This window comes from Streptomyces achromogenes subsp. achromogenes (assembly GCF_000720835.1).
In the GTDB taxonomy this organism is placed as follows: Bacteria; Actinomycetota; Actinomycetes; order Streptomycetales; family Streptomycetaceae; genus Streptomyces; species Streptomyces achromogenes.
Map to the genome: position 1 here is coordinate 54,840 of NZ_JODT01000005.1, position 56,955 is coordinate 111,794.

The window sequence follows — 56,955 nt, forward strand, 5'->3', positions numbered from 1 at the left end:
CATCGCCGCGCAGATCGCCGTGGAGCCGGGCGAGATCATCCCCCGGCCGCAGGCCCGCAAGCTGGACCGGTCCGCGCAGTTCGCGCTGATCGCCGCTCAGGAGGCCTGGAAGGATGCCGGGTTCACCGCCAAGGCCGGGGTGGACTCCTCCGTGAACCCCGACCGTCTCGGTGCGGTCATCGCCTCCGGCATCGGCGGCGTGACGACCCTGCTGGACCAGTACGACGTACTCAAGGAGAAGGGCGTACGCCGCGTCTCCCCGCACACCGTGCCGATGCTGATGCCCAACTCCCCGGCGGCCAACGTCGGGATCGAGCTGGGTGCCCGCGCCGGTGTGCACACCCCCGTCTCGGCCTGCGCCTCGGGCGCGGAGGCCATCGGGTACGCGATCGAGATGATCCGCACCGGGCGTGCGGACGTGGTCGTGGCCGGTGGTACCGAGGCGGCCATCCACCCGCTGCCCATCGCCGCGTTCGGCAACATGATGGCGATGTCCAAGAACAACGACGACCCGCAGGGCGCCTCGCGTCCCTACGACGCCGGCCGTGACGGCTTCGTGCTCGGCGAGGGCGCCGGTGTGATCGTCCTGGAGTCCGAGGAGCACGCGAAGGCGCGCGGTGCCCGGATCTACGTCGAGGCGGTCGGGCAGGGCATCTCCGCCGACGCCCACCACATCACGCAGCCGGAGCCGTCCGGCAACGGGATCGCGCACGCGCTGCAGAACCTGCTGGACAACACCGACCTGAAGCCGGCCGAGATCCTGCACGTCAACGCGCACGCCACGTCCACGCCGCAGGGCGACGTGGCCGAGATCAAGGCGCTGCGGAAGGTGTTCGGCGACGACGTCGACCACATGGCGATCTCCGCGACCAAGTCGATGACCGGTCATCTGCTCGGCGGCGCCGGCGGTGTGGAGACCGTCGCGTCGATCCTGGCGCTGGTGAAGCGCACGGCTCCGCCGACCATCAACGTGGAGAACCTGGACCCCGAGGTCAACGCCGACATCGTGAGCGGTGAGGCGCGGGCGCTGCCGGAGGGCCGGATCGCCGCGCTGAACGACTCGTTCGGCTTCGGCGGGCACAACGTGGTGCTGGCGTTCCGTACGGTCTGAGTTCCGTGACGTGTGAATGGCCCGGTCTCCTGGGGGAGATCGGGCCATCGTCGTCGGTCCCCTCGCGGGGCCGCGCTACACCACCTGGTGCAGCCAGCGGACCGGGGCGCCCTCGCCCGCGTATCTGAAGGGTTCCAGTTCGTCGTCCCAGGGCTTGCCCAGGAGCTTGGCGATCTCGGCCTCCAGGTCGGTCTCGCCGCGCTGGGAGCGGGTCAGGGCGGCGCGCAGGCGGTCCTCGGGGATCAGGATGTCGCCGTGGATGCCGGTGACGGCGTGGAAGATGCCGAGGTCGGGGGTGCAGCTGTAGCGCTCGCCCTCGGCGGTCGGGCAGGGCTCGGCGGTGACCTCGAACCGCAGCAGGTGCCAGCCGCGCAGCGCGGACGCGAGCTTGGAGGCCGTACCGGCCTGGCCCTGCCAGGAGAACTCCGAGCGCCAGGTGCCGGGGGACGCGGGCTGCCGGATCCAGTCGAGGCTGACGCGCGTGCCGAGCACCCCCGCGATGGCCCACTCGACGTGCGGGCACAGCGCGCGCGGCGCGGAGTGCACGTACAGAACTCCACGTGTCGTCACCGGAACCTCCGGGCAGAGCGGGACATCTTGCGGACTGGCTGGGCGGCAGTGGCACGACGGCCGCGTTGATGGCGAGGCTACCTTGCGACGGGGCAAGGAGTGTGACGTACCGTCGGTCCCGGCGCCAGGAAAACGCCGCCATTCACCCAGGGGGACGCTTGTACGGGGGTCGGCCGTTCCCCGGGTGCCGGGCCGGGAACCCTCAGTCGTTGTCATAGGGGAGCACCGGACCGTCGAGCGAGGGGAACAGCAGGGATGCGGAAGCGAAGCCACCGTGTGCGAGCCGCTCTCGCCGGCGTGGCGGCCACGGTGCTGGGCCTCGCCGGGTGCCAGGCCGGGGACGGATCGCCTACGGCGGAGGGCACGAAGGCGCGCGCGGCCCGGCCCCCGCTGTGGGACACCAGCCCGGACTCGATCGCGGCGGTGGGCGACTCCATCACCCGCGGGTTCGACGCGTGCACGGTGCTGTCGGACTGCCCGGAGGCGTCCTGGGCGACGGGCGGCGACGCGGCGGTGCGGAGCCTGGCGGTGCGGCTGCTGGGGGTGACGGGGGCGGCGGAGCGCAGCTGGAACTACGCGGTGACCGGGGCCCGCATGGCCGACCTGCCGGGGCAGATGGCGCAGGCGGTGGCCCGCCGCCCGGAGTTGGTGACGGTGATGGCCGGCGGGAACGACGCCTGCCGGACCACGGCGTCGGCGATGACGCCGGTGGCGGACTTCCGCGCGGACTTCGAGGAGGCGATGCGCACGCTGCGCTCGGCGCTGCCGAAGACGCAGGTGTACGTGTCGAGCGTGCCGAACCTGAAGCGGCTGTGGTCCGAGGGCCGGACGAACGTGCTGGGCAAGCAGGTGTGGAAGCTGGGCATCTGCCCGTCGATGCTGGCCGACGCCGACGATCTGAGCAGCGCGGCGACGCTGCGCCGGGAGACCGTCGAGCGGCGGGTGGTGGAGTACAACAAGGTGCTGGAGGAGGTCTGCGCCAAGGACCGCCGCTGCCGCTTCGACGGGGGCGCGGTGTACGACTTCCGCTTCGGCACGGACCAGCTGAGCCACTGGGACTGGTTCCACCCCAGCAAGGACGGGCAGGCGCGGCTCGCGGAGATCGCGTACCGGAAGGTCACGGCGGGAGACCGGTGACCTAGGGTTTCCCGCATGAGCGAACTTTTCGGCACACTTTCCGACGGCACTCCCGTGCACCGGTGGACACTGGAGCGCGGCGGGGTGCGGGTACGGGTGCTGTCGTACGGCGGGATCGTGCAGTCGGCCGAGGTCCCGGACCGGTCGGGGCGGTCGGCGGACGTGGTGCTGGGCTTCGCGGACCTGGAGGGCTATCTGCTGCATCCGGAGCCGTATCTGGGCGCGGTGATCGGCCGGTACGCCAACCGGATCGCGGGCGGCCGCATCCCGCTGGACGGCCGGACGTACGAGGTGACGCGCAACGAGGGCGCCAACTCGCTGCACGGCGGTGCGCGGGGCTTCGACAAGCACGTGTGGGAGGTGACCCCGGTGGAGCACGGGCTGCGGCTGAGCCGGGTCAGCCCCGACGGCGAGGAGGGGTTCCCGGGGCGGCTGGCGGTGACGGTGACGTACACGCTGACGGCGTCGGGGGCGCTGCGGATCGGCTACGAGGCGGTCACCGACGCGCCGACCGTCGTGAACCTGACCAACCACACGTACTGGAACCTGGGCGGCGCGGATTCCGGTACGGCGGGCGGGCACGAGCTGCGGCTGGCCGCGTCCCGGTACACGCCGGTCAACGCGGACCTGATCCCGGAGGGGGCGTCGGCCGATGTGTCGGGCTCCCGCCTGGACTTCCGGACGCCCCGCCCTACGGGTTCCGGTTACGACCACAACTTCGTCCTGGACAAGGGCGTGACCACGACGCCCGTGGAGGTCGCGGAGCTGTACGACCCGGTCTCCGGGCGCACCCTGACGGTGTCGACGACCGAGCCGGGCCTCCAGCTCTACACCGGCGACCATCTGTCCGGCCCGTTCCCCCCGAACGCCGGCACCGCCCTGGAGACCCAGCACTTCCCGGACTCCCCCAACCGCCCGGACTTCCCCACCACGGTCCTGCGTCCCGGCGAGGTCTACCGCTCGGAGACGGTGTACGGCTTCGGGGTGCGCGGCTGACGTGGTGAGCCCCGGTCCAGGGGTCAGGTCCCGGACCGGGGCTGTTCATGGGGGACTTTGTCCGCGGTGTGCGGAGAGTGTCCCGGATCAGACGTTAATCGGTGCGGTGAGCCGGCGGTCGGTGATCGAGCGGCCGGCGGAGATCTCGTACGAACCCTTCACATATGCCCACGCGTTCGTCGTGTCGTCCCACACCTCGAAGGCACGACGGGGCAGTTCGACGGTGGGCTCGGCGACCCTTCCCTCCCGTACGGCCCGGGCGAGGGCGGGGCCGTAGACGGTCCGCGGGCCGGGCATGGCGATGTCCAGGCCGCCGTTCGCGGCGCCCACCGCGTCCCGGGCGGCCGTCCAGTCGGAGACGTTGACGCCGTCGAAGCCCCATGCGCCGCGCAGGACTTCTTCGACGAGGTGGTGGTGCTCGGTCATCGTCGTGCCGTTGACCGAGTTGTAGGCGGTCATGACGCCCCACGGGCGGGCGTTCCTCACGATGGCCTCGAAGGGCGCCAGGTACAGCTCGCGCAGGGCGCGTTCGGAGACCAGGTTGTCCACCGTGAGGCGGTCGGTCTCGGCATCGTTGGCGACGAAGTGCTTGACGGTGGCGCCGACGCCGCCGGACTGGACGCCGCTGACACAGCCGGTGCCGATCGCCCCGGTCAGGCACGGGTCCTCGCTGTAGCACTCGAAGTGGCGCCCGCCGAGCGGGGAGCGGCGCAGGTCGACGGTCGGGGCGAGCAGGACGGGGACACCCTTGCGGCGGGCCTCCTGGGCGAGCAGCACACCGGCGCGGCGGGCGAGTTCCGGGTCCCAGGCGGCGGCGAGCGCGGTCGGCGAGGGCAGGGCCACGGAGGGGGCGTCCGCGCTCCAGCGCACGCCCCGGACGCCGACCGGGGCGTCCGAGACCCGTACAGCGCCTTCCATCGTGCCTCCGCCGCCGGTGACCCGGCAGGCGGCGCGCGCCCCGGGGGTCAGTGCGAGGGCGCCAGGGCGAGGCTGACGCCGAGGCCGGCCAGGACCGAGCCGATCGCCTTGTTGAGGACCTTCTGGCCGCGCAGCAGCACGGCGCGCATCCGGGAGTGCGAGAAGAACGCGGCGACCGCGCCGAACCACACCAGATGGGCCAGCGACATGAACAGGCCGTAGCCCAGCTGCCGGTACAGCGGGGTGCCGGGGCCGACGACCTGGGAGAAGGTGGAGACGACGAACAGGGTCGTCTTGGGGTTGAGGACGTTGGTGAGGAAGCCCGTGCGCAGGGCGGCGAACGGGGTCAGCTCCGTCTTGTTCCCGAGGTCGACCTCGACCTCGCCGCGGGTGCGGAAGGTGCGGACGCCGACGTAGACGAGGTAGGCCGCGCCGATCAGCTTCACGGCCGTGAAGACGACGGTGGACGAGGCGATGAGCAGGCCGACGCCGAGCAGGGTGTAGGTGACGTGGACCAGGACGCCGGCCGCCACGCCGGCGGCGGCGAGCAGGCCGGTGCGGCGGCCGTGCAGATAGCTGTTACGGACGATCATCGCGAAGTCGGCGCCGGGGGCGATCACGGCGAGGACCGTGATGACGGCGACGGCGAGCAGCTGGGTCACGGGGTGACGTCCTCCGTGTCGGGCCGCCCGCCCGGGGCGGCGTCGGCGTCGGCGGTCTCCTCGCCCAGCAGGTCACGCGCGAGCAGCGTGGCGCCCGCGACCGCGCCCGGCATCAGGAACACCGCGACGAACGGAACCAGGAAGGCCAGGCCCAGGGGGGTGCCGAACCCCCAGACCAGCGTCTTGCGGGAGCGCAGCAGGGCGAGCCGGGCGCGCAGGTCGACGTCGCGGCGCTGGAGGGCGACGGCGGCGAGTTCCTCGGTGAGGAAGAAGCCGGTGACGAAGAAGCCGATCACGGGGACGACGGTCTGCCCGACGAACGGCAGGAAGCCGAGGACGAAGAGCAGGACGCCCCACAGTCCCGCCCGGACCAGGACGCGCAGGCTGTCCCGGGCCGAGATCCACAGCTCGTGCCAGAGCGGCCGGCCGGACTCGGGAGCGGTGCCGTCGGGCGAGACGTCGGCGTCGACCCGCTCGGAGAGGGACTCGTAGAAGGGCTGGCCGACCAGCAGGGTGACGGCCGTGAAGGTGAGCACGGCCAGCAGCAGGCCGAGCGCGAACAGCACGGCCGTCAGGAAGCCGCGGAACAGGCCCTGCCAGGGGCTCGCCCAGTCGTCGGCGAACGGGGTGGCCCAGCCGACGGCGTCGTCGCCCCACAGGGCCAGCGCGACCAGCGCGGCGGCGTACAGCACCAGCGTGATCAGCCCGGGCAGCAGGCCGAAGCCGTACCGGCGCCCGTGCCGGGTCACCCACTTCTGGCCCTTCAGCAGATAACCGAAACCCACCCCGAGATCACGCATGCGGAGGACTTTACTGGCTCCGCGGGATCGTCCGGAGGTCAGCCGCCGAGCATGCGGCGCAGCAGGTCGCGCAGGGAGCGGCGTTCCTGTTCGGACAGGCCCGCGAGGGGTTCGCGGGCGAATTGCAGGCCCTCGCGCAGGTCCCGGGCCACCTCGCGGCCCTGCTCGGTGGCGGCGGCCACCTTCACCCGGCGGTCGGCCGGGTCGGGGCGGCGCTCCACCAGCCCTCGGGACTCCAGCCGGTCCACGATCCCGGTCACGTTCGACGGCTCGCACTTCAGCTTCTGGGCCAGCTTGCGCATCGGCAGCGGCTCCAGCGAGAGCAGGCTGAGCAGCCGGGCCTGCGGGCCGGTCAGGGTGTGCTCGCCCGCCGCCTCCTCATAGTCCGCGTAGAAGCGGGACACGACCTCACCGATCAGCTCGAGGACCTCCAGGGTGAGGGGGTCGGGACGGCGGGCGTTCGATGGGGTGGACATGCCCACCAGGATACCCGGTTACTTGACATCCTGAAATATTCAGGCGCATGGTTGTTTCAGGTACTGAAGCATCACCCTGAAAGGCTCTCTCATGATCAACCGCGAGTGGCACCTCCTCAGCCGTCCCGTCGGCTGGCCGAAGCCCGAGGACTTCGCGTTCGTCGAGTCACCCGTCCCGACCCCGGGCGAGGGCCAGGTGCTGGTGCGGAACAAGTACCTCTCCGTCGACCCGTACATGCGCGGCCGGATGAGTGCCGCCAAGTCGTACGTCGCCCCCTTCGAGCTGGGCAAGGTCATGCAGGGCGGCGCGGTCGGCGAGGTGGTCGAGTCCCACGCCGAGGGCATCGAGGCCGGCGACCACGTCCTGCACTTCTTCGGCTGGCGCGAGTACGCCGTCGTGGACGCGAAGAACGCCGTCAAGGTGGGCCCGACGGCCGTACCCGCCGTCAAGGTCGACGCCGGCACCCCGGACGTCCCGCTGTCGGCGTACCTCGGCGTCCTCGGCATGACCGGCCTGACCGCCTACGCCGGTCTGCTGCGCACCGCCTCCTTCAAGGAGGGCGACAGCGTGTTCGTGTCCGGCGCGGCCGGCGCCGTGGGCAGCCAGGTGGGCCAGATCGCCAAGCTCAAGGGCGCCTCCCGGGTCATCGGCTCGGCCGGGTCCGACGAGAAGGTCAAGCTGCTGGTGGACGAGTACGGCTTCGACGCCGCGTTCAACTACAAGAAGGGCCCGGTCGCCGAGCAGCTGCGCGAGGCGGCGCCCGACGGCATCGACGTCTACTTCGACAACGTCGGCGGGGACCACCTGGAGGCGGCCGTCGGCTCGCTCAACCAGGGCGGCCGGATCGCGGTCTGCGGCATGATCTCGGTCTACAACAACACCGAGCCCGCGCCCGGCCCGAGGAACCTGGCCCGGCTGATCCAGACCCGCGGCCGGATCGAGGGCTTCCTGGTCGGCGACCACTACGACCTCCAGCCGCAGTTCGTCCAGGAGGTCGGCCCGTGGGTGGCCTCGGGCGCGCTGAAGTACCGCGAGACGGTGGTCGAGGGCATCGAGAACACCCTGGAGGCGTTCCTCGGGGTCCTGCGCGGCGACAACATCGGCAAGATGGTCGTCAAGCTCTGAGCCCAGGCTCCGACCTTCCCGGTTTTTTCGCGATGCGGTAACTTCTTTCCGAAATACTGTGGCGATCGTGGGCGCGAGTCGCCGTGGACCGAGGAGGAAGACACCCGCATGCCCATCACCCAGTCCGACGTCCTGTACACCGCCGTCGCCACCGCCGAGAACGGCCGCGACGGCCGGGTCGCCACCGACGACGGCCAGCTCGACGTGGTCGTCAACCCGCCCAAGGAGATGGGCGGCAGCGGCGCCGGCACCAACCCCGAGCAGCTGTTCGCCGCGGGGTACAGCGCCTGCTTCCAGGGGGCGCTGGGCGTCGTCGCCCGGCAGGAGGGCGCCGACATCTCCGGGTCGACGGTCACCGCCAAGGTCGGCATCGGCAAGAACGACGACGGGTTCGGGATCATCGTGGAGATCTCCGCGAACATCCCGAACGTCGACGCCGCGACCGCGAAGAGCCTGGTCGAGAAGGCGCACCAGGTGTGCCCCTACTCGAAGGCGACGCGGGGCGACATCACCGTGACGCTGGCCTGACCCTCGTCGTTGGCCACGACGGCAGCCGCGTCCTTGGACGTGGGATGCGGCTGCCGTCGTGTGCGCGCCGGCTCCGGTGCGGTGTGCGCGCCGCTCAGCTGCACCACCACAGGAAGCGGTCGCAGGTCTTTTCGGGCGTGTGCGTGGGGGCGGGGGCGGGAGCGGAGGTCGTCGGGTTCGGGGTGGGGGCGGTGGTGGCGGGCCCGCTGGGAGCCGGGGCGGCCGACGTCGTCGCCGGTGTGCCGGAGTCGGTGGCACCCGTGGTGGCCGACCGCCCCGCCTCGCCGGACTCCCCCGGCGAGGCGGAAGCGGAATCCTTGCCGTCCGTGTCGTCCCGGTCGCCCGTGTCCCCCACGGACGGCGAGGGGGAGGCGGAACCCGGGGCCGAGGCGTCCGGGGAGCCGGAGGCGGCGCCCGGGACGGCGGCAGAGGAGACGTCGGCCGGTCCCGCCGTACGGTCCGGAGCGCCGGAACCGGAATCCTCCTCCGCCTCGGTCTCCCCGGCCGTGGCCGAAGGATCGTCGGCGAAGGGCGAGAAGGGCGCGTCCGTACCGAGCTCCGCGAGACTCAGCCCGCCGGCCGCGAGCACGAACCCGGCGGCGACCATGAGGACCCGGCGCCGACGGCGCCGGTGCCCGGCCGCCTTGCGCTCCCGCCGGGCCTGCTGGGTCCGCCGGGCACGGACACCGGCCCGCCCTCCGACGGAATCCTCAGCGGTGCGCTCTTCATCGGCGTACCCGTCACCGGCCGAGGCGTTGCCGTCACCGCCGGGCACGTGACCCTCGTCGGCCAACTCCCAGTCCTCACCGCCCGGTTCACCACCGTCCCCGGCCGGCTCCCGGCCCGGCCCGGCGGAACCCGGGCCGCGTTGCTCGGGCACGCGGACGGTACCGGGCGGGGCGTACGGGATCCCGGCGGGCGCGAGACCGTCCCCGCCGGGACGCCAACCACTCCCCGCACCCCCGAGACCGCTCCCCGCGCTCCCCTGACCGTTCCCGGCGGGCCCCGGACCGGCCATGGCGGACGCCCGGTTCGGCAGGCCGCTCGCGGCGAGTCCGTAGACATCCCCGTCGTCCCCGGCCCCACGCGCCGGTCCGCCCCAGGCGTCCCACGACGCCTCCGCGGCAGCGTACGCGGCGTCGTAGCCGTCGCCGGCGACGGCCGTGCCGCAGCCGGGGCACGCCAGGGCGCCGTTCAGGTGGCGTCGGCAGGGGTGGCAATAGTCCATGACGCGGGAAGACTAGAGTCCGCGCGGTCCGGGTTCCAGGCGTGACTGTGAAGGTTCGGTGCGGGAGCGAAACAATCCCGAAAGCCGTGCCGAAACCGTTACCTGTTCGACCCATTGACACTCCCGCCGCCCCGTCCTTACTGTCACGCCAGCATTTCGAACGTGCGACGAAATACCGAACAGCTGAGGGGCAACTGCCGTGCGCATCACCGGAATCAGCACACACGTGGTCGGCACGCCGTGGCGCAACCTGACCTATGTCCAGGTGCACACCGACGAGGGGGTCACGGGAGTCGGCGAGACCCGGATGCTCGGGCATACGGACGCGCTGATCGGCTATCTGCGGGAGGCCGAGGTCAACCACATCCTCGGCTCGGACCCGTTCGCCGTCGAGGACCTGGTGCGCCGAATGAAGTACGGCGACTACGGCCGGGCCGGCGAGATCGTGATGTCCGGCATCGCGGTGGTCGAGATGGCGTGCTGGGACATCAAGGGCAAGGCGCTGGGCGTGCCGGTGTGGCAGCTGCTCGGCGGAAAGGTCACCGACAAGGTCAAGGCGTACGCCAACGGCTGGTACACGACCGAGCGGACCCCGGAGGCGTACCACAAGGCCGCCCAGGGGGTCATGGAGCGCGGTTACAAGGCGCTGAAGATCGACCCGTTCGGCACCGGCCACTTCGAGCTGGACCACCAGGAGACCCTGTACGCCGTCTCGCTCATCGAGGCCGTACGGGACGCCATCGGCCCGGACGCGGAGCTGATGCTGGAGATGCACGGCCGCTTCTCCCCCGCCACCGCGGTCCGGCTGGCCAAGGAGATGGCGCCGTTCAAGCCGGCCTGGCTGGAGGAGCCGGTGCCGCCGGAGAACCTGAAGGCGCTGGAGAAGGTCGCCGCCAAGGTCGACATCCCGGTGGCCACCGGCGAGCGCATCCACGACCGCATCGAGTTCCGCGAGCTGTTCGACAGCCAGGCCGTGGACATCATCCAGCCCGACGTCGGCCACATCGGCGGCATCTGGGAGACCCGCAAGCTCGCCGCCACCGCCGAGACCCACTACATGCTCGTCGCCCCGCACAACGTCGGCGGCTCCGTGCTCACCGCCGCCTCCCTCCAGGTCGGCTTCACCTCCCCGAACTTCAAGATCCTGGAGCACTTCAACGACTTCGCGGACGCGGAGATCAAGAAGGTGGTCAAGGGCGCGCCGCAGGTGAACCCGGAGGACGGCTGCTTCCACCTCTCCGACGCGCCCGGCCTCGGCGTCGAGCTGGACGTCGACGCGGCGGCCGAGTTCCCGCAGCAGCGGGCCCACTTCGACCTGTGGGCCGAGGGCTGGGAGAAGCGCAATCCGAAGGACACCCAGTGAGTTCACAGGTCCTGGTCGAGGCCCCGGGCGTGCACCGGGTCGAGGACCACACACCGCGCGAACCGGGCCCCGGCGAGGCGCTGGTGGCCGTGCACGCGGTCGGCATCTGCGGCAGTGACCGCGAGGTGTACCAGGGCAACCGGCCCGAGGGGTACGTCCGTTACCCGCTGGTCCCCGGGCACGAGTGGTCGGGGACGGTCACCGCGGTCGGGGCCGGGGTGCCCGGCTCGCTGACCGGCCGCAAGGTGGTCGGCGAGGGCTTCCGCAACTGCCAGGTGTGCGACCGCTGCCACGCGGGCGAGACCACGCTGTGCACCGCCGGGTACGAGGAGACCGGGTTCACCCGGCCCGGTGCCATGGCGGCCACCCTCACCCTGCCCGCCCGGCTGCTGCACGTACTGCCGGACGACGCCGACCTCACCGCCGCCGCGCTGCTGGAGCCGGCCGCCTGCATCGCCGCCGCCGCGCTGAAGGCGAACGCCCGGCCGGGCGAGCGGGTCGCGGTGGTCGGCACCGGCACCCTCGGGATGTTCGCCGTGCAGTTCCTCGCGGCCGGCTCGCCGGCCGAGCTGCTGGTCGTGGGCACCCGCGACGACCGGGAGGCGCTGGCCCGGCGGTTCGGGGCGAGCGACTTCCGGCTCCGCGGCCAGGAGCTGCCCGCCGACTTCGACGTGGTGATCGAGACCGCCGGGTCCGCCTCCGCCGCGCGGACCGCCGCCGCGCTGCTGCGGCGCGGCGGGCGCCTGGTCCTCACCGGGATCCCGGCGCCGGGCGCGGACGGGCTCGACCCGACCGATCTCGTCGTACGGCAGCTGGAGGTGCACACCGTCTTCGGGGCGCCGCCGGACGCCTGGGCGCACACGGTGCGGGTGTTCGGCGCCGGACTGCTGGACCCGCTGCCGCTGGTCACGCACGAGGTGCCGCTGACCGACTTCCCGCGGGCCATCGAGCTGGTGGGGGCCGGCGACCCCGCCGTGGGCAAGGTGCTGCTCCGCCCCTGACCGTACGCCGGCCGGGGGGTGTCCTGACCACGCCCCGGCCGGTGTACACCCACGCTTCTCCCGCTACCCAGAGCCGCGACCCTTGTCCGAAATACCGAACACGAAGGACAGCTTGTGACCGACGCTTCCGCCCCGGCAGCCCGCAGGCCCGGCGAGCAGGTGCTCGCCGCTCTCGGTCTGGGCGCGCCCGCCCTCGACCCCGCCGACGCCTCCGTCCACACCTTCCCGGGCGGCGGCCGCTGGCGCACCGAGATCCCCTCGTGCGAGGGTCCCGAGGCGCTGGCGGTCGTGCTCAAGGAGGCCTCCCGCCTGGATGTGCCGATCCACCGGATCAGCCAGGGCAGCGGTGTGTGGATGCTCACCGACGCCGAGATCACCGAGATGGTCGAGGCCACCGCCGAACGCGACATCGAACTGTGCCTGTTCACCGGCCCGCGCGGCACCTGGGACACCGGCGGCTCGGTACGGTCCGACTCCCGCGGGGCCGGACTGCGCGCCCGGGGCCACGACGCGGTCGCCGGCTGCGTGGAGGACGCCGTCCGGGCCACCGAGCTGGGCGTCAAGTGCCTGCTCGTCGCCGACGAGGGCGTGCTGTGGACCCTGCACCGGGCCCGCACCGCCGGCATCATCCCGGCCGACACCACGCTGAAGGTGTCCGCGCTCATCGGTCCGGTCAACCCCGCCTCGTACGCCGTGTACGAGCGGCTCGGCGCCGACTCCGTCAACGTGCCCAGCGATCTGACGCTGGACCACCTCACCGAGATCCGGCGGGTGTCCGGCGCCCCGATGGACATGTACATCGAGGCCCCGGACGACCTCGGCGGCTACGTCCGGATGTACGAGGTCGCCGAGCTGATCCGGCGCGGCGCCCCGCTGTACCTGAAGTTCGGCCTGTCCAAGGCGCCCGGCATCTACCCGTGGGGCCGCCACCTGCGGGACGTCACCCTGGACACCGCCCGGGAGCGGGTGCGGCGCGGCCGGCTCGCCCTGGATCTGCTCGCCCGGCACGGCGCGGACGGCGACATGGCGCCGCTCGGCTCCCGGCTGCCGGGTTCCTTGAACCGGTTCCCCGCCGAGGGTGCCACCGAATGACCGATCGGGGCTGCGGGCCGTGTGTGGCCGGTCGCGCCCGCGCGGCGGAGCCGCATACCGGACACAGCCCCGCGCCCCTTCGGGGCGCTTCGACCGATCTCGACAGACATCTCAGCGAAGAGAAGAACAGGGACGAACACCATGCGCACTCGCAGAAGCGCCCTAGCCGTCATAGCCTCAGCCGCCTCGCTCGCGCTCACCCTGACCGCCTGCGGCCAGAACAGCGAAGGCGGCAGCAAGGAGAAGTCGGGTGACGCCAAGGGCGCCACCATCGGCATCGCCATGCCGACCAAGTCCTCCGAGCGCTGGATCAACGACGGCAACAACGTCGTCAAGGACCTCCAGGCCAAGGGCTACAAGACCAAGCTGGTCTACGGCGAGGACGACCCGGAGACCCAGGTCTCGCAGATCGAGAACCTCATCACGCAGGGCGTGAAGGGCCTGATCATCGCGGCGATCGACAACAAGTCGCTGAACAGCGTGCTCCAGCAGGCCGCGGACGCGCACATCCCGGTCATCTCCTACGACCGGCTGATCCTCGGCACCAAGAACGTCGACTACTACGCCTCGTTCGACAACGAGAAGGTCGGCACGCTCCAGGGCACGTACATCGTCGACAAGCTCGGGCTGGACAAGGGCGCGAAGGGCCCGTTCAACATCGAGCTGTTCGCGGGCTCCAACGACGACAACAACACGAAGTACTTCTTCGGCGGGGCGATGAAGGTGCTCCAGCCGTACATCGACAAGAAGCAACTGGTCGTCAAGTCCGGGCAGACCCGGCTCAACCAGGTCGTCACCCTGCGCTGGGACGGCACCACCGCGCAGAAGCGCATGGAGGACATCCTCACCTCGTCGTACAAGAGCGGCCGGGTCGACGCGGTCCTCTCGCCGTACGACGGCATCTCCATCGGCATCCTGTCCGCGCTGAAGTCGGACGGCTACGGCTCGGGCAGCAAGCCGCTGCCGGTCATCACCGGCCAGGACGCCGAGCTGGCCTCGGTGAAGTCGATCATCTCCGGGCAGCAGACGCAGACCGTCTACAAGGACCTGCGCAAGCTCGCCGAGGTCGCCGCCACGATGCTGGACGAGTCCCTGAAGGGCAAGAAGCCCGAGGTCAACGACACCAAGACGTACGACAACGGCGCCAAGGTCGTGCCGGCCTACCTGCTGCAGCCGGTCAGCGTCGACAAGTCCAACTACCAGAAGGTGCTGGTCGACGGCGGTTACTACACCGAGTCGCAGCTGAAGTGACCCGCCCTTTTCCTACGGAGTGAAAGGCACGACCATGGCGGGACCCGTCCTGGAAATGCGCTCGATCGTCAAGACCTTTCCCGGTGTCAAGGCGCTGTCGGACGTCACCCTGACCGTCCGGCGGGGCGAGGTCCACGCCATCTGCGGGGAGAACGGCGCCGGCAAGTCCACCCTGATGAAGGTGCTCTCCGGCGTCCATCCGCACGGCACGTACGAGGGGGACATCCTCTTCGACGGGGAGGTCTGTCAGTTCCGCGACATCCGGGCGAGCGAGCAGCACGGCATCGTCATCATCCACCAGGAGCTGGCGCTGGTGCCGCACCTGTCCATCGCGGAGAACCTCTTCCTCGGCAACGAGCACGCCACGCGCGGCCTCATCAACTGGCGAGAGACCCTGCGGCACGCCACCGAACTGCTGCGCCGGGTCGGCCTGGACGAGCACCCGGAGACCCGGGTCGCCGACATCGGCGTGGGCAAGCAGCAACTGGTGGAGATCGCCAAGGCGCTGTCCAAGCAGGTGAAGCTGCTGATCCTGGACGAGCCGACGGCGGCCCTGAACGACGAGGACAGCGACAAGCTCCTCGATCTGATCCTGGAGCTGAAGAACCAGGGCATCACCTCGATCATCATCTCCCACAAGCTCAACGAGATCCGCAAGGTCGCCGACTCGGTGACGATCATCCGGGACGGCCGGTCCATCGAGACCCTCGATGTGAAGGCGCCGGAGACCACCGAGGAGCGGATCATCGCCGGCATGGTCGGCCGCGACCTCGACCACCGCTTCCCCGAGCGCACCCCGCACCGGCCGGAGCAGGGCGTCGCACCGGCGCTGGAGATCCGCGGCTGGACCGTGTTCCACCCGGTCGACCAGCAGCGCAAGGTCGTGGACGACGTGTCGCTGACCGTGCGGCGCGGAGAGATCGTCGGCATCGCGGGCCTGATGGGCGCGGGCCGCACCGAACTCGCGATGAGCGTCTTCGGGCGGGCCTACGGCCGGTACGCGGGCGGCACCGTCCTGAAGGACGGCACGGAGATCCGTACCAAGACCGTGCCGGAGGCGATCGGGCACGGCATCGCGTACGTCACCGAGGACCGCAAGCACTACGGCCTGAACCTCATCGACACCATCAACCGCAACATCTCGCTGACCGCGCTGGACAAGGTCGCCCAGCGGGGCGTGGTGGACGAGCACGAGGAACGGCAGGTCGCCGAGGGCTTCCGGAAGTCCATGAACATCAAGGCGCCCACCGTGTTCGAGCCGGTGGGCAAGCTCTCCGGCGGCAACCAGCAGAAGGTCGTCCTCAGCAAGTGGATCTTCGCCGGTCCCGACGTGCTGATCCTCGACGAACCGACCCGCGGCATCGACGTGGGCGCGAAGTACGAGATCTACACGGTCATCGACCAGCTCGCCGCCCAGGGCAAGGCGGTCGTCTTCATCTCCTCCGAGCTGCCCGAGCTGCTCGGCATGTGCGACCGCATCTACACGATGGCCGCCGGACGGCTGACCGGTGAGGTGCCGCGGGCCGAGGCCACGCAGGAAGTGCTGATGCGCCATATGACGAAGGACAAAGAGGTAACCCGATGAGCACGGATGTGACCGCCAAGAGCCCGGCCCCCGCGCCGCCGGGCAGGAGCGGACCGGCCGCCGACGGACTGCTCGGCGTGATGCTGGCCGGACTGCGCCGCAACATGCGCCAGTACGGCATGCTGATCGCGCTCGGGTTGATCGTCGTCCTCTTCGCGATCTGGACCGACGGGGACCTGCTGCTGCCGCGCAACGTGTCCAACCTGGTTCTCCAGAACAGCTACATCCTGATCCTCGCGATCGGCATGATGCTGGTGATCATCGCCGGGCACATCGACCTGTCGGTCGGCTCGCTCACCGCGTTCACCGGCGCCTTCGCGGCCGTACTGACCGTGCAGCACGGGGTGTCCTGGCCCGTCGCGCTGGTGCTGTGCCTGGTGATGGGCGCCGTCGCGGGTTCGATCCAGGGCTATCTGATCGCCTATCTCGGCATACCGTCCTTCATCGTCACCCTCGCCGGGATGCTCCTCTTCCGCGGTCTGACCGAGATCCTGCTCAAGGGCCAGACCCTCGGCCCGTTCCCCGACGGCCTGCAGAAGCTCGGCAACGGCTTCCTGCCCGAGGTCGGCCCGAACACCAACTACCACAACCTCACCCTGCTGCTCGGGCTGGTGCTGATCGCGGCCGTGGTGTGGCAGGAGTTCCGGGACCGCCGCCGCCAGCAGGAGTTCTCCCTGGACGTCCTGCCGACCCGGCTGTTCCTGCTCAAGCTGACCGCGCTGGTGGCCGCGATCCTCGTCGTCACCCTGCTGCTCGCCAGCTACAAGGGCACCCCGATCGTGCTGATCGTCCTCGGCGTGCTGGTCGTCGGCTACGGCTACATCATGCGCAACGCGATCTTCGGCCGGCACATCTACGCCATCGGCGGCAACCTGCCGGCGGCCAAGCTGTCCGGCGTGAAGGACAAGAAGGTCACCTTCTACGTCTTCCTGAACATGGGCGTGCTCGCCGCCCTGGCGGGTCTCGTGGTCGCCGCCCGGCTGAACGCGGCCTCGCCGAAGGCGGGCGTCAACTTCGAGCTGGAGGCCATCGCCTCCTCGTTCATCGGCGGCGCGTCCATGAGCGGCGGTGTCGGCACCGTCCTCGGCGCCATCATCGGCGGCCTGGTCCTCGGCGTGCTGAACAACGGCATGAACCTCCTGAGCGTCGGCACCGACTGGCAGCAGGTCATCAAGGGACTCGCCCTGCTGGTGGCGGTCGGGTTCGACGTGTGGAACAAGCGCAAGTCCGGTTCGTAAGCACCAGAAAGCGAGAGCCGCACCCATGGAACTCAACAGACGCACGGTCATCGCGGGAGCAGCCGCGGCGGGCCTGGCCGCCACCACGCTCGGCGGCACGGCCCACGCGGCCCCGGGAAGGAAGCCGGTGAAGGAACACTTCGGCACGCTCGCCGACGGCACCGAGGTCCACCGCTGGTCGCTGGAGAACGGCGGCACCCGGATGAAGGTGCTCTCCTACGGCGGTGTCGTCCAGACCCTGCAACTCCCCGACCGGCACGGCCGGTACGCCAACGTGGTCGCCGGTTTCGACAACCTCGCCGACTACGCGGCCAAGAGCCCGTACTTCGGCGCGCTGATCGGCCGCTACGGCAACCGCATCTACGCGGGCCGGTTCACGCTGGACGGCAAGCAGTACCAGCTCGACGTGAACGACGGCGACAACAGCCTGCACGGCGGCGCCAAGGGCTTCGACAAGCGCGTGTGGGACGTCGAGCCGTTCACCGAGGGCACGGACGTCGGCCTGCGGCTGCGCTACACCAGCGCCGACGGCGAGATGGGCTACCCGGGCACCCTGCGTGCGCGGGTGACGTACACCCTCACCCGGCACGGGGACTGGCGCATCGACTACGAGGCCACCACCGACAAGGCCACCGTCGTCAACCTCACCAGTCACGTCTACTGGAACCTGGCCGGCGAGGGCAGCGGCGGCATCGAGGACCACGAGCTGTCCATCGCCGCCGCCCGCTACACCCCGACCGACGCCGGCCTGATCCCCACCGGGGAGCTGGCCAGGGTCGCGGGCACCCCGTTCGACTTCCGGCACGCCAAGCCCATCGGCCGGGACCTGCGGGCGGGCCACGAGCAGCTCGTGCTGGCCAAGGGGTACGACCACAACTGGGTGCTGGACAAGGGGATCACGGCACGGCCCGAGCACATCGCGACCCTGCGCGACCCGCGCTCCGGCCGCACCCTGAAGATCGCCACCGACCAGCCGGGGCTCCAGTTCTACTCCGGCAACTTCCTCGACGGCACGCTCACCGGCACCTCCGGCCGCACCTACCGGCAGGGCGACGCCCTGTGCCTGGAGACGCAGCACTTCCCGGACTCGCCGAACCAGCCGGCGTTCCCGTCGACGGTACTGCGCCCCGGCCGGACGTACCGGACGACGACGATCCACCGCTTCGGCGCGTGAACACTCTTCTCGGGCAGGTGAGTTGAACGCACCCGCCGACACCTCCGTATCCAGGATCGGTCCGCACGGGCCGCGCTCGGATACGGAGGTTCTCTTTTGGCCGGCAACGTCACCTCGCTGTTCCGGGACGGCACCGGAGCCGGCCCGGTGGACTTCCGCGTCCCGGGCAACCCGTACTTCCCGACGCCCGGGATGCTGGACGAACTGTCGGCCCGGCTGCGCGAGATCGTCACGTCCCGCCCGAGCGACACCGACACCGTCACCGCCCGGCTGTGCGCCCTGCTCGGACTCCCGCCGCAGTGCGTGGTACTGGGCAACGGCCCGGCCGAACTGATCGCCTGGATGGGCCACTTGCTGATCCGGGACTCCCTGGCGGTCCCGGTACCGACGTCCGGCCGCTGGACCGGCCGGCCGATAGAGACCGGCAGGCGGGTCGACATGTTCCCGCTCCAGGAGGCGGACGGCTTCGCCCTCGACCTCGACCGGTACGCCGGCTTCCTGCGCGCCCGGGGCAGCCGGGCGGTCGTGGTCTGCACCCCCAACAACCCCGACGGCGGCCTTCCGCGGCGCGAGCGGCTATTGCGGTTCCTGGACGCCATGGCGGACCTGGACCTGGTGGTCGTGGACGAGTCGTACCTGGACTTCGCCGACGCGGGGCCCGAGCCGGGCGTCGCCCGGGAGGCCGTGCTCCGCCCCAACGTGATCGTCCTGCGCGGCCTCGGCGAGAACCTCGGCCTGCCCGGTGTCCGTCTCGGCTACCTGGTCGCCAACCCCGCGCTGGCGGGCAGGATCCGCTCGACGCTGCCGAGGCGGAACCTCGATCCCCTCGCGGAGCACGTGGTGTCCATGCTGGGCGACCACGGACCCGAGTACGCGCGCGGCCTGGACCGACTCCGCGCGGACCGCGGCGACATGGCCACCCGTCTGTCCGCCCTCCCCGGCCTCACCGTCTACCCCTCCCAGGCCAACTTCCTCTTCGTCCGTCTGCCGGTCGGCGCGGAGGGCACCCTCGTCCGGGACCGGCTGCTCACCGGGCACCGCATCCTGGTCCGCGACTGCGGCGACAAGATCGGCTCCTCCAGCCGCTTCCTGCGCCTCGCGGTACGCCCCCAGGCCGACGTACGCCGCCTGGTGCCGGCTCTGGAGCAGGTGCTCTACGACTCCGTTCCCGCGGGCGGCCCCGGCTACAGCTCGGGCACGGCGACGGTGGACCGCCTGATCGGGGAGACGAGCGGGGCGGGGCTCCGGCTGACCGGGGCCGGGGCCGGGTCCGACGGGGCGGTCCCGCGCCCCGCTGTACCCGCTGTACCCGCTGTACCCGCTGTACCCGCGCCCGTCCCCGCCCCGGCCGTCGGCACGGGCGTCCCGCTCCCCGCCGCCGTCCCTCCGATGCCGGCCGCGCCCCCGGTGCCGGTCGCACCCTGGGCGCCCACCCCGGCCGGGGTTCCGGCGCGGGGCGGGCTCACCGCGGCCCAGGTGCGCGGTACCGTCCGTCCGGTAGAGACCCGCCCCCGGAAGGAAGACCGGCCATGGCAGAGCACCGGCACCTGACCGTACTGACGACCACGGACAGCGAGGAGAAGGCGAAGGCCCTCGCCGCCGGCGCGGTGGAGGCCCGGGTCGCCGCGTGCGCACAGATCAGTGCCCCCGTCACCAGCGTGTACCGCTGGGCGGGGGCGACACGGACCGAGCGGGAGTGGCAGATCCTGTTCAAGACCACCACGGCGCGCTACGAGGACCTGGAGACCTACATCAAGGGGGCACACGACTACGACACCCCCGAGATCATCGCGACCCCGATCGTGGCGGGCAGCGGGGCGTACCTGGCATGGCTGGAGGAGGAGACCAGGCCTGCCGAGTAGACCCCGGGCGGGAAAGGTATCTCAGGTGCCGAAGTCGGCGCGCAGGTGCGCCGGGCGGGGCAGGAGCACCGCGTAACCGTGGGCGGCGACCGGTTCGCGTACCCGGGCGAGCAGATGCCGTACGCCGGTGACGGCCTCGGCGTCGGACGCGGCGCGGACGAAGAACACCGCCTCCAGGCCGGCCCGGACCGGGCGGACCCTGACGTGTTCCAGTCCGGCGGCGGGCACCGCGTGCGCCCACAGCAGATCGTGCAGGAGCGGCTCGATACCCGTGGGCCGGGGCGAGCCGTCGTCGTGCGCCCGGAGGGTGACGCTGACGATCCGCACGGGCTCAGTCCCAGCCGATGACGCCCGCGCCCGTGGCGAGCGTCGTGTGCGCCGGCTCGGTGTCCCAGCCGATGACCCCGGCCAGCGGCGTGCCGGCGGACTCGCTGTCCCAGCCGATGACGATCCCGGCGCCGGTGACGGCGGTGGCGGACAGGACGAGGGCGGCGGCGCCGGTGGCGATCAGACGGCGAGCGGTGCGGAACATGGCGGATCCCCCTGGACGGCGATGGCTGCGCGATGGCTGGGAACAGGTGCTGCGGCGAGGGGATCCGGTCCGGCCGTCCGGCCCGTGTCCCTCTCGGTGGACACCATCCTGCGGGCCGCGCCACCGGCACGGAAGCGTCGTCGCCCGGCACCAAGGTGGCTGGCACCAAGGTGCCAGGGACATGTGGCCGTACCGCGTGGGTTGCGTGGCGAAAACGCGTCCGTAGGATGATCAAATCGCGCCACTGAGGCGTCCGTACTTGGGGATTTACGCACTTCCGGGGGGTTGTCGCGTGCTGGAGGCACTGGGGCTGGATCGGTCCTTGGAGTCCGTCTACCGGGCTCTGCTGATCCACGAGGACGACGGCGTGGCCGAGTTGGCGGCGCGGCTGGCGCTCACCGGGACCGAGGTGCGCGAGTGCCTGGACCGGCTCGTGGACCTGGAGCTGCTCCAGCCGTCCCGGGACGCGCCCGGCATGCTGCGCGCGGTCAGCCCCGACGTGGGGCTGGAGATCATCGTGCGCCGGCAGGAGGCGGAGCTGGTGCGCCGCCAGGAAGAACTGGCCCGCAGCCGGGAGGCCGTGGCCCGTACGGTGGCCGAGTTCGCCACACTGCGCCCCAACACCCGGGAGGACGGCGCCGAACGGCTCGTCGGCCTGGACGCCATCCAGCGGCGCCTGGAGTGCCTGGCGAAGGACCTGCGGGAGGAGTGCCGGGCCATCGAGCCGGGCGGTGCCCAGTCGCAGGCCAGCCTGGACGCCTCCCGGCCGCTGGACGAACAGGCGCTGTCCCGGGGGGTGCAGCTGCTGACCGTGTACCAGGACAGCGCCCGCAACGACCCGGCCACGTTCGCCTACGCCCGCTGGCTCAGCGAGCAGGGCGGACAGGTGCGCACCAGCCCGGTGCTGCCGCCGCGCATGCTGATCTTCGACCGGCGCACCGCGGTCGTGCCCATCGACCCGGCCAACACCCGCCTGGGCGCGCTGTGCACCAGCGCGCCCGGCATCGTGGCGTCACTGCTGGCCCTGTTCGACCAGACCTGGGAGTCGGCGGTGCCGCTCGGCGCGGACCGGCGAAGACCGGCGGGCGAGGAGGAGGTCACCACGGCGGAGCGGGAGCTGCTCAAGCTGCTCGCCTCGGGGATGACGGACGAGGCCGCGGGCAAGCGCCTGGGGGTCTCCCTGCGGACGGTACGGCGCCAGATGGCCGCCCTGATGGAGCGTCTGCACGCCTCCAGCCGCTTCGAGGCGGGCCTGAAGGCGGCGCAGCGCGGCTGGCTGTGAGGTGCGGCCGGCTGTGCGGCTCAGTAGGCCACCGGCCAGCCCGACGACCAGTTCAGCAGGTTGATGCCGAGCTTCGGGGTGCCGTTCGCGTTGCCGTCGTAGTAGTGGTAGACGATCAGGTCGCCGTCGCTGTCGTGCGTGATGGACTGCCCGCCGGGTCCGATGACGTTGCCGTGGGACTCCAGGACCGGGGTGCCGCCGTTGTTCGTCATCGCCACGCCGTTCTTGTCGTAGTACGGCCCGGTGACCGAGGTCGCCCGGCCGACCTTCACCTTGTACGTCGAGCTGGTGCCCTGGCAGCAGACGTCGTAGGACGCGAAGAGGTAGTAGTAGCCGTTGCGCTTGACGATGTACGGCGCCTCGACCGCCTTGCTGCCGGTGGGCCGGGCGGCGAGGGAGTAGCGCTTGGTGTCGCCCGCGTACTGCTTCCCGGTCGCGGGGTCGATACGGATCATCTTGATGCCGGTCCACCAACTGCCGAAGGACAGCCACCACTTGCCGTCGTCGTCCACGAAGAGGTTGGGGTCGATGGCGTTGTAGTCGCTGGCGGCGGTGGAGGTGTAGACGACGCCGTAGTCGGTCCAGGAGCCGGGCAGTCCGGTGCCGGAGCCGGCCAGGCCGATCGCCGAGGTGTTCTCGCCGAACTCGGAGACGGCGTAGTACATCAGGTACTTCCCGCCGGCGTACGAGATGTCCGGCGCCCAGGCCTCGGTGGCGTACGACGACCACCAGGCCGGCTTGGCGGTGAAGGCGTCGGCGCCCGCGGTGAAGGAGATCCGGTCGGTGGAGGTCCGGTAGCCCAGGCCGCCGCCGGTGGCGTAGAGCAGGTAACGGCCGCCGGAGGTACGGATCATCGTCGGGTCGTGCACGACGGTGCTGCCGGTCACCGTGCCGGGGTTGGGGTACGCGGAGGCGGTGCCCGGCACGAGCGCGAGCAGCAGGGCGGCGGGGATGGCGAGGAGTGCGGTGCGCTTCATTGCGGGCTCCCTCTTCCTGGCGTGTTCGTGATACCGAACAGCGATCGCCGGTTCGGACGGGACCGTAGAAGCGAATGGTTAACGAGTCAACGGTTCTCACACGAACTCACCGGGATGACACCGGCTCCGCCCTTCACCGCACGCCCTGCCCGGCCCCACCCAACTCCCGGCTCCCCTCTCGGTTGCAGTGACCTGCTTGGAAAGACCGGACTTCGCGGCCGCTATGTCGGTTCGGCCTGCGGTTTCGGTGCGTCGGCCGGAGAGCCGGTTGTGCGTGCGGATTTCGAACCGTGATGATCGTGCGATGAGCAGCGGCGCAGCGAACGACATCCGCCAATGGGGGCGCTCCCTGTTCGAGCGGCAGCAGCACCCGGTGGCATGGGCGGGGCGCGTTCTTGAGGCGGCTTCGCTGAGCCTGGGCAGGACTCCCGAGATCGAGGCAGCCCTGGAGATGGCGGCCGACCGAACCCAGTGGAGTCGTGGCCGGGACTTGTTCGAACGTGTCCGCCTGAGGAGCCTGGACAGCGCGGAACGGCCCGCGGAACAACTGCTTTTCGGGCTCGCCGAGCTGGTCGGCAAGCTCGCACACAATGCCGCCGGACCGCATCCGCACTTCGACCATCACGCCGGTTGGCAGATCGGACCCATCGCCTACCGCCTTGCCGCCGAGGCACAGGACCCGGCGCTCCGGAACCGGCTCGTGTCCGTGCTGGGAAGCTGGCCGACGATCGAGTCCGGCACCGCGTCGGAGCCGGCCCGCGACGTTGAATGACCAGCTCGGGGCCTGTCCGGTGGTTCGGTGGCCAGGGGTGTCAGGCCGGGGAGAAGCGGGCCACGTACTCGCCGAAGGGCTCGATGCCGGCTTCCGCGCGGAGTTCGTCCACGCGCTCGGGGTCTTCGCAGGGCCAGGGAACCGGTGCGCCGTTCTTCACGCCGGCGATCTGGGTGCCGTAGATCTGCTTGCGGCCCTCGTTGACCAGCGTGCGGTCGTGCAGGAAGGCCAGTTCGCGTGGGCGGGCCGAGCCTGCCGACACCGCCTGCCGCATCAGTTGGAGGGCGCGGCGCTGGACGTCCAGTTGCCGGTCGGCGTGCTGCGCGATCAGCCAGGCCGCGCGTGCGGCCTCCTCGCCGACCAGGTCCGCGGTCGGCCAGCCGTACTCGTCCATGATCTCGCCCAGCCGGTCACCGTGCCGGGCGGTCAGTCGCCGCCAGGCCAGCTGCTCGGCGGGGTCGTCACTGTTCGCCCGGGCCGCCAGGCGGTGATCGGCCGCAGCCATGTCCGTGAGCTCCGCCGCCAGTGCGGCCACGTCGTGCGCCACTCTCAACTCCCAGGTATAAGACGTGCTGTGGGGCCGTCCGCAAGCCTAGAGGCGCATATCGGATGTAAAGATCATTCCGGAGAACGGTGACAGGCGCCTCGCCGCACCGGGATAATGGATCCATCCCCGGGGCGCATTGCCCGTTCGCCCGGGACCGGGGAAATGACGGCACTCCGCCAGGTCGGCCGGACCACCCGCTTGACGGCTTCCCGCTTTGCCGAACTGACAGCCGGCCGACAGGAAGCGTCCCTACGGTGCCGTGTCCATGACAGACACCTCTGATGCCCGGAAGATCGGGCGCCGTACCGTGCTCGCCGCCGCCGGCGGTGCCGCCGCCGCGTTGTCCGTGGGAGCCGCGGCTCCGCCGAAGGGCGCGGACGGCACGCGGAACACCGCCGCAGCGGTCTGCACGCTCACCACCGAGATGACCCAAGGCCCCTACTACCTCGACGGCGCGCTCGTCCGCGCCGACATCACCGAGGGCAAGCCCGGCGTCCCCCTGAAGCTCGCCCTGACCGTCGTCGACGCCGCCTGTGCCCCGCTCCCCGGCGCCCTCGTGGAGCTGTGGCACGCCGACGCGCTCGGCGAGTACTCCGGCTACGTCGGCAACAACGGGCACCACGAGCCCGACGACCGCACCTTCCTGCGCGGCGGCGTCCCCACGGACTCCGGCGGGGTCGCCAGGTTCACGACCATCTACCCGGGGTGGTACCGGGGGCGGTGCGTGCACATCCACGTCAAGGTGCACACCGGCGTCACCGTGACAGCGGACGGCCACTTCACCGGCGGCTCGACCGTGCACACCGGCCAGCTCTTCTTCGCCGAGACGGTCACGGCGGCCGTCGCCAAGGTCTCGCCGTACTCCACCAACACGGTCTCGCGCACCACCCTCGCGCAGGACTCCGTCTACGACGACAGGGGCGCCGTCTCCGGCCTGCTCACCCTCACCGCCCTCGGCGGCTCCGCCTCGTCCGGCTACACCGGCACGCTCACGCTCGGAGTGGCGGGCTGACGGCCGGCCGGGGCGGGAGGGGCGCCCGCCTCCTCCCGCCCCGGCCGGGAGCACGCGTTCAGCGGCCCAGGACGCCCGTCGGCAGCAGGGTGTTCAGGGAGGTGACCGGGTTGCCCGTCTCCAGGGAGCCGAGGAGGCTCGACAGGAGGGCGACGCCGGGGGCGCCGGCGGCGGGGACGGGTGAGCGGACGGCTTCGGCGGCCCCGGCGGCGGGGGCGGCGGTGGCCAGCAGCGCGGTGGCCAGGGCGGAGGCACAGGTGAGCTTCTTGATCATGTCCGCCCTAACGAACGGCACGGGCGGGGGGAAACGCGCCGGTCCCCCGGTCGGCCGAGTCCCGCCCGGCCGAAACCGTCCCTCACGGGTTCTCCCACGCCGCCGGTTCCGCCGCCAGCGCCCGGACCGGCTCCGGCAGGGCGTCCGCCGCGAGGTCGGCCAGGGTCACGCCCTCCAGGACACGCCGGACGTTGGCGCGCAGCGCGATCCACAGCGGCAGCAGCGGCCGGGCCGTGCCCGTGTAGGCGAGGCCCGTCGGACGTTCGCCGCGGACCGACACGATCGGGCCGTCCACCGCCCGGATGACGTCGGCCACGGTGATCGACGGCGCCACCCGCGCCAGCCGGTAACCGCCGCCCCCGCCACGCCGGCTGTCCACGATCCCGGCCCGCCTGAGGTCGCCGAGAATGCCCTCCAGGAACTTGTGCGGGATGTCCTGCGCGGCGGCGATTTCCTCTGCTTTCACCGGGCCGTTACCCTGCCGTACGGCCAGCTCCAGTACCGCCCGTACCGCGTAATCCGCCCGTGCCGAGATCCTCATGGATCCATTGTGGGGCGTCCCGCCATGGAGAATGGCCGGACCCGCGCCCCCTAGGACCGCCCGGGAGGACCCACCTTGGCGCTCAGCAGACGTTCCTTCAGTGCCCTGGCCGGCTCCGCCGCGCTCGGGCTCGCCCTCGGCGGCAGCGGCGGCCCCGGGGCGCCCTCCGCGTACGCGGGCGGCAGCGCGCCGACCGGTCCGGCGCCGGCCCCGCCGCGGGCCGACGGCGCGCGGCACACCATCGGCTACGACCGCTACTCGCTGCTCGTGGACGGGCGGCGGCTGGTGGTGTGGTCCGGCGAGCTGCACCCCTTCCGGCTGCCGAGCCCCTCGCTGTGGCGGGACGTGCTGCAGAAGATGCGGGCGCACGGCTACAACGCCGTCAGCGTCTACGTGGCCTGGAACTACCACTCCCCCGCGCCCGGACGGTACGACTTCTCCGGCGTGCGGGACCTGGACCTGTTCCTGCGCATGGCGGCGGAGACGGGGCTGTACGTCATCCTGCGGCCGGGCCCGTACATCAACGCCGAGGTCGACGGCGGCGGCTTCCCGGGCTGGCTGACCGCGACCAAGGGCACGGCCCGCACCGACGACCCCACGTATCTGGCGCACGTGGACGCGTGGCTGACCCAGGTGAACCGGATCGCCCGCCGGCACCTGTTCACCCGGGGCACCGGCACCATCCTGCTGTACCAGATCGAGAACGAGTACGACGCCCACCCGGCCGACGCCACCGGCCGGGCGTACATGTCGCACCTGTACAAGAAGGTCCGGGCCGACGGGATCGACGTCCCGCTGTTCCACAACGACAAGGGCAGGAACGGCTACTGGGTGCCCGGCTCCTTCGACACCGGCGGGGAGAAGGGCGGCTGGCTGTACGGCTTCGACGGCTATCCCTCGCCGTTCAAGACCCCGCCGGACTGGGGGCACTTCGGACCCGGCGGACCGAAGGGCGGGGCCACCGCCTCACCGGCCACGCCCGGGTTCGTGCCCGAGTTCGGCGGCGGCTGGTTCGACCCGTGGGGCGGGGCCGAGTTCGACGGCAAGGGGTACGCCGAGTCGCGGCGCACCCGGGACGCGGCCTACGAGCGCCGTTTCTACCTGACCAACCTCGCCAACGGCCTCACCCTGCACAACGTGTACATGACGTTCGGCGGGACCTCGTGGGGCTGGCTGCCCGCACCGGTCGTCTACACGTCGTACGACTACGGCGCCGCCATCGACGAGGCCCGCAACGTCACCGGCAAGATCGCCCCGATGCACCAGCTCGGGCACCTGCTGCAACGCGTGCCCGACTTCGCCAAGCTGGACCGGGCGCCGGACGTGAAGGCCGAGGGGCTGAAGGTCTACCACCTCGCCAACCAGGACACCGGCGCGCAGGTGTACATCGCCCGCAACGACGGCGCGGAGGCGGTCACCACCGACCTGCCGACCGACGCCGGGAAGCTGCGCGTCACCGTGCCCGGCAAGGACGCCAGGCTGCTGACCACCGGGCTCCGGCTGGGCCGGCGCAGGCTGAAGTACTCCACCGCCTCGCCCATGCTGTGCCTGACGACGGGCCGGCAGGACATCGCCGTGTTCACCGGGCCCCGCGGCCAGATGGCCGAACTGGTCCTGGAGTCCCGCGCCGAGCCGTCCGTGCAGCGGCTGGACCCGGAGGGCGGCTGGGCCTACGACCGGGGCGAGCTGCACGTCAACGCGCCCCTCGGCGAGGAGGGGCTGACCCGGATGCTGGTGCAGAAGGGCGACAGCGGCACCCCGCTGCTGCTGCTCTTCGCCGACGACGCCACCGCCGTCCGGCTGTTCCCGTACGACACCCCGTCCGGGACCCTCCTGGTGTACGGCCCGGCACTGCTGCGCCACGCCGAGGTACGCGGCTCCGAGGTCCGCCTCACCGGGGATCTGAAGGAGTCCGCGGGGCTGGAGGTGTGGGGGCCGCGCGGGATCGACACCCTGGTCTGGAACGGGCGCCGGGTGACCACCCGGGTCACGCTGTCGGGCTCCCTGATGACCAAGGGGCCGCTGCCGGGGGTGCCCGAGGTGCGGCTGCCGCGGCTGGGCGGCTGGCGGATGCGGCGGGAGAACCCGGAGGCGGGACCAAGCTTCGACGACTCGTCGTGGAAGAAGGCCGACAAGACCTCGTCGTTCTCCACCACGGCCGTCCCCGAGGGGCAGCCGGTGCTGTTCGCCGACGACTACGGCTTCCACTACGGCGACGTCTGGTACCGGGGCACCTTCACCGGCGGCACCGGCATCGAGGAGGTCTCGCTCGCCTACAGCACCGGCACCCAGGGCCTGCTGATGGCGTGGCTGGACGGCGAGCCGCTGGGCACGCACCGGATGCCCGTGCCGGACAAGAGCACGGTGCGGCAGGGAAGCTGGACGGACACCGCCGTCTTCCCGGTGCGCGAAGCACTGCGCTCCCCCGGCCGGCACGTGCTGTCGGTGCTGGTCCGGCGGATGCAGCACGACCAGGACGGCAAGGCGCTCGACACGCACAAGGTCGCCCGCGGCCTGACCGCGGTGACCTTCAAGGGCGCCGCGCCGAAGGTGCGCTGGCGCATCCAGGGCGAGGGCCCCGCCGACCGGGTGCGCGGGCCGCTGAACAACGGCGGCCTGTACGGCGAGCGGCACGGCTGGCACCTGCCCGGCTTCCGGGACCGGGACTGGGAGAAGGCGGAGTTCCCGCGCGCGGAGCGGTACCAGGGCGTCACCTGGTACCGGACCACGTTCCGGCTGTCGGTGCCGGCCGATGTCGACGCGTCGATCGGACTGACCCTGGACGACGACCCGTACCGCGCCTACCGCGCCCAGCTCTTCCTCAACGGCTGGAACCTGGGCCAGTACATCAACAACGTCGGTCCCCAGCACACGTTCGTGCTGCCGAACGGCATCTTGCGCACCCGGGGCACCAACACCCTCGCGCTGGCGGTCCTGTCGGAGTTCACCACGCTGTCGGGCCCCGGGTCGGTACGGCTGACGCTGCTCGGCGCCGCGCGCGGCGGAGTCCCCGTCACACCGGTCTGATCACGCCGTCCGGTCGCGCCGTCCGGTCACGCCAGCCTGATCACGTTCCAGGACAGCGGCTCCAGTACGGCGGTGAGGGTGCCGTCCGCCAGGGCGGTGCCCTCGACCGGGTGCGGGGTGACGCGTTCGGGGTCGGTCAGGGTGTTGCGGGCGTCGGGGTCGGCGTCCGCGAGGGCGGTGTGCTCGGTGACGGCGGTCAGCTCCAGGCCGTTCAGGGCGACTTCGAGGGGCAGCGGCTCGGTGCGGCCGCGGTTGACCGCGAACACGGTGACGGTGCCGTCGTCCGCGCGGACGGCGGTGGCGTGCAGCAGGTCCGTCTCGCCGTACTTCTTCGTCTCGTACGTCGGTGACTCCACGCGGACGTCCAGCACCTGGCCGCGGCCGTACCTGGACGCCTGCGCGAACGGGAAGAACGTCGTCTGCCGCCAGGCCGGGCCGCCCGGCTCGGTCATGATGGGGGCGATGACGTTGACGAGCTGGGCCAGGCAGGCGACGGTGACCCGGTCGGCGTGCCGGAGCAGGGCGATCAGCAGCGAGCCGAAGACGACGGCGTCGGTGACGCTGTAGTTGTCCTCCAGCAGGCGGGGCGCCTCGGGCCAGTCGGTCAGGTCGCGCGTCGCGGAGAACTCCACCCACTTGGTCAGGTACCAGACGTTCCACTCGTCGAAGGAGAGGTTGATCCTCTTCTTCGACTTCAGCAGCGCGCCCACGTGGTCGGCCGTGGCGACCACGTTCTCGATGAAGGACTCCATGTCGACGGCGGAGGCGAGGAAGGAGTCCACGTCGCCGTCTATGGGCTCGTAGTAGGCGTGCACCGAGATGTAGTCGACCAGGTCGTACGTCTCCTTCAGGACGGTGGCCTCCCACTCGGCGAAGGTGGGCATGGCCTGGCTGGAGGAGCCGCAGGCGACCAGTTCCACGCGGGGGTCCTGCTGGCGCATGGCGCGGGCGGTCTCGGCGGCGAGCCTGCCGTACTCCTCGGCCGTCTTGTGGCCGGTCTGCCAGGGGCCGTCCATCTCGTTGCCCAGGCACCACAGCCGGATGCCGAAGGGGTCCTTGTCGCCGTGGGCGGCGCGCAGGTCGGACAGGGCGGTGCCGGCGGGGTGGTTGGCGTACTCCTGGAGTTCCAGGGCCTCGGCGACGCCCCGGGTGCCGAGGTTCACCGCCATCATGGGCTCCGCCTGGGGGCCGACCTTCTTCAGGAACGCGATGTACTCGGACAGGCCGAAGCGGTTGGTCTCGGTGGAGTGCCAGGCCAGGTCGAGCCGGCGGGGGCGGTCCTCCACCGGGCCGACGGAGTCCTCCCACTTGTAGCCGGAGACGAAGTTGCCGCCGGGGTAGCGCAGGGCGGTGACGCCGAGTTCGCGGACCAGCTCCAGCACGTCGGTGCGGATGCCGTCGGCGTCGGCCGCGGGGTGGTCGGGTTCGTAGATGCCGGTGTACACGCAGCGGCCGAGGTGTTCCACGAAGGAGCCGAAGAGTCGGGGGCTGACCTCGCCGACGGTGAAGGCGGGGTCGAGGGTGAAGCGGGCGGTGTGCTTGCTCATGGGTTCCTTCCGGGTCACTTGAAAACGGGCCAACCCGCGCGCCAGCGAAGCTCGTTGAGCCCCAGCTTCGGGGTGCCGTCGTCCGTCGCGTCGTAGTAGTGGTAGGCCAGCCAGGTCTTGCCGTGGGCGCGGAACACCGACTCCCCGCCGGGGCCCGTGTAGCGGCCGTGGCCGGACAGCAGGAGGTCGCCGCCGCCGTCGAGCATCGGCTTGCCGGTGCTGTCGGTGTACGGGCCGGTCACCGACGTGGAGCGGCCCACGCGGATCTTGTAGGTCGAGTCCGCGCCCGCGCAGCAGGTGTCGTAGGAGGCGAACAGGTAGTAGTAGCCGCCGTGGTGGAGGATCGCCGGGCCCTCCACGGCGTACGGGGCGTCGGGGCGGGTCGCCAGGTGGTGGACCGGGGCGCCGGGGAGGGCCTTGCCGGTGGCCGGGTCGAGTTCGGTCATGCGGATGCCCGTCCAGTACGAGCCGAACGCCAGCCAGAGCCGTCCGCCGGCCCGGATCACGGCGGGGTCGATGGCGTTCCAGGTGTCGGTCGTCCGGGAGGTGAACGCCGGGCCGTGGTCGGTCCAGGTGCCGGGCAGGCCGGTGGGCGAGGTGGCGACGCCGATCGTGGAGTGGTTGGTGCCCCAGGAGGAGACGACGTAGTAGAGCCAGTAGCGGCCGTCGCGGTAGGTCAGGTCGGGGGCCCAGGGGTCGGCGGTGGAGTTGTAGTCGTACCACCAGGCGGGCGGGGTGGTGAAGGCGTTTCCCGCGTCCGTCCAGTGGCGCAGGTCGGTGGTAAGGCGGGCGCCGAGGACGCCGCCGGTGGAGTAGGCGACGTACCGGCCGTCCTTCAGCCGGTGGACGGTGGGGTCGTGGACGATCTGCTGTCCGGTGAGGGGCAGCGGGTCGGGGTAGGCCGGCCCGGCCGAGGCCGTGGTGGGCAGCAGGGCGAGGGCGGTGGCCGCGAGGACGGCGGCGAGTCTCGGTCTCAACGCGGGGCTCCTCGTGTCACTGGCCGGCCAGGCCGGTGTGGGCCACGCCCCGCACGATCTGGCTCTGGAAGAAGACGAAGACGATGATCAGCGGGAGTCCCGCGATCAGGCCGCCGGCCATCAGCTGGGGCCAGACGATGCCGAACGCGTTCTGCACGGTGGCGATGCCGTTGGGCATGGTCATCAGGTCGGGGTTGTTGGTCACCATGTACGGCCACAGGAAGTTGTTCCAGGACGCGATGAAGGTGAAGATCCCGACCGCGGACAGCGAGGGCTTGGACAGGGGCAGCACGATGGTGAAGAAGATCCGCCAGCGGCCGGCGCCGTCGATGAACGCGGCCTCCTCCAGCTCCCGGGGCAGGCCCTGGAAGAACTTGTAGAGGATGTAGACCTTGGCGGCCGGGGCGCACTGGGGCAGGATCATGCCCCAGTAGGTGTCGACCATGCCGAGCGACTGGACCGTGGTGAACAGCGGGACACCGAGGATCGCCGGGGAGAACATCAGGCCGGCCATGGTCAGGCCCATCAGGGCGCCCTTGCCGCGGAACTCGGTGCGGGCGAAGCCGTATCCGGCGAGGGAGGCGACCAGCAGCACGATCACCGTGACGCACACGGAGACGACGACGGAGTTCACGAACCAGTTGGGGATGTCGCCCGCCTTCAGGACCTCCTTCCAGGAGTCCAGGGTGACGTGCTCGGGTATCCAGTGCGGCGAGGTGACGGACTCCGTCGGGGACTTCAGGGAGGTGGACAGGGCCCAGGCCAGGGGGGCGAGCCAGATCAGGGAGAGGGTCGCGGCGACGGCCGTGAGCGCGATCTGGGCGGGGGGCCAGCGGCGGGCGGAGCGGGTGGTCATCGGGTGGCCTCCTCGCGGCCCTTCAGCAGCCACATCCGGGCGAGTGCCACGGCCGCGACGATGACGAACAGGACGAAGGAGATCGCGGAGGCGTAGCCCACGCGGTAGGTGGTGAAGCCCTGTTCGAGGGTGTACTGGACGAAGGTGCGCGTCGTTTCCTCCGGTCCGGGGCCGAACTGGTACATGACCACGGCCTGGTCGAAGACCTGGAGCGAGGCGAGGACCTGGAGGGCGACGACCAGGCCGGTGATGGAGCGCAGGTTGGGCACGGTGATGTACAGCATCCGCTGGAGGGCGTTCGCGCCGTCGAGTTCGGCGGCCTCGTACAGGTGCTGCGGGATGTTCTGCAGGGCGGCCAGGTAGAGCAGGAAGGAGAAGCCGACCGTCCACCACAGGGTGGCGACCACGACGGCGAGCATGGCCGTGGACTTCTGGGTGAGCCAGGGGGTGTCCAGGCCGAGGACGTGGTTGACCATGCCGTTGGTGGGCTGGAACAGCCACCACCACAGGTTGCCCACGACGGCCGAGGGCAGCAGGAAGGGCGCGAAGAAGCACAGCCGCCACAGCCACTTGAAGTGCGTGGTGTGGTGGGCGATCAGGGCCATCAGCAGGGCCACGAGGACGATCAGCGGGACGACGTACAGCGTGAACTGGGTGCTGTGCCACAGGGAGTCCCATACGAGCGGGTCCCGCAGCGCCTCGCGGTAGTTGGCGAGGCCGACGAAGCCGGAGTGGTCGCCGGAGATGTTGGCGTCCGTGAAGCTGAGGTAGAGCCCGCGGACGACGGGCAGGATGACGAACAGCCCGTAGAGGACGAGGAACGGGGCGACGAACCAGCCGCCGTGCTGGAGGCGGCGGGACCAGCGCAGCCGGGCGGAGTCGGCGCCGGCGCCGGTGCGGGGGCGGGCCGTGCGGCCGGCCGTGGTCAGGGCCGTGCTGCTCATGCGGCGGCTCCCTTCAGTTCCTGGGCGGCGGTGCGCCCGGTCATCGGGTTCTTCGCCGCGAGCAGCCGCTCCAGCAGGTTCTTCATGCGGCGGGCCGCCTTGCCGGGGGCGGTGGAGCCGAGGTTGGAGGAGGCGATGACCGGGCCGAGGCGCTGGGCGAGGATGCCGGTGGAGCCCGCGAACCAGATGTGCGGCTCGTTGGCCTGGTGGTCCATGGCGGGCCGGGAGTATTCGTTCTGCGGGGCCAGCTCGCGGTAGCCGGGGTCCTGGAAGGTGGGCAGGTAGGCGGGGATGTGGCCGCCGAGGGCCCAGGTGGTGGCGTGGGTGACCATGTAGGCGGCGAGCCGGTAGGCGCCCTCGTCGGCGGGGCCGCCGCGGCCGGCCTGGTGGGGCAGGACGAAGGAGTGGGACTCGGCGTGGGTGGCCGGGGTGCCGAAGACCGGGGGGAGCGGCTGGGCGCCGAAGTCGACCTTCTCGCCGGTGAAGTAGGGCACCGACCAGTTGCCCTCCCAGGTGAAGGGGGAGCCGGCGAGGAACGCCTCGGCGTCGGTCTCGCCCGGGGTGACGTAGCCGTCGGTGACGTGCTTGCGGAAGAACTCCAGGACCCGGGTGGCCTTGTCGGTGTCGAAGGTGAGGTCGGTCTGGGCGGCGTCGAAGTAGGTGCCGCCGAGCTGCTGGTAGAAGGCGACGAAGAACCACCAGCAGAAGTTCTGGTCGTTGGCGTGCAGGCCGAGGGTCTGCTGCCCCTTCTTCAGCTGCTTCCTGGCCTCCTTCAGGACGGCGAACCAGTCGTCGGTGGAGGTGGCGGCGGGCAGCCGGCCGGCGGAGTCCAGCAGTCCGGCCCTGCGGCACACGTCCTTGCGGTAGAAGCAGAGCTGGACGTGGATGTCCAGGGGCAGGGCGTAGAGCTCGCCGTCGACGACGCCGCGCTTCCACAGCACCGGGTTGAAGTCCGCTTCGCGGACCCCGTACTCGGCCAGCAGGCCGGTGTCCCAGGGGTCGAGGAGGCGGCCGGGGGCGAAGCCGGGGACGCGGCCCTGGTGCATGACGGCGAGGTCGGGGGCGCGGTTGCCGGCGGCGGCCATGGCGAGCTTGGTGTAGTAGGGGCCGCCCCAGGTGAGGGTGGAGTCCTTCACCGCGGTGCCGGGGTGCGTCCTGCGGAACGCGTCGACCATGGCGACCTGGTTGGCGCCGTCACCGCCCTGGAAGAGGTTCCAGTAGCGCACGCGGGTGCGGGTGCCGCTGGCGAGCGCGTCGGCCCCGCTGCCGAGGGCGGCGAAACCGAGGCTCGCGGCCGTCACCAACCCGCCCGCGGCGCCGAGGAAGTGCCTGCGGTTCAGGCCAGGTTGTCCCATACCTTGCCCCTACGTTCGATATGCCGAATGGTGCCCGTAACTTCGAACGGGACCGTAGATTCCCCGCGCGTGCGCGTCAATGGGTTGGACAAAGGTCATAGATTGTTTTGTGTTGAACGATGCTCGGGGGGAACGCATGACGCGGGCACATCCGTGCGCGTACGCTCGGACCAGCCATGACCGGGCCGGACACGGTACGAAGGGGGGCCGATGGGCATCGCGGGCGCGCGACAGCGGCTGACCGGGGTCGCCTCCCGGCTGCTGCGCCCGCGCACCGGTCCGGCGATGCGCACCCTGGCCGGCGACCTCGCCACCGCCGTCCGCGCCCGGCCTCAGGCACCGCGTGACATACGGCAGTTGTGCCACGCGCTGTGCGAGGAGATGACCGCGCTGCGCGCCGGACGGCCGGTCGAGCTGCGGTTCGAGCGGTTCCCGGACGAGATCGAGGTGACCGGGCTGTGGGTCGAGTTCGCCGACTTCGACCTGATCATCGTGGAGGAGCGGGCCGAGGACGTGCAGCAACTGGTCATCCTGGGGCACGAACTGTGGCATCTGCACGCCGGCCACCGCCACCACCACCTGGCCGGGGCCGCCGCGGCCCGCGCCCTCGCCGACGCCCCCGGCTGGCGGGAGGCGGCCCTGACGGTGGCCGCCCGCAACGGCTCCCGGGAGACCGACGAGGCCGAGGCGGACCACTTCGGGCACCGCCTGGCCACCCTGTTCCGCGGCCACCTGTCCGGGGCCCGGTCCGCCCCGCCGGACCCCGTCCAGCGCTCCCTCGGCTACCGCGGACGCGAACGGGCGGGCGGCCCGGAAGGGCGCGCCGAACGTACGGGCGGTCCGGACGGGCGCGCCGCGGCGGCGGCGGACCGGCGGTCCGGGAAGGGGGGAGCCGCGCGGTGAGACCGCCTGGCTTCCTCTGCGAGCTCTCCGTCTCCTTCTGGATCCCCGCGGCCGTGCTCGTCACCGCCCTGGCGATCAAACTGCCCTCGATCATCCGGCTGTGGCGCGACCCGCTGCTGCGCGCGGTCGGCACCCTGCTGCTGCTCGCCTGCGCGGTGTTCGTCTTCAGCGCGCCGTCCACCGTCGCCCAGGTCAACCGGCTGGCCGGCGTGCCCAACATCTCGGCGCCCTGGTGCTACTCGCTGATCACCGCGCTGTGCGCCAACGGCCTGCTGCTGCTCATCACCTGGCGCAACGGCCCCTGCGGCCGCCCGGCCGGCACCCGCCGCGCCCGGCGCTGGGTGCTCTCGGTGTACTCCGGCGTGATCGTCGCCCTGTGGGTGCTGTTCCCGCTGGCCGACACCCCCGTGGAGCGGCTGCGAGACCTGGACACCTACTACGCGGCCACGCCGTTCGTCCGCGAGGGCATCCTGCTCTACCTCCTCGCGCACGCCGTGGCCTGCCTGGTCAGCTCCCGGCTGATCCGGGCCTGGGTGCGGGTGCCGGGCCTGGACGCCTGGCTGCGCCGGGGCCTCAGGCTGCTGGGCGCCGGGTACGCGCTGGACCTGGTGTACAGCGCGGCCAAGCTGACCGCCGTCGGGGCGCGCTGGGCCGGGCGGAACGCGGACTGGCTGAGCACCGACCTGGCGCCGGCCGTGGCCGCCGTCGCCGCGATCCTCGTGGCCGCCGGGTTCGTCCTGCCGCACACCGGACAGTATCTGCGCGACCGGTGGCGCATCCGGCTCGCGCACTGCGAACTGCGGCCGCTGTACCGGCTGTTGCGCTCGGCGAGCGGGGCGGGGCTGCCGTTCGTGCTGCGTGCCACGCCCGAACTGCGGCTCACCCGGCGCGAGACGTTCATCCGGGACGTGCTGCTGCCGCTGGCCCGGCGCATCGACACCGGGCTGGGCGGGCGCGCGTACGACGCGGCGCTCGGGCTCGGTCATCCGCCCGAGCGGGCCCGGGCACTGGCGGCGGCGGTGTGCGTGCTGGACGCCGTCGAGACGCGGTCGCGTGCGCGGCCCGGACCGGGTGACGGCGGGGCCGACACGGCCGATCTGCTGCGGGAGATCGGGGCCGTGTCGCGCGCGCTGCGGAGACCGGCCGACATCGAGGCGGTGCGGGCCCGGGTGGCGGGGGGCCGGGTGGAGACGCGGGTGTGAAAGCGGCAGCGCCCTCGGCCCGCGGACCTCAGCCCTCGAACGCCGGCTGGGGCAGGCCCTTGCCCGCGTTCGGCACCACCAGCAGGGAGCCCGACAGGGGGTGCGGGGCGGCCAGGCCCGTGCGGGCCGTGGTGATGTAGAGGTCGGTCAGGGCGGGGCCGCCGAAGGCGCAGGCCGTGGTCCGGGGGGTGGGCAGGGAGATGACGCGGTCCAGTGTGCCGTCGGGCGTGTAGCGGCGGACCGCCCCGCCGTCCCACAGGGCCACCCAGACGCAGCCGTCGGCGTCGACCGTGAGGCCGTCCGGGTAGCCCGCGCCCTCCTCGATCTCCACCAGCGGGCGGCGGTCGCGGATGCCCTCGGCGTCGTAGTCGAACACGTCCACGCGGCGCGTCGGGGTGTCGACGTAGTACATGAGGCGGCCGTCGGGGCTCCAGCCGGTGCCGTTGCTGACCGTGACGTCGGCCAGCACCGTCCGCGCGGTGCCGTCGCCGGTGACCCGGGACAGCGTGCCGCCGCCGACCCCCTCGTCGTAGCGCATCGTGCCCGCCCACAGGGAGCCGTCCGGGGCCACCGCGGCGTCGTTCCCGCGGCGGCCCGGGACCGGCTCGTGGTGCAGCCAGCGGAACGTGCCGTCGGGGTCCAGCAGGCCGACGCCGTCCCGCAGGTTGAGCACCAGGCCGCCGCCCGCGCGGGGCTTGGCGGCGCCGATGTGCTGGGGTGTCGTACGCACCGTGCGGCGGCCGGTCACCGGGTCGTAGGTGTGCAGCCGCATGCCCAGGATGTCCAGCCAGAGGAGGCTGCCGGTCGCCGGGTCCCAGGTCGGGCCCTCGCCGAGCGTCGCCTCCGCCGCCACCGCCACCTCGTACGCCGTCATGCCGCGCTCCTGTGTCCCAGCCGCTCCGACAGTTCCGCCGCGCCCTTGGCGGCCAGCTGCTCCAGCTCGGCTCGGCGCTCGTCGCTCCAGCGAATCATAGGGACGGAGATGGACAGCGCGGCGACAACCTGGCCGGTGCGGTCGCGGACCGGCGCGGCGACGCAGGAGACGTCGGGGTTGGACTCGCGGCTCTCCACCGCGATCCCGCGCTCCCGGATCTCCGCCAGGGCCTGCCGCAGCGCGGCCGGCTCGGTGATGCTGTTCGGCGTCATCGCGGCCAGCTCGGCGTCGTCGGGGATCCGCGCGGCCAGCTCCGGCCCGGGCAGCGAGGCCAGCAGCATCTTGCCGACCGAGGTGCAGTGGGCGGGCAGCCGGCGGCCGGCGGCGGAGACCATGCGGACCGCGTGGGTGGAGTCGACCTTGGCGATGTAGATGACGTCGGTGCCCTCCAGGATGGCCACGTGCACCGTCTCGTCACAGGTCTCGGCGACCGAGCGGGCCACCTGCTGGCCCTCGGCGGCGAGGTCGAGCTGCTCGGCGTAGCGGCTGCCGAGCTGGTACGGGCGCACGCCGAGCCGGTACCGTCCGGGCTGGCCGGGTACGGGCACGATGTACGACCGTGCGGCGAGCGTGGTGACCAGCTCGTGCACGGTGGTACGCGGCAGCTGGAGCCTGCGCACGATGTCGGGGGCGGAGAGCGTCCCGTCCCCGTCGAGGAACAGCTCAAGAATGTCGAGAGCCCGGGTCACGGCAGGCACGAGGCGTCCCACGTCCGGCCCCCTCCCTTGGGTGTTGGCGCCCGTCGCGATATCCGGGTCGGAATGTTCGAGATATCAACAGGCGATCGGCATGACGAACACAGGCTAGTCAGGGATGGTTGCGCGGGCAATGGGCGGGGCCGGGCACGATGGAGCCCATGGACCTCGACTTCCAGCTGGTGCTGCTGCGCCGCATGGCCGACCACAACCCGGACCTCGTGGATCAGGCGCGGCGGCGGCTCGGCGCGTCGGCGGCGGACATGCGGGAGGCCAGCAAGCGGTGGCAGGCGATGGTCCGCTCGCCGCGGGGCCGGGGCGCCGCCGCCCGGTACCGGGCCGTCCTCGGCGCCCCCGAGTCCGTGGCGCCGCGCCGGATCGGCGACCTGGACTGCGAGGCCCGGCGGTGGGCCCTGCCGCTCTGGCCGGACCTGCGGTTCGAGGTGCTGGCCGGGCCGGACGGCGGGGTGTGGCACGCGTGGCTGGTACGGGCGCCGGACGCGCCGGGTCCGCGCCTTGCCACCCTGGAGGACCTGACGCCCTGGTCGTGCACGGTGGACGAGGCCGCCCGCGCCTTCGCCCCCGCCCGGCCGCTCCCGGGCACGGCCCCCACCCGGTCGGCCCTGGCCCTCACCGCCCCGGACCACGACGGCGTACGGCACGAGCTGGTCGCCGAGTTCACCTGGGGGCTGCTCCAGCGGACGGCCGTCGTCGGCTGAGCCGGCCGCCGGGGTTCACCGCCCCGGCGGCCGGCCCTCACCGTCCGGCCTAGGCGTCGAAGCCGGTCGCGCGGGTCTGCTTCTCCCACTCGGTGACCTCGGCGCGGACCTGGTCGAGGTGGCCCAGGACCGCGCTCACCCCGTCGTCGCCCAGCGGCAGCCGCAGCGGGGTCCGCTCGGCCGCCAGCGCGGCCAGGATGACCGCCGCCGCCTTCGCCGGGTCGCCGGGCTGGGTGCCGTCGCTGCCGGAGATGAACCCGCGGGTCTCACTGACCTTGGTGTACACCCCGCTGTCGGGGCTGGCCCCGGCCCGTCCGTCGCCGAACAGGGAGGTCCGGAACGCGCCCGGCTCCACGATCAGCACCTTGATGCCGAAGTCCGCCACCTCGTCGGCGAGCGCCTCGGAGATGCCCTCCAGCGCGAACTTGGTGCCGCTGTACGCCCCGAAGCCCGCGAAGGACATCTGCCCGCCCATGCTGCTCATCTGCACGATCGCGCCCGAGCGCCGCTCGCGCATGTGCGGCAGCACCGCCCGCACCAGGGCGGTCGGCCCGAAGACGTGCAGCTCGAACAGGTCGCGCAGTTCCCGCTCCGTGGTCTCCTCGACCGCGCCGACGTGGGTGCGGCCCGCGTTGTTGACCAGCACGTCGATCCGGCCGTGCCGGGCCACGACGTCCGCGACCGCCGCCTCGGTCGCGGCGCCGTCCGTCACGTCGAGGCGCAGCGCCTCCACCTTGCCCGGGTGGGCGGCCACCAGGTCCTCGAGCGCCTCCGGGCGGCGGGCCGCGCCGACCACCAGGTCACCGGCGGCGACGGCGGCCTCCGTGATCGCCCGGCCGAAACCGCTGCTCGCCCCGGTCACCAGCCATACCTTGGACATGCAACTCCCCCATCGCTACGTGATCTTGACGGGCACAGCCTGCGGTACGGGCCCCTGCGGCGTCCAGCCTCGCCGGTCAACTGTCCGTCAGCCGGACGGAGTTCCGCCGCCCTGGGCCGCCCGGAGGATCGCCTCCGTCACGCGGGGCAGGGACTGCGGGTGCAGCCCGAGGAACAGGTTGGGTTCGACCAGCTCCAGTTCCATCAGGCGGGGTTCGCCGTCGTCGCCGTCGACCAGGTCCACCCGCGCGTACAGCAGCTCGGGCGTACCAGGCACGGCGGCCAACGCCCGCTCCGCGACGGCCAGTTCGGCGGGGCTGGGCTGCCAGCGCTCCAGGCCGGGGTGGGCGACCTTGTCGGCGTCGTAGGGGGTGCCGGGGGACAGCACGGCGCCCTTGCGGCTGGCGTGCAGCAGCCGTCCGCCGAAGAACTGCAGGGCCCGCTCCCCGCGCACGTCGATGCCGGGCATGTACGGCTGCACCATCGCGGTGAAGCCCTCGGCGTGCATCCGGGCGAGCTGCCGCAGCGCGGTGTCGTGCTCGGCGGGGGTGTAGCGGGCGGCGAACCGGGCGCCCGCGCCCGAGGTCGGTTTGACGACGAACTCGTGGCCGGTGGGCAGGGCGGCCGTCTCGCCGGGGGCTATATAGCGGGTGGGGACGGTGGGCACTCCGGCCGCCGCCAGCTCGCCGAGGTAGCGCTTGTCGGTGTTCCAGCGCACGACGGGGGCCGGGTTGGCCAGCCGGGTCAGGGCCGCGGTGCGCTCCACCCAGGCGGCGAACTCGGCGGCCCGCCAGCTGTAGTCCCAGGTCGAGCGGATGACCACGAGGTCGTAGCCGGCCCAGTCGGCCGCCGGGTCGTCCCAGTGCCGGGCCTCCGCGTCGGCGCCGGCGTCCCTCAGCGCCCGCACCAGGACCGGCAGATCGGTGTCCCTGCCGGGTTCGGGGCCGGGGTCGTAGGTGGCGAGGGCGATACGGGGCACGGCGGGACTCCCTGTCGTACGCGGGTTCGATGAGGGGTGCGGTGGCGAGGCTAACAAGGGCCGCCACAAGGCGTTCCGCTGGTGTAGGAAGGGTGCTGTCGTCCCGGCAGCCGGCCGTCGCCGGCAGTAAGGAGTGCGCCGCGTGTCCCCTCTCTTCCCCGCCCTGGCGGACGGTCCCCGCGAGGCGGCTGCCCTGCGCTTCGGGCCCAGGACCCTGACGTACGGCGCTCTCGCGGGTGCCGCGGGTGCCCTCGCCGCCCGGCTTCAGGGGGCGGGCCGGGTCGCGGTGTGGGCGGTGCCGGAGCTGGAGACCGCCGTCGCGGTGACCGGCGCGCTGCTCGCCGGGGTGGCCGCGGTGCCGCTCAACCCGAAGTCGGGCGAGAAGGAACTCGGGCACATCCTCACCGACAGCGCGCCGTCCCTGGTCCTCGCCCCGCCGGGCGCCGAACTGCCGGCGGTCCTGGCCGGCTTGCCCCGCGTCGACGTGGACGCGTCCGCCACCGGCCCGCTGCCCGGGGAGCGGGCGGCGGACGGCGACCCGGCGCTGATCGTGTACACCTCCGGCACCACCGGCCCGCCCAAGGGCGCCGTGCTGCCCCGCCGGGCCCTCGCCACCACCCTGGACGCGCTCGCCGACGCCTGGCAGTGGACCGGGGACGACGTGCTGGTGCACGGGCTGCCGCTGTTCCATGTGCACGGGCTGGTGCTGGGCGTGCTGGGCCCGCTGCGGCGCGGCGGCGAGGTACGGCACCTGGGCCGGTTCTCCCCCGAGGGCGTGGCCCGCGAGCTGAACGACGGCGCGTCCATGCTGTTCGGGGTGCCGACGATGTACCACCGGATCGCCGAGGCGCTGTCCGGCGACGCGGAGCTGGCCGGGGCGCTGGCGCGGGCCCGGCTGCTGGTCTCGGGCTCGGCCGCGCTGCCGGTGCACGACCACGAGCGGATCGCGGCGGCCACCGGCCGGCGGGTGATCGAGCGCTACGGCATGACCGAGACGCTGATGAACACCAGCGTGCGGGCCGACGGCGAGGCGCGGGCCGGCACGGTCGGGGTGCCGCTGCCGGGCGTCGAGCTGCGCCTGGTGGAGGAGGACGGCACGGAGCTGACCGCCTGGGACGGGGAGAGCGTCGGCGAGATCCAGGTGCGCGGCCCGAACCTGTTCACCGAGTATCTGAACCGGCCCGACGCCACCGCCGCCGCGTTCACCGCCGACGGCTTCTTCCGCACCGGGGACATGGCCGTACGGGAGCCCGACGGCTATGTCCGCATCGTCGGGCGCAAGGCCACCGACCTGATCAAGAGCGGCGGCTACAAGATCGGGGCCGGGGAGATCGAGAACGCGCTGCTGGAGCATCCGGGCGTGCGGGAGGCGGCGGTCACCGGGGAGCCGGACGCCGACCTGGGCGAGCGGATCGTGGCCTGGATCGTCCCGGCGGACCCCGGGTCCCCGCCCGGCGCCGAGGAGTTGGCGGACCACGTGGCCCGGCGGCTGGCCCCGCACAAGCGCCCCCGCGTCGTCCGCTACCTGGACGCGCTGCCCCGCAACGACATGGGCAAGATCATGAAGCGGGCCCTGGCCGATGCCTGAGCGGCGCTCGGCGCGTCAGGTGCTGGCGCTGCTGGCCGACCCCGGCAGCTTCCGTGAACTCTCCGCGCCCGCCGGGGAGTCGGCGCCGGACGGCCCGCTGGGCTGGCGGGGCTACGACGCCTCGCGGGCCCGCGCCGCCGAGCGCACCGGCGAGGCCGAGTCGGTCGTCTGCGGCACCGCGCGCGTCGCGGGCACCGACGCCGTGCTGATCGCCTTCGAGTTCGGCTTCCTCGGCGGCTCGCTGGGCGAACGCACCGGGGACCGGCTGGTGGCGGCCCACGCCCACGCCCGCGCGCACCGGCTGCCGGTGGTGCCGCTGATCGCGACCGGCGGCAGCCGGATGCAGGAGGGCATGCTCGCGCTCACCCAGCTCCAGCGGGTGGCCCGCGAGTCGGCGCTCACCCGGCGGGCGGGGCTGCCGCAGATCGCGGTGCTGAGGGACCCGACGACCGGCGGCGGCTGGGCCACGCTCGGCGCGGGCGCGGACGTGGTGCTGGCCCTGCCCGGCGCCCAGGTGGGCTTCGCCGGCTCCCGGGTCCGCCCGCCGGACGCCGACCCGGCCGCGTACACGGCGGAGGCGCAGGTGGCGGCGGGCTCGGCGGACGCGGTGGTGGCGCCGGACCGGCTGAAGGAGGTGCTCGGCACCTGGCTGCGGCTGCTGACGGCCCCGGCCGCCGGGGCACCCGTGCCCGAGGCGCTGGGCGCGGCCGGTCCGCCCGCCACCGGGTGGGCGGCCGTCACGGCCGCCCGGGACCCACGGCGGCCCCGGGCGGGCGCCTACCTGGACAGCCTCTTCGACCGCCGGGTGCTGATCAGCGGCGACCGGTGCGGCGGCACGGACCCCGACGGGATGCTGTGCGGGTTCGGCGAACGGGACGGCCGGAGCGTGGCGTTCGCGGCGCAGACCGGGACGGCGACCCGGCCCGCCGGGTACCGCACCGCCGCCCGGCTGATCCGGCTCGCGGACCGGCTCGGCGTCCCCGTGCTGACGCTGGTGGACACCCCGGGCGCCGCGAACGGCGCGGACGCGGAACGGCAGGGGGCCGGGGCCGCGATCGCCGAGGTGTTCCAGGCGGTGGCCGACGCCCGGGTGCCGCTCGCGACCCTGGTGATCGGCGAGGGCGGCTCCGGCGGGGCGCTGGCGCTGGCCGCGCCGGGCAACACCTGGGCCACCCCGGACAGTTACTTCTCGGTGATCGCGCCCGAACTCGCGGCGGCGATCCTCAAGCGCCCGCCGGAGCAGGTGGAGGCGACCGCCGGCCAGTTGCGCATCCGGCCGCAGGACCTGGTGGAGCTGGGGGTGGTCCGGGGCATCGTGGGACCCGCGCACCACCCCCGTCCTCCGGCTACCCGACGGCCGCCGCCCGGATGATCTCCTGGGTGACCGAACCGCCCCGGTCGTCGCGGGCGAAGGCGCGCAGGGACAGGTGGGCGGTGCCGCGCGGCACGGTGAGCGTGCCGTGCCAGGAGGCGCCCCGGCCGGCGGTCAGCGGGACCGTACGCCAGGTGGTGCCGTCGTCGTACGACACCTCCAGCCGGCCGCCGCCGAGCCGGCCGGTGCCGGTCGCGCCCGCCACGTACTCGGCGGCGATCCCGACCGGCACGCGCCGGCCCGCGGGCACCCGGCCGGCCAGGTCTGTACCGAGGTCGAAGGCGAGGTCGACCAGCGGCAGATACGTCCAGCGGTCCTCCGGGGTGGCCGCCGACCGGAAGGTCCACTCGGTGTGGCCGCGGGTGGCGACGGGCCACCGGGCGGCGTCCAGGGCGGTGTCGGTGACGACCTTGTAGGCGTGCTCGTCGGCGGGCGCGCCGGAGACGTGGACGGCGGAGCTCGTGCTCTCGTCCACGAGGGTGCCGTCCAGGTGGACGGCGGTGGTCTGGCGCAGTCCGCTGTCGTCGCTCCACACGTCGCCGAAGCCGGTGTGGTCGGGCCCGGAGTCGCCCCAGCCGGGCGTGTTGAACCGGAGCTGGTCACCGGCGCGCTGCTGTCCCCAGCCGAGTCCGGTGCCCAGCCAGGGGTGCCACACCGGGCGGAACCAGTCCAGCTCCGGCCGGGTGCCCCCGGTGTAGCGGACCAGCCCGCCGCGCTCCTCCAGCGCGCCGTCGCGGACGGTGACCGACTCGTGCCACAGCTGGCCGGGGCCGGTGGAGACGTAGTCGGTGCGTTCGGCGGGCAGCGAGACGCGCTCCTGGAAGCCGATGCCGAGGGGGAAGGTGCCGGTGAGGGAGTAGCGGAACTCTCCGCCGGAGGTGGGTTCGGCCGCGTGGAACCTCACGTGCACGGCCGCGAGCCGAGGTGTGTACGTGAGGTCCCGGTCCGGGATCGCGCCCGGGTGGCCCTCGGACAGGTCGTAGACGTACGGCGAGTCGGGCGTGCCGGTCATGTCGGCCCGGCCCGCGGCGCGCAGCCGGGCGGCGTCGGCGCGGTTCAGGGTGGCGATCGTCAGCGGCCGGTCGGTGTTGTCGTCCGTGCCCCACCAGGCCATCAGCCGGCCGGGCGTGTCGTCCGTGACGAACAGGGCCTTGGCGCCCGCGTCCTGGGCTGCCCGCGCGAGCGCGGCCGGGTCGGCGCCGGGGGCGAGGCGGGCGAGGACGGCCTTGCCGGACACGCCGGTCAGGGGGCCGTCGCCGACGTCGGCCAGCGGCAGCCGGGTGCGGCCCTCGGCGAGGGTGCCGCCGGGCTGGACGGTGGCCTCGGTGACGCCCTTCACCTCCAGCAGCGGCTTGGCCAGCCGCCACACGGTGCGGTACTCGAAGGTGCCCTCGGTGACCTTCGGGGTGGGCGCGGCGAAGACGCTGTCGTAGGCGAGGGGGACCTGGACCGCGCCGAACAGGTCGGCGCCGTTCGCCTGGCGGTCGTACTCCATCAGCAGCTGGCGGGTCTCGGTGCGCCGGTCCACGGCGGCGCTGACCTCGCGCAGCTCCCGGCCGTCCAGGGTGACGTCCCGGTCGTGGTCCAGGCGGATCTCGGGGGCGGTGAGGAAGCCGAGGCCGAGGGAGTCGGCGCCGTGGCCGCCGCGTACGTCGAGGAAGGTGGCGAGGGTGTAGGTGCCCGGCTCCAGGCGCAGCCGGAGGGTGCCGGAGTCACCGACGTGCGCGGGCCGGGCGTCCTCTCCCCCGGCGAGCCGCTGCACGGTGAGGTCGGCGGGCACGGGGGCGCCGTCGCGGTCCTTCACATGGACGGTGAGCGTGTACCGCTCCTCCTCCTTGACCAGGCCGAACACGGTGTGCGCGAGGGGGGTGCCGTCCTCGGCGGCGGCCACGACCTGTCCGCTGGTCTCGCCGACGGGCGCCCGGGTGGCGTCGCCGGTGACGGTGGTGGACGCGGTGGAGTGCGCGGGCACGGTGAGGGTGTCCCGGGCGAGAGTGACCACGCCGTCGGGGGCGCCCTTCACGGACAGCCTCAGCCGCACGTCGGCGTCGGAGGTGTTGCGGTAGGTGAGGGTACGGGTCACGGGCCGGCCGGTGTCGTAGGGCCAGCGGTGGAAGCCCAGGTCGGCGCTGCCGGTGGCGGTGAGGCCGGCCCGTACCGCGTCCGGGACGCTGACCCGGCCCGCGCCCAGGACGTAGGCGGAGGTGTCGAGCTGCCGGGACGTGGACAGCAGCGCGTCCTTCAGCTCGGCGCCGCTCCAGTCGGGGTGCCGCTCCGCGAGCAGCGCGGCCACCCCGGCGACCTGCGGGGTCGCCATCGACGTACCGCTCATGGAGGTGTAGTCGCCGGTGCCGGGGGCGAGCCGGGAGCGGGCGGCGAGGATGTCGACGCCGGGTGCGGCCAGGTCCGGCTTGAGGGCGTTGTCGCCGGGGCGGGGTCCGGCGGAGGTGAAGGAGGCGGGCCGGTCGGCGGAGTCGACCGCGCCGACGGTCAGGGCGGCGTCGGCGGCACCGGGCGAGCCGATCGCGGAGGGCGCGCCGGTGTTGCCGGCGGCGACCACGAACAGGGCCCCGGTCTCCATCGACAGGGTGTTCACCGCCTGGGCCATCGGGTCGGTGCCGTCGCTCGGCTCGGGGGATCCGAGGCTCATGGAGACGATCCGGGCCCGCACGTCCCGGGCCGCCCACTCCATCCCGGCGATGATCTGCGACTCGCTGCCCGAGCCCTGGTCGCTCAGCACCTTGCCGACGGCGAGGGTGGCGCCCGGCGCGACCCCCCGCTCCGTGCCGTCGGAGGCGGCGCCGCTGCCGCCGACGGTGGAGGTGACATGGGTGCCGTGCCCGTTGCGGTCGGCCACCTCCTCCCCCTCGATGAAGCTCCGGCCGGCGCTCACCCGGCCGGCCAGGTCCGGATGGCCGAGGTCGGCGCCGGTGTCCAGGACGGCGACGGTGACGCCCTTGCCGGTCAGCCCCGCGTCCCAGGCCGCCGCCGTGCCGATCTGGGCGTTGCTGTGGGCGAGGTCGGCCGTCACCCGCCCGTCCAGCCACACCTTGCCGATGCCCGCGCCCTGGGTGAACGACCGCCAGAAGGTACGGTCCCGGCCCGCGGCCAGGGCGGCCCCGCGCAGGCTGGGCAGCGCCCGCGTGCGCTTCGCCCCGGCCGGGACGGCGGCCCGGACGCCCTTGCCGTAGGTCACGATCAGCGGCAGCGTGTCCGCCCGGGCGTCGGTGAGCTGCTGCCGGATCAGCCCGGTGACGTCGAACAGCCGCCGGTCCAGGGTGCCGGCCCGCAGGTACGGCAGCGCCTCGTCCGGTACGACGGTCAGGTGCCCGCCGGTCCGCTGGGTGCGGACGGCACCGGTGGCGCCCCGGGGCCGCCGCACGGTGACGGTCTGCCGGCCGCCTCCGAGGTCGGTGACGGTCACCCGGTCGCCGGTGACCAGGGTGACGGTCGCGGGGGCGGCGGCGCCCCGGGCGGGCGCGGCGGCGGGGGCCGCCCGGGCGACCGCGGGGCCGGCCGGGAGCAGGGCGCTCACCAGCGCCGCCGCCAGCAGTGCCGTGCCGCGTCTGACGGGTCCTGTGCTCATCCACGCCTCATCTCGTAGGGGTCGCGCGTGACATGTGCCGGTACGAGTGTGAGCCGGGCGCGACGGCACGGGAGTTGACCACCGCTGACGGGAAGCCGCCCTGGCGGGTTCTCGCCGGCATGGCCCGGCCGTTCGCCGCCCACCGCCCGCTCCCGCCACGCGCGTCAACCGGCGTGACGCGCCAAGCACCGTCCGTACCATGGGGCTTGCACGAGCAGCGCACGGAACAAGGGGGAGCGAGCGGCGCCATGGACGACGGACTGCTGGAGTTCAGAACCGAGGACGGCGCGCTCGTCGTGGTGGACGGCGGCACCGCCAGATCGGGCGCCCGCCTCGTCTCGCGCGGCGACGGCCCGGCGCAGGCCGCGCGCACCTTCGAGGGCGCGCTGGACAACGTACGGGCGGCAGCGGCGGCGGCGCTGCGGGTCTTCCGGGACGGCAGCCTGCGCCCCGACGCGGTGGAGATCGAGTTCGGCGTACGGCTGTCCGCCGAGGCCGGTGCGGTCATCGCCAAGGGCTCGGCCGAGGGCCACCTGGTGGTCAAGCTCAGCTGGTCCCCGGAGCGGGCCGGCACGGCGCCCGCCGAACCGGCGCCCGCCGTGCCGGGGCAGAGCGCGCCGGGGCAGAACGCGCCGACCACGGCGGTGCCGGGCCGGAGCGCGTCGGCCCCGGAGCCCGGGAGCCGGTGATGCGCGGCCCCGCCTGGCAGGCCCGGGTCGTCTGCGGCGACGTGGTGGGGGCCGGCTTCCTGGTGACCGGCCGCCTGGTGCTGACCTGCGCCCATGTCGTCCGCAAGCGCGGCCGGGCCCCGGTGACGGTCGGCTTCCCGCACGCCCGGGAGCTGGGCGAGGTGTCCGCCACGGTCGTCGCCCACGGCGGCTGGGCGGGCGCGGACACCGACCCCGGCGACGTGGCCGTCCTCGAACTCGCGGTGGAGCACGACATCCCGCTCGCCCCGGCCCGGTTCGCCCCGCACGACACCGCGTACACCGAGCCGTACCCCAAACTGGTCTCCTACGGTTTCCCCGAGCACTACGACGAGGGCACCCTCGCCGAATACCAGGCCGTCTCGGCGCAGTTGATCGCCGGCGAGTGGCTGGAGCTGGTGACGTGGCACGGCCACGGGCAGCCGATCGTGGAGGGCTTCAGCGGGGCGGCGGCGACGCTGCCGGACGGCAGGGTGGCGGGCATGGTCACCGCCGCCCTGGGGACGTCACCGGAGGTGCGCAAGGGCCGGATGCTGCCGCTGGACGTGCTGGCCCGGTACTGGCCCGACCTGGCCGAGCTGGTGCCCGCAGCGGGCCTCGGGGACGACGACCGGCGGCGGCTGTACGACCTGCTGCGCCGGGCCGCCGCCGACCCCGGCGGCGGGTACGACCCCAACCGGCTGTACGTGGACGCGGTGGGCCCCTTCGGGCCGCCCCTGCCCCCGGGCGGCTTCCCCTCCCTGCGGGCGGCGGCCGACTACGTGCGCTGGGAGGTCCCGGACCCTCACGCGCTGCCGCGGTTCGCCGACCGGCTCGGCACCCTCCTCGGCGGGCGGCCGGCGTTACCGGGCCGGGCGGCGCCTGACCCGGTGACCGCGCAGGCCGGGCCCGCCTGGTCGCCGGTCGTCGTGGAGATCGACCACAGCGGCGCCGGCCCCGACCAGGTGACCGTGGAGGTGTCCGCGTACCGCGACGGCCGGCGCCGGCCGGTGGGCGCCCACCGGCTCCCCCGCACCGGGGTACGGGCCTACGTCCAGAGCCGTATCGACGAGGCCGTCGCCCATCTCGCCCCGGACGCCGACGAGCTGGTGACGTTCGTGCTGCCGCGCGAGTGGCTCAACGAGGCGGTGGCGCACTGGGAGTGCGGCGCGGACGACAGTACGCCGCTGGGCTGCGCCTATCCCCTGGTGGTGACCGACCGCGCTCGTCACCACAGCGGGCGGCTGCGCCACCAGCTGCGCAAGAAGTGGCAGAAGCTGGACACCGGCGGCGGGGTCGAGGTGCACCGCGTGGAGTGCGGCACCCGGGAGCGCCCGCCGAGCCTGCGCAAGAGGCTGTGGGACGGCGACGCCCGGCTGGCGGGGTTCGCCGCCCCGCCCACGGCGGCCCGCCCGCTGTTCGAGGTCGGCCTCAACGTGCCCGTACCGGTCCTGCTGTGGCCCCGGACCGGCACTCCCTGCGCCGTGCACGAGGACGCGCCGCGCGCCGAGACCGTACGTACGGACCCGCCGGGCGGCGGGAGCCCCGGGAGCCCGGACCCGGACGCGTCCTGCCCCGGCGCCGCGTTCCTGGACCAGCTCACCGCCTCCGTCGCCGACGTGCCGCCCGCCGAACTCCCCCGGCACGTCATGTCGTTGCGGCTGACCGCGGAGGCCGCCGACGAGCCCGAGCGGCACTGGGCGCGCCACCTCCAGCTGCTGTGGGACGACCCGCGCTGCTTCCCCGAGACCGGCGCGAGCCTGCACTCGCCCGTCGCCTGACCGCCCGCACACCCGACCGTCCCCACGGAGAAGAAGAGCCCATGCCCCTGTGGCCCGTCTACACCGGTACGAACGAGCCGCACGACGGCATCGCCGAGCTGCCCGCGCCGCCGCCCTGGCGGGACTTCGACGGCGGGCCGGTGCTCCCGGCGCCGGACGCCGCCGCCGACACCGCCGCCCACTCCCCCGACCGCACCCACCGCGCCGAGACCTACCAGGCCACCGAGGAGACCGTCGAGCTGGTCAACGCGGCCCTGTACCTGCGCCGCCCGCTGCTGGTCACCGGCCCGCCCGGCACCGGCAAGTCCTCGCTGGTGTACGCGGTCGCCCGGGAGCTGAGGCTCGGCCCGGTGCTGCGCTGGAACATCACCAGCCGCAGCACCCTGCACGACGGCCTCTACCAGTACGACCCGCTCTCCCGGCTGTACGCGGCCCGGCAGGAGGCGGCCCGGCCGGGGCGGACGGACGGTACGGGCGGCACGAGCGGCGCGGGCGGCGCGGGCGGCACGGGCGGCACGGGCGGCGCTGTCGACGGGTCGGGCATCGAGCACCACTTGCGGCTCGGTCCGCTCGGCACCGCGCTGCTGCCCTACGACCGGCCCCGCGCGCTGCTCATCGACGAGATCGACAAGAGCGACCTCGACCTGCCCAACGACCTGCTGAACGTGCTGGAGGAGGGGCAGTACGAGATCCCCGAGCTGGTGCGCGCCTCCCGGCTGACCCCGGACGGTGTCGCCGAGGTACTGGCCGACGGCACCGACGAGCGGGTCCCGGTGGTCCGCGGCCGGGTCCGCTGCCGGGCCTTCCCGTTCGTCGTCCTCACCAGCAACGGCGAGCGCGAGTTCCCGCCCGCCTTCCTGCGCCGCTGTGTCACGCTGCACCTCAGGCAGCCGGACGACCGGCACCTCGCCGAGATCGTCCGCGCCCACCTGGGCGAACCCGACGCCTACGCGCGGACTCTGATCGAGCGTTTCCTGTCCCGGTCGGGCGCCGGCGACCTGGCCACCGACCAGCTGCTGAACGCGATCTACCTGGCCCGTTCCGCCGGCCTGGACGCCGGGTCCCTGGACCGGCTGGCCGAACAGCTGATGCCCTACCTGGGGCAGAGCGCGCAGTCCGATGTCTTCTGAGCCGGCCGGCGCCCCGGATCCCGTGGTCCGCCTGGCCGAGGTACTGGCCCGGGTGTCCCACGGGGTGCGCCCGACCCCGCTGGAACTGGCCGAAGTCCTGTGGCTGGCCCGGCACATGCGGCCGGAGACCGGGGCGCCGGAGGCCGAGGGGCATGAGCCGGCGGAGCGGACGGCGCCACCCCCTTCCCCACCCGCGCCCGCGCCACCGCCGCCGGCCCCCGACCCGCCGGCCCCGCACGCGCCACCGCCTGCCCCCGAGCCGCCCCCGCACGAGCCGCCGCCGGCACCCGCCCGGGTGCCCCTGCACCTGCCCGCCCGGCGGCCCGCCCAGGCGGCGGCCCGGCCGCACGCCACGCTCCTCGCCCCGGCGCCGCCGATGCTGCGCCACCGCCTCGCCCTGCACCGCGCGCTGCGTCCGCTGGCCCGCCGCGCCGACGCGCCCCTGGGCCGGGAGCTGGACGAGCGGGCGACCGCCGACCGCATCGCCCGGCTGGGCGCCGACCCCGCGTGGTGGCTGCCGGTGCTGCGCCCCACCCGGGAACGCTGGCTGCGGCTGAACCTGGTGTACGACGCGGGGCCGACCATGCCGGTCTGGCGTCCCCTGGTGCGCGAACTGCACGCGGTGCTGGGCGAGTCCGGCGTGTTCCGCACCATCGGCCTGTACCGCGCGGACGCCGACGGCCGGGTGCGCGGCCCCGGCCTGCCCGCCCCCGCCGACGGCCGTACGGTCACGCTCCTGCTCAGCGACTGCATGGGCCCGCAGTGGCGGGAGGGCCCCGCCGGACAGCGCTGGTACGCCACCCTGCACCGCTGGGCGCGCCGGATGCCCCTGGCCGTCGTACAGCCGCTGCCGGAACACCTGTGGCGGGACACCGCCCTGCCCGCCCTGCCCGGCACCGTGTCGGCCCCGCACCCCGTGGCCCCCTCGGCGGCGCTCACGTTCACACCGTACGAGCCCGGGCCCGACGAGCCGGTCCGCCCCGGCGGCACCGTGCCGCTGCCCGTGCTGGAGCCGGAGCCGCGGTGGCTGGCGCACTGGGCCGGGCTGCTGGCCACGCCGGGCGGCGCGGAGTTCCCCGCCGCCGTCGCCGGGCTGGGCCGTCCGCTGCCGGCGGACGCCGAGGACCGGACCGACGTGGGGCGGCTCACCGCCGAGGAGCTGGTGCTGCGGTTCCGGGCGACCGCCTCGCCGGAGGCCGTACGACTGGCCGGGCACCTCGCGGTGGGGCGCCCCGATCTGCCGGTGATGCGCCTGGTCCAGGCCGCCGTAGACCCGGATCCGCGCCCCCGGCACCTGGCCGAGGTCATCCTCAGCGGCATGCTCACCACCGTCCCCGGCGGCCCGCCCGGCGCTTACGCGTTCCGGGACGGCGTCCGCGAGCTGCTGCTGCTCGGCCTGCCCCGCACCGAGCGCCACCGCACGACCGAACTCCTCGACCGCATCGGCGAGTTCATCGACCGCCGGGCGGGCCGGGCGCCGGGCGAGTTCCGCGCGTCGGTGCCGTCCGAGCGGGGCGCGGGGACGGCCGTGGAGGACGATCCGTTCGCCACGGTCCGCGAGGACAGCGCGCGGCGCCTGTCGGCGGACGGGGCCGTGGGGTTGCCGGCGGACGGCGCCGGGGAGCTCTTCGCGGGGCGGTACCGGCTGCTGCGGCCGGTGGAGACGGGCATCACGGAGGACTGGCTGGCGAAGGCCATGGGCTGGCTCGCGGTGGACACCCGGGAAGGAGGCGCCCCGGTCGTGGTGCACCGGTTTCCGGCGCGCAACGCCAACGCGGACTTCACGGAGCAGTGCCGGCGGCTCGCCCTGGTACGCCACCCCTCCGTCGCGCCGGTGCTGGACCACGGGATCGAGGACGGTGTCCCGTACATGGTCCGGGACTTCGTCCCCGGGCGGACCCTGGAGCAGCGCCTGGCGGAGACCGGCGGCCGACTGCCCGCCGAAGAGGTCGTCGCCCTGCTGCCGAAGCTGGCCATGGGCATCGACGCCCAGTACGCGGGGGGCGGACCAGGGGGCCTGCTGTACCTGCGCTCCGTCGTCCTTACCCCGCACGGGCCGGTCCTGACCTGTCTGACATTGACACCGATCGCTGCGGGGGGCCACGGCGGGGCGCTGCGGACCCTCGGGCGGATCGTCCGCGAGACCTATGGGGGCGACGGGCCCGAGGAGCTGGGGAGGACGCTGGACACGGCCGCCTCCGAGCTGCTGTCCGAGAGCCCCGAGGTCCAGCGGCACGGCGTCGAGCTGCTGCTCGGGCTGGGCCCCGGCCCGCGCCCCGGGCCGCTCGGGTTCTCCCTCCTCGGCCCGCTGGAGGTCACGCGCGACGGCAAGCCGCTCTCCGTTCCGCTCCCGCACGACCAGGCCGTCCTGTGCATGCTGCTGCTGTACCGGGGCCTGCCCGCGACCGTGGAGGAACTGGCCACCGGGCTCTCGGACACGCCCCGGGCCGGCACACCCTCCGTGGAGTCGTGTCTGCGCCGCCTGCGCTGGGTCCTCGGCCCGGATCTCCTCACCACCGACGACGGTCACGCGCTCGACTTCGGCAACGTCCTCGCCCCCGACGGCATCGACGTCTTCCGCGTCCGCCGGCTGGCCGCCGAAGCGGAACGGAGCCGAGCCGCCGGTGACCGGGTGAGCGCGCGGGAAAGGGCCATCACGGCACTGGAGTTGTGGCGGGGCGAACCCCTGCACCGCATTCCGGGACGGGCCGCCCAGGACGTCCGGGAGGGACTGGAGGCCCTCCGCCGTACGCTCCACACGATCCTGGAGGCCGAGGAGGAACCCCCCGCCGACCGCCCCGGCATCCACTTCACGGCCGACGAGCTGACCGGGCGCCCGGAGGCCCGGATCGCCCTCGAAGCCGCGGTGCACGAGATCCTCGCGCGCGGTTCGGCCGGCCCCCGCCAGTACGAGGTGACCGTCCGCCCGGACGGCTACGCGGTGCGGCCCGGACCCGGCGCCTATCTGCTGCCCGTCCTCGTCGCCGTGCTGCGGGAACTCCCGTACGCGCTCGCCCGGCTGAGCGATCCGCCCCGGCTCACGGTGACGTTCGGGCAGCCGCCCGTCCCGCCGCCGGAGACGGCCGCGGACGTGACGGTCGTCGTACCGCCCGCGCTGTACGACGAGTTCGCCGCCAGCTCCGCCGCCCAGCGTGCCCGCCCCTTCCGGCCGCTGTTCGCCGACGGCGCCCCGGACAGCCCGCCGGCCGCCTGGTACTGCCTGCTCGGGCCGAGGGCCGCCGAACCCGGTGAACGCGACCTGGTGCAGGGCCCGTTCATCACGGCCGACCTGCGCGAGCTGGGCGTCCCCACCCCGGGCCGCACGGCCGTCGTGCACACCCGGGCCGACGGCCCGCTGACCCTGCTCGACCCGATCCAGCCCTACGGCACGCGTCCGCCCCGCCCGGAGACGTACTACTCGGTCGACCTCACCCCGCACGAGGTCCGGCGGATCGTGTCCCTGCCCAGCTCCGGCAAGGGCGCGTTCCAGGCCGCGGTGCTGCTGACCTGGCGGGTGGCCGACCCGGTCGCCTTCGTCCGCGCCGAGGCCACCGGCATCCCCGAGCTGCTGCTGCGGCACCTGTGCGCCGCGGCGGCCCCGATCACCCGCCGTCATCCGCCGCGCCGGGCGGGCGCGGCCCAGCGGGCGGTGAACGCGGGGGTCGCCGACTGGCCGGTGCCGGGGCTGGCGGTGTCGTGCACCGTGCAGCTGGTCCCCGAGTGGGCGCCGGCCCCGGCGGCGGAGCCGCCCGTGCCGTCCCGGCGGCGGCTGTCCACGCTCCTCGACGAGGCCGAGACGGTCCTGGTCGGCTTCGAGGGCCCGCTGACGCGGCTGTTCACGACGCACTCGGCGCGGGAGGCGGTGCTCGACCTGCTGTCGGTGGTGGCCGACCACCGCGACCCGCAGGACGCGCTGGCGGGCCGGCCGCTGCCCGCCTCGGGCGCCGCCGGGCGGGAGGCGTTCACCCATCCGCTGGACCTGCTGCGCGCCTTCGCGCACGACCGGCTCGGCCCGCTGCTGCGGGCCCGCCTCGACGAGCTGGAACTGGCCGCCGTCCCCGACGCCCCCATGACGCACCGCTCCCTGGCGCTGGTCCGCGCCCTGCACCGGTCCGGGCGCCGGGTCAGCGTGGTGACGGACGTGTCCACCGCGGCCGTCCACCACTGTCTGCAGCCCTACCGGCTGCCGCTGGCGGGCGTCCACGGCCGCCGCGACGACCTCGGCCTGCTCACACCGCACCCCGACTGCCTGCTGCGCGCCCTGGACGCCGTCCGCACTCCCCCCAGGGGCGGTGTGCTGATCAGCTCCTCGGTCGCCGAACTCACCGCCGCCCAGCAGCTCGGCGTCCGCTTCATCGGCTACGCGCCCACCGCCGCCGGACGCCGGCGGCTGCGCGGGGAGGGCGGCGAGGTCACCGTCTCCTCCCTGGAGCCGCTGCTGGAGGCCGCCCGCGTGCTGTGACCCGCCGACACACCGGTACGGCCGGGAATTACGCCCGTTCGGCGGCACCCCGCCCGGCCGTGCCCAGCGGGCGCCCGCCTCCGGCCGCGCGTCAGGATGCCAGTGGGCCCGCCGACCAGTCGGGCACCGCAAGGCCCGCGCACTCGGGAGGATCCGCCGTGACCGTCAGCCTGGAGCAGTTGCGCCGCTGCCACTTCGCCGTCGACCTGGGCGCGGCGCGTACCCGGGTGTACGTGAAGGGCGCCGGCCTGGTCGTGGACCAGCCCTCGGCCGCCGCCGTGAACACCCGCAGCGGCGCGCTCATCGCCGTCGGGGAGTTCGCGGAGCAGATGACGGGCCGCACCCCCGACTACATCAAGGTCGTCCGGCCCGTCTCCGGCGGCACGGTGGTCGACATCGAGATGGCCCAGCGCATGCTGCGGCATCTGATGGGCGACAAGACGCACCGCATGCTGCGCCGCAAGCCCCGGCTGCGGGCGGCGGCCTGCGCCCCGCACGGCGCCGACCCGCTGGCCCAGCGGGCGACCGTCGAGACGCTGGTCGGGCTGGGGGCGCGCCGGGTGGAGCTGGTGGACACGCTGATCGCCGCCGCGGTGGGGTGCGGGCTGCCGGTGGAGCGGCCCGAGGCCACCATGGTCATGGTGTGCGGGGCGGCGGCGACCCAGGTCGCGGTGCTCTCCCTGGGCTCCATCGTCGCCGCCGAGCGGGTCCCGGTGGGCGGGGAGGCCGTGGACCACGCGATCGTGCAGCACCTGCGGCACGCGCACGAACTGGTGCTGCCCACCCAGTCGGTACGGCCGCTGCACCTGGCGCTGTCCGGCAACGGCCTCACTTCGCAGGGCCCGGCGTCGGCCGAGATCCACGGCCGGGACGTGGCCACGGGGCTGGCCCGCAGCGTGCGCGTGGACACCGCGGCCGTGCGGGACGCGATCCAGACCCCGCTGACGGCCGTCCTGGACGGCATCGGGAAGGTGCTGCGCGACTGCCCGCCCGACCTGGTGGCCGACCTCGCCGACCGCGGGATCGTGATGGTCGGCGGCTCGGCCCTGCTGCCCGGCTTCGACCAGATGCTGCGGCGGGCCACGGGGATGCCGGTGCACATCGCCGAGCGCCCGGACGTGTGCGCGGCGCAGGGGCTGGGGGCGATGCTGGAGGGGCGGATCGAGCCGCTCCAGTTGCATCCGCTGGCGGCGTGAGTCGTCCGACGGTGTGAGGCCGCGGGCGGCGTGAGCGCGAGGCAACCCGGCGAGGCCGCGCCCCGGCCCCGTCTCCGCCCCC

General features: G+C 73.3%; 49 protein-coding genes and 2 pseudogenes (1 of these 51 cut by a window edge). 28 read left to right on the forward strand and 23 right to left on the reverse strand.

Going from position 1 to position 56,955, the window contains the following annotated elements; genetic code table 11:
- Positions 1 to 1,111, forward strand: partial view of a beta-ketoacyl-ACP synthase II gene (gene fabF, locus IH25_RS0106640; RefSeq protein WP_030604541.1) — the 3' portion only. 152 nt of this gene lie to the left of the window's left edge; the window shows 1,111 of its 1,263 coding nt (coding positions 153-1,263); the start codon falls outside the window, past its left edge; the stop codon is at positions 1,109 to 1,111.
- A 75-nt stretch (positions 1,112 to 1,186) separates the two neighbouring features.
- Here fabF and IH25_RS0106645 read toward each other — a convergent pair whose 3' ends face one another.
- Complete coding sequence (locus IH25_RS0106645; protein ID WP_030604543.1) at positions 1,187 to 1,681, reverse strand: DUF3145 domain-containing protein; 495 nt, start codon at positions 1,679 to 1,681, stop codon at positions 1,187 to 1,189.
- Between the two features lie 255 nt (positions 1,682 to 1,936).
- On the opposite strand from IH25_RS0106645, the gene IH25_RS0106650 reads away from it, so the two are divergent.
- Positions 1,937 to 2,818 carry an SGNH/GDSL hydrolase family protein gene (locus IH25_RS0106650; protein WP_030604544.1) on the forward strand — a complete coding sequence of 294 codons (882 nt, stop codon included), beginning with the start codon at positions 1,937 to 1,939 and terminating at the stop codon, positions 2,816 to 2,818.
- A 15-nt stretch (positions 2,819 to 2,833) separates the two neighbouring features.
- Positions 2,834 to 3,814 (forward strand): aldose epimerase family protein, encoded by a 981-nt coding sequence (locus tag IH25_RS0106655; RefSeq protein ID WP_030604546.1) that lies wholly within the window; start codon positions 2,834 to 2,836, stop codon positions 3,812 to 3,814.
- Between the two features lie 216 nt (positions 3,815 to 4,030).
- Here the strand turns inward: IH25_RS0106655 and IH25_RS0106660 are convergent.
- From IH25_RS0106660 to IH25_RS0106675, 4 genes and pseudogenes are all read right to left on the reverse strand, one after another.
- Positions 4,031 to 4,783: pseudogene (locus IH25_RS0106660) on the reverse strand (glycoside hydrolase family 3 protein); the annotation flags it as partial.
- Entirely contained in the window at positions 4,780 to 5,394 is a 615-nt protein-coding gene (locus IH25_RS0106665; protein WP_030604550.1) for a LysE family translocator, read from the reverse strand. The gene IH25_RS0106665 and the pseudogene IH25_RS0106660, both read right to left, overlap by 4 nt.
- Positions 5,391 to 6,194, reverse strand: coding sequence for an EI24 domain-containing protein (locus IH25_RS0106670; RefSeq protein ID WP_030604552.1), 804 nt, complete (start codon positions 6,192 to 6,194; stop codon positions 5,391 to 5,393). Before IH25_RS0106670 ends, IH25_RS0106665 begins: the two co-directional genes overlap by 4 nt.
- 38 nt (positions 6,195 to 6,232) lie before the next feature.
- Entirely contained in the window at positions 6,233 to 6,670 is a 438-nt protein-coding gene (locus tag IH25_RS0106675; RefSeq protein ID WP_030604556.1) for a MarR family winged helix-turn-helix transcriptional regulator, read from the reverse strand.
- Between the two features lie 91 nt (positions 6,671 to 6,761).
- Here IH25_RS0106675 and IH25_RS0106680 point away from each other — a divergent pair, with 91 nt between their 5' ends.
- A complete protein-coding gene (locus IH25_RS0106680) occupies positions 6,762 to 7,796 on the forward strand; it encodes an NADP-dependent oxidoreductase (RefSeq protein ID WP_030604558.1) in 1,035 nt (344 codons plus the stop codon).
- A 108-nt stretch (positions 7,797 to 7,904) separates the two neighbouring features.
- On the forward strand, positions 7,905 to 8,324 hold the full coding sequence (locus tag IH25_RS0106685; RefSeq protein WP_030604561.1) for an organic hydroperoxide resistance protein: 420 nt from the start codon (positions 7,905 to 7,907) through the stop codon (positions 8,322 to 8,324).
- 94 nt (positions 8,325 to 8,418) lie between these two features.
- Here the strand turns inward: IH25_RS0106685 and IH25_RS41125 are convergent, their stop codons facing one another.
- Positions 8,419 to 9,204, reverse strand: a complete 786-nt coding sequence (locus IH25_RS41125; RefSeq protein WP_167346013.1) for a hypothetical protein — start codon at positions 9,202 to 9,204, stop codon at positions 8,419 to 8,421.
- A 288-nt stretch (positions 9,205 to 9,492) separates the two neighbouring features.
- A pseudogene (locus tag IH25_RS43280) lies at positions 9,493 to 9,552 on the reverse strand (hypothetical protein); the annotation flags it as partial.
- Positions 9,553 to 9,751: 199 nt separating this feature from the next.
- Here IH25_RS43280 and IH25_RS0106695 point away from each other — a divergent pair.
- The 9 genes from IH25_RS0106695 to cutA all read left to right on the forward strand — a co-directional run bounded on the left by IH25_RS0106695 (position 9,752) and on the right by cutA (position 20,118).
- Positions 9,752 to 10,915 (forward strand): mandelate racemase/muconate lactonizing enzyme family protein, encoded by a 1,164-nt coding sequence (locus IH25_RS0106695; RefSeq protein ID WP_030604568.1) that lies wholly within the window; start codon positions 9,752 to 9,754, stop codon positions 10,913 to 10,915.
- Positions 10,912 to 11,916: a zinc-dependent alcohol dehydrogenase gene (locus tag IH25_RS0106700; protein WP_030604570.1), complete on the forward strand. Its 1,005-nt coding sequence runs from the start codon at positions 10,912 to 10,914 to the stop codon at positions 11,914 to 11,916. Before IH25_RS0106695 ends, IH25_RS0106700 begins: the two co-directional genes overlap by 4 nt.
- 114 nt (positions 11,917 to 12,030) lie before the next feature.
- A complete protein-coding gene (locus IH25_RS0106705) occupies positions 12,031 to 13,008 on the forward strand; it encodes a hypothetical protein (RefSeq protein ID WP_030604573.1) in 978 nt (325 codons plus the stop codon).
- Positions 13,009 to 13,149: 141 nt separating this feature from the next.
- Positions 13,150 to 14,259, forward strand: a complete 1,110-nt coding sequence (gene chvE / locus IH25_RS0106710; protein WP_030604576.1) for a multiple monosaccharide ABC transporter substrate-binding protein — start codon at positions 13,150 to 13,152, stop codon at positions 14,257 to 14,259.
- A gap of 34 nt (positions 14,260 to 14,293) precedes the next feature.
- Complete coding sequence (gene mmsA / locus IH25_RS0106715) at positions 14,294 to 15,844, forward strand: multiple monosaccharide ABC transporter ATP-binding protein (RefSeq protein ID WP_030604581.1); 1,551 nt, start codon at positions 14,294 to 14,296, stop codon at positions 15,842 to 15,844.
- Positions 15,841 to 17,082: a multiple monosaccharide ABC transporter permease gene (gene mmsB, locus IH25_RS0106720; RefSeq protein ID WP_030604584.1), complete on the forward strand. Its 1,242-nt coding sequence runs from the start codon at positions 15,841 to 15,843 to the stop codon at positions 17,080 to 17,082. Before mmsA ends, mmsB begins: the two co-directional genes overlap by 4 nt.
- Before the next feature lie 25 nt (positions 17,083 to 17,107).
- Positions 17,108 to 18,256: an aldose epimerase family protein gene (locus IH25_RS0106725; protein WP_030604589.1), complete on the forward strand. Its 1,149-nt coding sequence runs from the start codon at positions 17,108 to 17,110 to the stop codon at positions 18,254 to 18,256.
- Between the two features lie 96 nt (positions 18,257 to 18,352).
- The gene (locus tag IH25_RS0106730; protein ID WP_051753806.1) at positions 18,353 to 19,807 is read left to right on the forward strand and encodes a pyridoxal phosphate-dependent aminotransferase; all 1,455 of its coding nucleotides are present in this window, start codon (positions 18,353 to 18,355) and stop codon (positions 19,805 to 19,807) included.
- The gene (gene cutA / locus IH25_RS0106735) at positions 19,786 to 20,118 is read left to right on the forward strand and encodes a divalent-cation tolerance protein CutA (protein WP_030604593.1); all 333 of its coding nucleotides are present in this window, start codon (positions 19,786 to 19,788) and stop codon (positions 20,116 to 20,118) included. The genes IH25_RS0106730 and cutA overlap by 22 nt, the downstream gene beginning before the upstream one ends.
- Positions 20,119 to 20,139: 21 nt before the next feature.
- Here cutA and IH25_RS38510 read toward each other — a convergent pair whose 3' ends face one another.
- Both IH25_RS38510 and IH25_RS0106745 read right to left on the reverse strand, forming a co-directional pair.
- Positions 20,140 to 20,445, reverse strand: coding sequence for a hypothetical protein (locus IH25_RS38510; protein WP_051753807.1), 306 nt, complete (start codon positions 20,443 to 20,445; stop codon positions 20,140 to 20,142).
- Between the two features lie 4 nt (positions 20,446 to 20,449).
- Complete coding sequence (locus IH25_RS0106745) at positions 20,450 to 20,650, reverse strand: hypothetical protein (RefSeq protein ID WP_030604598.1); 201 nt, start codon at positions 20,648 to 20,650, stop codon at positions 20,450 to 20,452.
- 292 nt (positions 20,651 to 20,942) lie between these two features.
- On the opposite strand from IH25_RS0106745, the gene IH25_RS0106750 reads away from it, so the two are divergent.
- Positions 20,943 to 21,932, forward strand: a complete 990-nt coding sequence (locus IH25_RS0106750; protein WP_030604601.1) for a helix-turn-helix transcriptional regulator — start codon at positions 20,943 to 20,945, stop codon at positions 21,930 to 21,932.
- Between the two features lie 20 nt (positions 21,933 to 21,952).
- On the opposite strand, the gene IH25_RS0106755 is transcribed toward IH25_RS0106750, so the two are convergent.
- Positions 21,953 to 22,909 carry an arabinan endo-1,5-alpha-L-arabinosidase gene (locus IH25_RS0106755; protein ID WP_030604605.1) on the reverse strand — a complete coding sequence of 319 codons (957 nt, stop codon included), beginning with the start codon at positions 22,907 to 22,909 and terminating at the stop codon, positions 21,953 to 21,955.
- A gap of 304 nt (positions 22,910 to 23,213) precedes the next feature.
- On the opposite strand from IH25_RS0106755, the gene IH25_RS0106760 reads away from it, so the two are divergent.
- A complete protein-coding gene (locus IH25_RS0106760; RefSeq protein WP_051753808.1) occupies positions 23,214 to 23,681 on the forward strand; it encodes a hypothetical protein in 468 nt (155 codons plus the stop codon).
- A gap of 40 nt (positions 23,682 to 23,721) precedes the next feature.
- Here the strand turns inward: IH25_RS0106760 and IH25_RS0106765 are convergent, their stop codons facing one another.
- Positions 23,722 to 24,186: a DUF6624 domain-containing protein gene (locus tag IH25_RS0106765; RefSeq protein WP_245172716.1), complete on the reverse strand. Its 465-nt coding sequence runs from the start codon at positions 24,184 to 24,186 to the stop codon at positions 23,722 to 23,724.
- A gap of 307 nt (positions 24,187 to 24,493) precedes the next feature.
- On the opposite strand from IH25_RS0106765, the gene IH25_RS0106770 reads away from it, so the two are divergent.
- On the forward strand, positions 24,494 to 25,240 hold the full coding sequence (locus IH25_RS0106770) for an intradiol ring-cleavage dioxygenase (protein ID WP_030604615.1): 747 nt from the start codon (positions 24,494 to 24,496) through the stop codon (positions 25,238 to 25,240).
- A 58-nt stretch (positions 25,241 to 25,298) separates the two neighbouring features.
- On the opposite strand, the gene IH25_RS0106775 is transcribed toward IH25_RS0106770, so the two are convergent.
- The gene (locus IH25_RS0106775; protein WP_030604618.1) at positions 25,299 to 25,514 is read right to left on the reverse strand and encodes a hypothetical protein; all 216 of its coding nucleotides are present in this window, start codon (positions 25,512 to 25,514) and stop codon (positions 25,299 to 25,301) included.
- An 82-nt stretch (positions 25,515 to 25,596) separates the two neighbouring features.
- A complete protein-coding gene (locus IH25_RS0106780; protein ID WP_030604621.1) occupies positions 25,597 to 26,055 on the reverse strand; it encodes an RrF2 family transcriptional regulator in 459 nt (152 codons plus the stop codon).
- A gap of 75 nt (positions 26,056 to 26,130) precedes the next feature.
- Between IH25_RS0106780 and IH25_RS0106785 the strand changes: the two genes are divergently transcribed.
- Positions 26,131 to 29,082, forward strand: coding sequence for a beta-galactosidase (locus IH25_RS0106785; protein WP_030604624.1), 2,952 nt, complete (start codon positions 26,131 to 26,133; stop codon positions 29,080 to 29,082).
- Positions 29,083 to 29,108: 26 nt separating this feature from the next.
- Here the strand turns inward: IH25_RS0106785 and arfA are convergent, their stop codons facing one another.
- The 5 genes from arfA to IH25_RS0106810 are packed head-to-tail and all read right to left on the reverse strand — an operon-like array spanning position 29,109 to position 34,761.
- Positions 29,109 to 30,629 (reverse strand): arabinosylfuranosidase ArfA, encoded by a 1,521-nt coding sequence (gene arfA, locus IH25_RS0106790; RefSeq protein ID WP_030604627.1) that lies wholly within the window; start codon positions 30,627 to 30,629, stop codon positions 29,109 to 29,111.
- Positions 30,630 to 30,643: 14 nt separating this feature from the next.
- On the reverse strand, positions 30,644 to 31,606 hold the full coding sequence (locus IH25_RS0106795; protein WP_030604631.1) for an arabinan endo-1,5-alpha-L-arabinosidase: 963 nt from the start codon (positions 31,604 to 31,606) through the stop codon (positions 30,644 to 30,646).
- A 16-nt stretch (positions 31,607 to 31,622) separates the two neighbouring features.
- On the reverse strand, positions 31,623 to 32,462 hold the full coding sequence (locus IH25_RS0106800) for a carbohydrate ABC transporter permease (protein ID WP_030604634.1): 840 nt from the start codon (positions 32,460 to 32,462) through the stop codon (positions 31,623 to 31,625).
- Positions 32,459 to 33,406 carry a carbohydrate ABC transporter permease gene (locus IH25_RS0106805; protein WP_030604637.1) on the reverse strand — a complete coding sequence of 316 codons (948 nt, stop codon included), beginning with the start codon at positions 33,404 to 33,406 and terminating at the stop codon, positions 32,459 to 32,461. The genes IH25_RS0106800 and IH25_RS0106805 overlap by 4 nt, the downstream gene beginning before the upstream one ends.
- Entirely contained in the window at positions 33,403 to 34,761 is a 1,359-nt protein-coding gene (locus IH25_RS0106810; RefSeq protein ID WP_030604641.1) for an extracellular solute-binding protein, read from the reverse strand. The genes IH25_RS0106805 and IH25_RS0106810 overlap by 4 nt, the downstream gene beginning before the upstream one ends.
- A gap of 210 nt (positions 34,762 to 34,971) precedes the next feature.
- Between IH25_RS0106810 and IH25_RS0106815 the strand changes: the two genes are divergently transcribed.
- Both IH25_RS0106815 and IH25_RS0106820 read left to right on the forward strand, forming a co-directional pair.
- Positions 34,972 to 35,664, forward strand: a complete 693-nt coding sequence (locus IH25_RS0106815) for a toxin-antitoxin system, toxin component family protein (RefSeq protein WP_245172717.1) — start codon at positions 34,972 to 34,974, stop codon at positions 35,662 to 35,664.
- On the forward strand, positions 35,661 to 36,866 hold the full coding sequence (locus tag IH25_RS0106820; protein WP_030604649.1) for an MAB_1171c family putative transporter: 1,206 nt from the start codon (positions 35,661 to 35,663) through the stop codon (positions 36,864 to 36,866). The genes IH25_RS0106815 and IH25_RS0106820 overlap by 4 nt, the downstream gene beginning before the upstream one ends.
- A gap of 28 nt (positions 36,867 to 36,894) precedes the next feature.
- Here IH25_RS0106820 and IH25_RS0106825 read toward each other — a convergent pair whose 3' ends face one another.
- Entirely contained in the window at positions 36,895 to 37,740 is an 846-nt protein-coding gene (locus IH25_RS0106825) for an SMP-30/gluconolactonase/LRE family protein (protein ID WP_030604651.1), read from the reverse strand.
- Complete coding sequence (locus tag IH25_RS0106830; protein ID WP_030604653.1) at positions 37,737 to 38,510, reverse strand: IclR family transcriptional regulator; 774 nt, start codon at positions 38,508 to 38,510, stop codon at positions 37,737 to 37,739. The genes IH25_RS0106825 and IH25_RS0106830 overlap by 4 nt, the downstream gene beginning before the upstream one ends.
- 146 nt (positions 38,511 to 38,656) lie before the next feature.
- On the opposite strand from IH25_RS0106830, the gene IH25_RS0106835 reads away from it, so the two are divergent.
- Positions 38,657 to 39,214 carry a hypothetical protein gene (locus IH25_RS0106835; RefSeq protein ID WP_245172718.1) on the forward strand — a complete coding sequence of 186 codons (558 nt, stop codon included), beginning with the start codon at positions 38,657 to 38,659 and terminating at the stop codon, positions 39,212 to 39,214.
- Between the two features lie 49 nt (positions 39,215 to 39,263).
- Here the strand turns inward: IH25_RS0106835 and IH25_RS0106840 are convergent, their stop codons facing one another.
- The gene (locus IH25_RS0106840) at positions 39,264 to 40,094 is read right to left on the reverse strand and encodes an oxidoreductase (RefSeq protein ID WP_030604661.1); all 831 of its coding nucleotides are present in this window, start codon (positions 40,092 to 40,094) and stop codon (positions 39,264 to 39,266) included.
- A gap of 87 nt (positions 40,095 to 40,181) precedes the next feature.
- Entirely contained in the window at positions 40,182 to 41,072 is an 891-nt protein-coding gene (locus IH25_RS0106845) for an ATP-grasp domain-containing protein (protein ID WP_030604664.1), read from the reverse strand.
- 142 nt (positions 41,073 to 41,214) lie between these two features.
- Between IH25_RS0106845 and IH25_RS0106850 the strand changes: the two genes are divergently transcribed.
- Both IH25_RS0106850 and IH25_RS0106855 read left to right on the forward strand, forming a co-directional pair.
- Positions 41,215 to 42,660 (forward strand): acyl-CoA synthetase, encoded by a 1,446-nt coding sequence (locus IH25_RS0106850; RefSeq protein ID WP_030604667.1) that lies wholly within the window; start codon positions 41,215 to 41,217, stop codon positions 42,658 to 42,660.
- Positions 42,653 to 44,032: a carboxyl transferase domain-containing protein gene (locus tag IH25_RS0106855; protein WP_030604670.1), complete on the forward strand. Its 1,380-nt coding sequence runs from the start codon at positions 42,653 to 42,655 to the stop codon at positions 44,030 to 44,032. Before IH25_RS0106850 ends, IH25_RS0106855 begins: the two co-directional genes overlap by 8 nt.
- Here IH25_RS0106855 and IH25_RS0106860 read toward each other — a convergent pair.
- Complete coding sequence (locus tag IH25_RS0106860) at positions 44,007 to 47,618, reverse strand: S8 family serine peptidase (protein ID WP_030604673.1); 3,612 nt, start codon at positions 47,616 to 47,618, stop codon at positions 44,007 to 44,009. The genes IH25_RS0106855 and IH25_RS0106860 overlap by 26 nt on opposite strands.
- 248 nt (positions 47,619 to 47,866) lie before the next feature.
- Here IH25_RS0106860 and IH25_RS37405 point away from each other — a divergent pair, with 248 nt between their 5' ends.
- From IH25_RS37405 to IH25_RS0106885, 5 genes are all read left to right on the forward strand, one after another.
- Entirely contained in the window at positions 47,867 to 48,307 is a 441-nt protein-coding gene (locus tag IH25_RS37405; RefSeq protein WP_051753809.1) for a CU044_2847 family protein, read from the forward strand.
- Positions 48,307 to 50,085: a VMAP-C domain-containing protein gene (locus IH25_RS0106870; protein WP_030604679.1), complete on the forward strand. Its 1,779-nt coding sequence runs from the start codon at positions 48,307 to 48,309 to the stop codon at positions 50,083 to 50,085. Before IH25_RS37405 ends, IH25_RS0106870 begins: the two co-directional genes overlap by 1 nt.
- A gap of 41 nt (positions 50,086 to 50,126) precedes the next feature.
- The gene (locus IH25_RS0106875) at positions 50,127 to 51,215 is read left to right on the forward strand and encodes an AAA family ATPase (RefSeq protein WP_030604682.1); all 1,089 of its coding nucleotides are present in this window, start codon (positions 50,127 to 50,129) and stop codon (positions 51,213 to 51,215) included.
- Positions 51,205 to 55,677 carry an SAV_2336 N-terminal domain-related protein gene (locus IH25_RS41885; protein WP_030604684.1) on the forward strand — a complete coding sequence of 1,491 codons (4,473 nt, stop codon included), beginning with the start codon at positions 51,205 to 51,207 and terminating at the stop codon, positions 55,675 to 55,677. Before IH25_RS0106875 ends, IH25_RS41885 begins: the two co-directional genes overlap by 11 nt.
- A gap of 158 nt (positions 55,678 to 55,835) precedes the next feature.
- Positions 55,836 to 56,873: a rod shape-determining protein gene (locus IH25_RS0106885; protein ID WP_030604686.1), complete on the forward strand. Its 1,038-nt coding sequence runs from the start codon at positions 55,836 to 55,838 to the stop codon at positions 56,871 to 56,873.
- The last annotated feature ends 82 nt before the right edge of the window (positions 56,874 to 56,955 follow it).

Coding starts and splice junctions, on each gene's coding strand:
- IH25_RS0106870 (WP_030604679.1), top strand. CDS start 48,307: ATGCGCGGCCCCGCCTGGCAGGCCCGGGTCGTCTGCGGCGACGTGGTG.
- IH25_RS0106840 (WP_030604661.1), bottom strand. CDS start 40,094: ATGTCCAAGGTATGGCTGGTGACCGGGGCGAGCAGCGGTTTCGGCCGG.
- IH25_RS0106765 (WP_245172716.1), bottom strand. CDS start 24,186: ATGGCTGCGGCCGATCACCGCCTGGCGGCCCGGGCGAACAGTGACGAC.
- IH25_RS0106780 (WP_030604621.1), bottom strand. CDS start 26,055: ATGAGGATCTCGGCACGGGCGGATTACGCGGTACGGGCGGTACTGGAG.
- IH25_RS41885 (WP_030604684.1), top strand. CDS start 51,205: ATGTCTTCTGAGCCGGCCGGCGCCCCGGATCCCGTGGTCCGCCTGGCC.
- IH25_RS0106800 (WP_030604634.1), bottom strand. CDS start 32,462: ATGACCACCCGCTCCGCCCGCCGCTGGCCCCCCGCCCAGATCGCGCTC.
- IH25_RS0106650 (WP_030604544.1), top strand. CDS start 1,937: ATGCGGAAGCGAAGCCACCGTGTGCGAGCCGCTCTCGCCGGCGTGGCG.
- mmsA (WP_030604581.1), top strand. CDS start 14,294: ATGGCGGGACCCGTCCTGGAAATGCGCTCGATCGTCAAGACCTTTCCC.
- IH25_RS0106725 (WP_030604589.1), top strand. CDS start 17,108: ATGGAACTCAACAGACGCACGGTCATCGCGGGAGCAGCCGCGGCGGGC.
- mmsB (WP_030604584.1), top strand. CDS start 15,841: ATGAGCACGGATGTGACCGCCAAGAGCCCGGCCCCCGCGCCGCCGGGC.
- IH25_RS0106670 (WP_030604552.1), bottom strand. CDS start 6,194: ATGCGTGATCTCGGGGTGGGTTTCGGTTATCTGCTGAAGGGCCAGAAG.
- IH25_RS0106825 (WP_030604651.1), bottom strand. CDS start 37,740: ATGACGGCGTACGAGGTGGCGGTGGCGGCGGAGGCGACGCTCGGCGAG.
- IH25_RS0106855 (WP_030604670.1), top strand. CDS start 42,653: ATGCCTGAGCGGCGCTCGGCGCGTCAGGTGCTGGCGCTGCTGGCCGAC.
- arfA (WP_030604627.1), bottom strand. CDS start 30,629: ATGAGCAAGCACACCGCCCGCTTCACCCTCGACCCCGCCTTCACCGTC.
- IH25_RS0106805 (WP_030604637.1), bottom strand. CDS start 33,406: ATGAGCAGCACGGCCCTGACCACGGCCGGCCGCACGGCCCGCCCCCGC.
- IH25_RS0106770 (WP_030604615.1), top strand. CDS start 24,494: ATGACAGACACCTCTGATGCCCGGAAGATCGGGCGCCGTACCGTGCTC.
- IH25_RS0106655 (WP_030604546.1), top strand. CDS start 2,834: ATGAGCGAACTTTTCGGCACACTTTCCGACGGCACTCCCGTGCACCGG.
- IH25_RS0106760 (WP_051753808.1), top strand. CDS start 23,214: ATGAGCAGCGGCGCAGCGAACGACATCCGCCAATGGGGGCGCTCCCTG.
- chvE (WP_030604576.1), top strand. CDS start 13,150: ATGCGCACTCGCAGAAGCGCCCTAGCCGTCATAGCCTCAGCCGCCTCG.
- IH25_RS0106675 (WP_030604556.1), bottom strand. CDS start 6,670: ATGTCCACCCCATCGAACGCCCGCCGTCCCGACCCCCTCACCCTGGAG.
- IH25_RS37405 (WP_051753809.1), top strand. CDS start 47,867: ATGGACGACGGACTGCTGGAGTTCAGAACCGAGGACGGCGCGCTCGTC.
- IH25_RS0106815 (WP_245172717.1), top strand. CDS start 34,972: ATGGGCATCGCGGGCGCGCGACAGCGGCTGACCGGGGTCGCCTCCCGG.
- IH25_RS0106875 (WP_030604682.1), top strand. CDS start 50,127: ATGCCCCTGTGGCCCGTCTACACCGGTACGAACGAGCCGCACGACGGC.
- IH25_RS0106835 (WP_245172718.1), top strand. CDS start 38,657: ATGGACCTCGACTTCCAGCTGGTGCTGCTGCGCCGCATGGCCGACCAC.
- cutA (WP_030604593.1), top strand. CDS start 19,786: ATGGCAGAGCACCGGCACCTGACCGTACTGACGACCACGGACAGCGAG.
- IH25_RS0106685 (WP_030604561.1), top strand. CDS start 7,905: ATGCCCATCACCCAGTCCGACGTCCTGTACACCGCCGTCGCCACCGCC.
- IH25_RS0106745 (WP_030604598.1), bottom strand. CDS start 20,650: ATGTTCCGCACCGCTCGCCGTCTGATCGCCACCGGCGCCGCCGCCCTC.
- IH25_RS0106810 (WP_030604641.1), bottom strand. CDS start 34,761: ATGGGACAACCTGGCCTGAACCGCAGGCACTTCCTCGGCGCCGCGGGC.
- IH25_RS0106860 (WP_030604673.1), bottom strand. CDS start 47,618: ATGAGCACAGGACCCGTCAGACGCGGCACGGCACTGCTGGCGGCGGCG.
- IH25_RS0106755 (WP_030604605.1), bottom strand. CDS start 22,909: ATGAAGCGCACCGCACTCCTCGCCATCCCCGCCGCCCTGCTGCTCGCG.
- IH25_RS0106775 (WP_030604618.1), bottom strand. CDS start 25,514: ATGATCAAGAAGCTCACCTGTGCCTCCGCCCTGGCCACCGCGCTGCTG.
- IH25_RS0106680 (WP_030604558.1), top strand. CDS start 6,762: ATGATCAACCGCGAGTGGCACCTCCTCAGCCGTCCCGTCGGCTGGCCG.